The sequence below is a fragment of the Georgenia muralis genome (assembly GCF_003814705.1).
Classification (GTDB): Bacteria; Actinomycetota; Actinomycetes; order Actinomycetales; family Actinomycetaceae; genus Georgenia; species Georgenia muralis.
This window is the reverse complement of the sequence record NZ_RKRA01000001.1, coordinates 2,052,106-2,109,776: the sequence shown is the minus strand read 5'-3', so window position 1 is coordinate 2,109,776 and position 57,671 is coordinate 2,052,106. Positions and strand designations below refer to the sequence as shown.

Here is a 57,671-nt window from a genome sequence, read left to right as displayed (position 1 = left end):
GTGTGGTTCTCGGTGACCGTGCGGATGAACCCCCAGGCCAAGGCGGCCATCGCGGGCATCGGCGAGGACGCCTGGACCCCGATCAGGTACCCGCACGCGGTCTGGGACGAGGCCGAGCAGCGGTGGGTCTCCGACGCCGAGGTCGCCGAGGTCCCCTTCGTCGCGTTCACCTCCCGCCGCAAGGCCGAGCAGGTGACCTGCCGACTGATCGTGCGCCGCGTCCGACGGCTCCAGCCCCTGGCCGGTGACGGCAGCGAGCAGGGCGAGCTCTTCGCGACCTACCGCCACCACGCGTTCATCACCAACTCCGACCTGGACACCATCGAGGCCGACCAGCGTCACCGGGGGCACGCGATCGTCGAGCAGGTCATCGCCGAGCTCAAGGACGGGCCCCTGGCGCACCTGCCGTCCGGGAAGTACGCGGCGAACGCGGCCTGGGTGGCGATGGCGACGATCGCGTTCAACATCGCCCGCGCCGCCGCCGTCGCCGCCGACATGGCCACCGCCCGGTGGGCCACCCTGCGCCGGAAGATCATCAACGTCCCCGCCCGGATCGCCACCACCGGCCGCCGGCTGATCCTGCACCTGCCCGCCCGCTGGGCCTGGGCCGAGCACTGGACCACCCTCCACACCGCCGCGACCGGGCCACCACCAGCCACCACGACCTGACCACCCAGCCCCCACGGGCACGACCCAAGGAACCCAAGAGTGGAAGAGCCGGCACAGACCGGCGGCCCCACCACGCCCACAAACCCCGCCATCCCCAGCACGCCGCCCGAACAACGACCACCCGGCAGAATCGGTGGATTCTCAATGACTTTGTCAAGCCGTTTGGGCCATCGGTTCTCGCGAGGGTGGGGCGAGTTCGAAGGGTCGGTTGTCGCGGAGCAGGGCCCATAGGACGTCGACGCGTCGGCGCGCCAAGGCGATGAGCGCTTGGACGTGCCCGTGGCCTTGTCCGCGCTTCTTGAGGTAGTAGTCGCGGTTGGGGCCCTCGCGCATCATGGCGGCTGAGGCGGAGAGGTAGAACACTCTGCGCAGCTTGCGCGAGTAGCGCATCGGCCGGTGCAGGTTCCCGGTGCGCCGGCCAGAGTCCCGCGGGACCGGGACAAGCCCGGCGGCCGAGGCGAGCCGTCCGGCGTTCGCATAGGCGGCAAGGTCCCCTGCGGCGGCTACCAGCTCGGCACCGAGGATCGGTCCCATGCCGGGCAGGGACTCGATGATCTCGGCCTGGGGGTGCGCGCGGAAGGTGGTGGTGATCCGGGCGTCGAGGTCGGAGATCCGCGCGCCGAGCGCCAGGAGCTGAGCGGCGAGGTCGGCCACGATGCTGGCCGCCACATCCTGCCCGGGCACGACGGTCTGCTGGGCCTTGGCCGCACCGAGCGCAGCTGCAGCGATCTGGTCGGCGCTGCGCACCTTCCGCTTGACCAGCCATGCCCGCAACCGCGACTCACCCGTCCGGCGGATCGCCTGCGGCGTCTGGTAGCCCGTCAGCAGGACCAACGCACCCCGGCTATGGGCGTAGTCGAAGGACCGCTCCAGCGCAGGGAAGTAGCCGCTGAGCACGTCGCGGAGCCGGTTGACCACGCGGACCCGGTCACCGACCAGGTCGGTGCGGTGGGTCACCAGTAGCCGCAGCTCGGTCACCAGCGCGGTGGCGACCTCGACGTCCTGTAGATCGCCGCGGTGTCGCAGGGTCTCGGCGATGACGTAGGCATCGCGGGCGTCGGTCTTGGCCTCACCGCGGTAGGCGCTGGCCATCTGGTTCACCGTGCGGCCGGGGACGTATCTCACCCGCTGACCGTGGGCTGCCAGCAGTGCCAGCAGCAGTCCCGACATGGTCCCGGTGACGTCTACTCCCCAGACGACCTCGTCGGCGTGGCCAAGGACGCCGGCGATCGCGTCGAGGATGGCGGCCTCGTCGTTGACCACCTTCGTCGACCAGACTGTGGTGCCGGCCTCGTCGATCAGGCAGATCCAGTGATGACCCTTACCGACGTCGACACCAGCCCACCCGGGCGCGATCCGTTGCTTCATCAACTCCTCCTTCGAGCACACGAGCGATTGCCATGGCCCGAAGGAACACCCCGCCGACAGATCCGTAAACAGCGACCAGGACGCGCATCTCAATCAGCAGTCAAGGCGCCCCAGGAGGAACCGGGCGGCCAATCCATCGGAGCCATCAACGGGCGATCAAGGCTCAGCCACACCCAGCCCTCCCGGGCCACCCAAGAACTTACGGATCAGGGCTGAGCAGACCGCTCCCCGACCCGGGTGCCGCCGTCTCCACGCGCGGACCGACCGCTCCCCGACCCGTGGTGCGGCCGTCTCCACGCGTGGCCTCCGAGGCCCGGCATGACCACTGGCTCGACGAACAAGCTCAGGCGCTCAGAGTTCGAGCAGCATCCGCGTGTTGCCCAGGGTGTTGGGCTTGACCCGGGCGAGGTCGAGGAACTCCGCCACACCGTCGTCGTGCGAGCGCAGCATCTGCGCGTAGACGTCCATCCCCACGGGCGTGCCCTCGATCGCGTGGAAGCCGTGCCGGGTGAAGAAGTCCACCTCGAACGTCAGGCAGAACACCCGCCGCAGGCCGAGTGACCGGGCCCGCTCGACGAGGGCGTCGAGCAGCAGGTGCCCGATCCCGCGGCCCCGGGCGGCGGCGTCGACGGCGAGGGTGCGGACCTCGGCGATGTCGTCCCACAGCACGTGCAGCGCGCCGCACCCGAGCAGCGCCGGCGAGCCGGGCTCCTCGGCGACCACGAACTCCTGCACGGCCTCGAAGTAGTCGATGAGCTCCTTGGCGATGAGGATGCGCTCGTCGGCGTACGGCTGGACGAGGTCGTAGATCTGACGGACGTCAGCCGGCAGCGCCTGCCGCACCACCGGCTCAGCGGCCATCAGCGTTCTCCACGGCCCGATCCTGGCACGGCCGGGATCGGCTGGCGCGCACGGTCCAGGAGGGTCCGGGCGGTTCCCTCGTCGATGATGAGGTCGGTGGCGACCCGCGCCCGCAGCGCCCCCAGCAGCGGCGGCACCTTGGCGTTTCCGGCGACGACGCACACCCGGCGCGCCACCCGGGCGAGCTCGGCGGGGGTCGGTCCGGTCGCCCGCGCGTTGAGCTCGATGTCGGCGTAGGAGCCGTCCTCGCGCAGCAGCACGGTGCACACGTCGCCCACCACCCCCTCGGCCCGGAGGAGCTGCTGGTCCTCCTCGGACATGTAGCCCCCGGCGTAGACGTGCGACGCGAGCGCCCCTGTGAAGGCGCCCACCCCGAAGACCGCCATGTCCGCCCTTGCCTGGACGGTCAGGACGCTGCGGATGGAACGCTCGCGCCACATGGCCTGCTTCGTCCCGGCGTAGTCGAAGAACGCCGGCACCGGGAAGTGGTGGACGGAGGCGTCGAACGCCTCCGCGGCGGCGGTGATGATCGACCCGGCGTGCGGGATCCCCGACGTGACCGGGTTGGCGGCCCCGTTGAGCTGGACGACCGCGCTGCCCGGCGCGTGCTTGGGCACGAGGTGCTCGACGACGGCGGACAGGGTCGTCCCCCACGCCAGGCCGAGCACGGTGCCGGGCTGCACCCACTCGGTGATGAGCCGGCCCGCCACGCGGGCCACCTGGTCCAGGCGCTGGACGTCCGTGGCGCCCGCCCGCACCGGCACGACCCGCGCCCGGACGCCGAAGCGCTGGTGGAGGTGGCGCGAGAGGGCGCTCGCGCCGTCGCCGCGCGGCTCGATGCTCACCCGCACCAGGCCGGAGGAGCGCGCCTCCTTGATCATCCGCGACACGGTGGAGCGCGAGACGCGCATCCGCCGGGCGATCACCTCCATCGTGACGTCCTGCAGGTAGTACATGGACGCCGCCTCGTAGACCGCGTCCTCACGCTCGCTCACGCGTCGCTCACCGGTGTGCACATACGTGCATCCTAATTGCGCGATGGTGCGAATCGCCCAAGGATGAGGAATCGCAGCGGCGCTCACCTGGGACGTCGCCGTTCGGGACCGAGTTGCGGGGAGCAGATGTGACGTCTTCAGCGCTGACGCAGGAGAGCCGGGCCGAGGCCCTCGAGCGGATGACCGGGGGCGAGGAGCTCGACGTGCTCGTCGTCGGCGGGGGCGTGACCGGGGCCGGCATCGCGCTGGACGCGGTCACCCGCGGGCTGCGCACCGGCATCGTGGAGATGCAGGACTGGGCCGGGGGCACCTCCCAGTGGTCCTCCAAGCTCATCCACGGCGGCCTGCGCTACCTCTACAACCTCGACTTCAAGCTGGTCGCCGAGGGGCTGCGCGAACGTGGCCTCCTCCTCACCACCACGGCCCCGCACCTGGTCAAGGCCCAGCCCTTCCTGTGGCCCCTCAAGCAGCGCTTCATCGAGCGCGCCTACTCCGCCGTCGGCGTGGGCATGTACGACGCGATGGCGGTCGCCGGCCACCGGGGCATGGCGGTCCCGGTCCAGAAGCACTACACCCGCAGGCGTGCGCTGGAGGTCTTCCCCGACATCCGCGAGGACGCGCTCATCGGCGCGATCAGGTTCTACGACGCCCGCGTCGACGACGCCCGCCTCGTCATGACTCTCGTGCGCACCGCCCAGTCCTACGGGGCGATGGCCGCCTCCCGCACGCAGGTCGTGGACATGCTCAAGGGCCCCGGCGGGAGGGTCACCGGCGCGAAGGTGGTCGACCTGGAGACGGGCGCCGAGCACGAGATCCGGGCGAAGCACGTCATCAACGCCACCGGCGTGTGGACCGAGAAGACCGAGGCCCTCGGCGGGACCGGCGGGGGCCTGCAGGTGCTGGCCTCCAAGGGCATCCACATCGTGGTGCCGAAGGAGCGCATCAAGGGCAGCACCGGCATCTTCCTGCGCACCGAGAAGTCCGTCCTGTTCATCATCCCGTGGCAGCGGTACTGGATCATCGGCACCACGGACACCCCGTGGGAGGTCGAGGGACGCCAGCACCCGGTGGCCACCGCCGAGGACGTAGACTACCTCCTCGAGCACGCGAACTCGGTGCTCCGCTCGGACCTGACCCGCGCCGACCTCATCGGCGTCTACGCCGGTCTGCGTCCGCTGCTCCAGCCCGGCACCAAGGACGGCGCGGCGTCGACCAAGGTCTCGCGCGACCACACGGTCGTCGAGGCGGCGCCGGGCCTGACGGTCATCTCCGGCGGCAAGCTCACCTCCTACCGGCTCATGGCCGAGCACGCCGTCGACCACGCCCTCGGCAAGCACGAGGCGAAGGCGAAGCCCTCGGTGACGCCGAGCACCCCGCTGGTCGGGGCCGCCGGGCTGGCCGCCTACGAGAGCCAGGCGCCCCGGATCGCCCAGCAGTACGGCTGGACCGCCGACCGGCTCGAGCACCTCCTCGGCCGCTACGGCACCGACCTGCCGACGCTGCTGGCCATGATCGACGACGACCCCGACCTCGGCCGCCCGCTCGCCGCCGCGCCGGAGTACCTCCGGGCCGAGGTGGCCATGGCCGTCACCCACGAGGGCGCGCTCCACCTCGAGGACATCCTCGCGCGCCGGATCCGCCTGTTCTACGAGAGCGCCGACCGGGGCCTCGCGGCCCTGGACGAGATGGCCGAGATCGTCCGGCCCCTGCTCGGCTGGGACGAGGCCCGGGCGCTCGAGGAGAAGGCGTCCTACACGGCCCTGGCGGAGGCCGAGGCCGCCGCCCTGCGCACCCACACCGACGTCGAGGCCGAGCGGGCACGCCTGGCGGCCCCCGACCTCGTCCCCCTCCGCCCCCTTGCCACCGAGTGAACCCGGCGGGGGGAAAGGCCCGCCAGCCACGACACGCCTGACCAGGACCGGTGCCGTTCCTGGTCAGAAGCACGCACCGGGTGTTTGATCATCCTGCCCGGTTGTGTGTGTTCCGTCCTCCGCGTCGCAAGACGCATCGATGGCGACGCCGTTGTCGCCGGAAAGAGAGTGCACAGTGGAAGAACTGTCAGCGCTGGACATCTTCTGGTCAGAGGTCATGGGCACCGGCATGCTCACCCTGCTCGGCTGTGGTGTCGTCGCGAACGCCATCCTGCCCAAGAACAAGGGCTTCAACGGCGGCTGGATCGTCATCACCTGGGGATGGGGTCTCGCCGTCTTCGCCGGCGTGTACGTGGCCTTCAAGTCCGGGGCCCACCTCAACCCCGCCGTCACCCTGGGCCTGTGGGCCAGCGGCGGCGACCTCTTCGGTGGCAACGAGGACCTCGGCATCGCCGCCGTGCCGGCCACCATCAGCAACGTCCTTGTCTACATCAGCGGCGAGATGGTGGGCGCCTTCCTCGGTGCCGTCATCATGTACCTCGCCTACAAGCAGCACTTCGACGAGGACGCCGACCCCGGCACCAAGCTCGCGGTCTTCTCCACCGGGCCGGCCATCCGCAGCTACGGCTGGAACTTCGTCACCGAGGTCGTCGGCACGTTCGTCCTGGTCTTCGTCATCCTCCTGTTCGGTCCGTCGCCGTCGGGTCTCGGTCCGCTCGCCGTCGCCCTGCTGGTCGTCGGCATCGGTCTGAGCCTCGGTGGCCCCACCGGCTACGCGATCAACCCGGCCCGCGACCTCGGTCCGCGCATCGCCCACGCCGTCCTGCCGATCCGCGGCAAGGGCTCCTCCGACTGGGGCTACTCCTGGGTCCCGATCGCCGGCCCGGTCGTCGGCGGTGTCCTTGGCGGCCTGCTCGGAGCAGCCGTCGTCTGACGCAGACCGGTGCCGTCCTCCCACGGCACCACCGGCCGGGCGGCGATCCCCTCGCCGCCCGGCCCACGACCCACACGCACATCACAACGAGGTGAAAGGAACACCATGGCTGACGAGAAGAAGTACGTCCTCGCCATCGACCAGGGCACCACGTCCTCCCGCGCGATCGTCTTCGACCACAGCGGTCAGATCGTCGAGACGGGCCAGCTCGAGCACGAGCAGATCTTCCCCAAGGCGGGCTGGGTCGAGCACGACCCGCTGGAGATCTGGAAGAACGTCCGCGAGGTCGTCGGCCTCGCCCTGACCCGCGCCAACCTGACCTACCACGACATCGCAGCCGTGGGCATCACGAACCAGCGCGAGACCACGGTGGTGTGGGACAAGACCACCGGCGAGCCGGTCTACAACGCCATCGTGTGGCAGGACACCCGCACCGACAAGATCGTCAACGAGCTCGGCGGCTCGGAGGGCCAGGACAAGTACAAGGCCAAGGTCGGTCTGCCGCTCGCCACGTACTTCTCCGGCCCGAAGGTCAAGTGGATCCTCGACAACGTCGAGGGCGCCCGCGAGCGCGCCGAGGCCGGGGACCTCCTCTTCGGCAACACCGACAGCTGGGTCGTGTGGAACATGACCGGCGGCAAGGACGGCGGTGTCCACGTCACCGACGTCACCAACGCCTCACGCACCATGCTGATGGACCTCGCCACCCTCAGCTGGGACGAGGGGATCGCCAAGGACATGGGGATCCCCCTGTCGATGCTCCCCGAGATCCGCTCCTCCTCCGAGGTCTACGGCGAGGGCCGCCAGGGCGGCATGGTGCCCGGGATCCCGATCGCGGGCATCCTCGGCGACCAGCAGGCCGCCACCTTCGGCCAGGCCTGCTTCGAGGTCGGCATGGCCAAGAACACCTACGGCACGGGCAACTTCATGCTGCTCAACACGGGCACCGAGCCCGTTCCGTCGAAGAACGGCCTGCTCACCACGGTCGCGTACAAGATCGGTGACGCGCCGGCCGTGTACGCCCTCGAGGGGTCCATCGCCGTCACGGGCTCGCTCGTGCAGTGGCTGCGCGACAACATCGGCATCATCTCCAACGCCGCCGAGATCGAGGACCTCGCCAAGACGGTCGACGACAACGGCGGGGCCTACTTCGTCCCGGCGTTCTCCGGTCTCTTCGCGCCGTACTGGAAGTCCGACGCCCGCGGTGCGCTCGTGGGACTGACCCGGTACGTCAACAAGGGCCACATCGCCCGGGCCGTCCTCGAGGCCACCGCGTTCCAGACCCGCGAGGTCAACGACGCGATGACCGCCGACTCCGGCGTCGCCCTGACCGAGCTCAAGGTCGACGGCGGCATGATCGCCAACGAGACGCTCATGCAGTTCCAGGCCGACATCCTCGGCGTGGACGTCGTGCGCCCCAAGGTCGCCGAGACCACCGCCCTGGGCGCGGCCTACGCCGCCGGCATCGCCGTGGGCTTCTGGCAGGGCGAGCAGGACGTCATCGACAACTGGGCCGAGGACAAGCGCTGGACCCCCTCGATGGACGAGGGCGACCGCGAGCGCACCTACCGCCTGTGGAAGAAGGCCGTCACGCGGACCTTCGACTGGGTCGACGACGACGTGAAGTAGTCGCCGCACCACGAGCCCCGGCACGCCTGGCGTGCCGGGGCTCGTGCGTGACTGTGGCTCGTCCGTGGCGCACCCGCCGGTCGGGGTCTCGCGAGCCGCGGCTCCCGCGCGCGGCCCGCCCGGAGCCGACAGACTGGGGCCATGAGCACTCCTGAGCAGATCACCGACGCCGTCGCCTACCACGGGGAGGGGCCCTGCTGGTCCGAGACGTGGGGAGGGCTGCGCTGGGTCGACATGCTCGCCGGGGACCTGCTCACCCTGCGCGCCGACGGCGGCGTGGACCGCCTCCACGTCGGGGACGTCGCCGCGTTCGTCCGCCCGCGCAGCCGCGGCGGGTACGTCGTCGGGCTCGAGCGCGGGCTCGGCCTCGCCGACGCGCCCGACGAGCCCGCGACCCCGCTGCCGGAGATGTGGTCCGATGCCGGGGTCCGCATGAACGAGGGCGGCTGCGACCCCGCCGGGAACCTCTACGCCGGCTCCATGCCCTACGACCGCACCCCCGGCGGCGCCCGGCTGTACCGCATCACCCCCGCGGGCGACGTCTCGGTCGTCCTGCCCGCCGTCACCACCTCCAACGGCATCGACTTCTCCCCCGACGGCACGCGCGCGTACTACAACGACACGGCCACCGGCGGGACCGACGTCTTCGACGTCACCGACGGCGAGCTGGTGAACCGGCGGCTGTTCCACTCCGCCGACGACGGGCGCGCCGACGGTCTGTGCGTGGACTCGGCCGGCAACGTCTGGGTAGCCCTCAACCGCGTGGGACGGGTGCGCCTGTACTCCCCCGAGGCGAAGATCCTCCAGGAGGTCGAGCTCCCGGTCCGGCTGGTCACGGCCTGCACCCTCGGCGGGGCGGACGGCAAGGACCTGCTCATCACCACCTCGCGCGAGAAGCTCGAGGACCCCGAGCCGGAGGCCGGCGCGCTGTTCCGCCTGCGCGTGGACGTCCCCGGCCGGCCCGTGCTGCCCTACGCCGGGTGATCACCCGGGCGCCACGGCTCCAGCCAGCGGTGACCGTCCGGTTCAGGCCGTAGGCTGGCCCGGCGGCGTGAGCCGCGTCACCGCTCGACGACGAGGAGGCCCCCATGCGCATCGCCCTGTTCGCGACGTGCATCGCCGAGACGATGTTCCCCCAGGCACCGGTGGCCACGGTGCGCCTCCTCGAACGGCTCGGGCACGAGGTCCTCTTCCCACCCGGTCAGGCCTGCTGCGGCCAGATGCACACCAACACCGGCTACCTCGACCAGGCGGTGCCGGTGGTGCGTAACCACGTCGCGGCGTTCGCGCCGGTCCTGGACGGCGAGTGGGACGCGATCGTCGCGCCGTCGGGCTCCTGCGTGGGCTCGGTGCGCCACCAGCAGGCCATGGTCGCCGACCGGGTGGGCGACCGGGGGCTGGCCCGGGACGCCGCCGCCGTCGCGGAGCACACCTACGAGCTCTCCGAGCTCCTCGTGGACGTCCTCGGCCTCACCGACGTCGGCGCGCACTTCCCGCACCGGGTCACCTACCACCCCACCTGCCACTCCCTGCGGATGGTGCACGTGGGCGACCGGCCGCTGCGCCTGCTCCGCGCGGTGGACGGGATCGACCTCGTCGACCTGCCCGAGGCGGAGTCGTGCTGCGGCTTCGGTGGGACGTTCGCCCTGAAGAACGCCGAGACCTCCGCCGCCATGGTCGGCGAGAAGGTGCGCAACGTCATCTCCACGGGGGCCGAGGTGCTCACCGCCGGGGACTACTCCTGCCTCATGAACATGGGCGGGCGCCTGTCCCGCCACGGAACCGGCGTCACCGTGGCGCACCTGGCAGAGATCCTCGCCAGCACGAGGGAGGCACCGTGGGAGCCGGCCTTCCTGCCCCGCTCGGCCCAGGCGGTGAAGCCGTGAGCACCTACCTCGGCATGCCCAACGTCCGGCCGCAGCCTGCGCACGCCCCCGCCCACCCGCTGCGCTGGGGCGAGCCGTTCCCCGAGGCGGCGCACGAGACGCTCGCCAACGGGCAGATGCGGCGCAACCTCGCCCACGCCACCCGCACCATCCGCGACAAGCGCCTGCGCGTGACCGCCGAGCTGCCGGACTGGGAGGCGCTGCGCGACGCCGGCGCGGCGATCAAGCACCAGGTGATGTCGGAGCTGCCGGCGCTGCTCGTCGAGCTCGAGCGCAACGTCACCGCCCGCGGCGGTCACGTGCACTGGGCGCGCGACGCCGAGGAGGCCAACCGGATCGTCACCGACCTCGTGCGGGCCAAGGGGGCCGACGAGGTCGTCAAGGTCAAGTCGATGGCCACCCAGGAGATCGGGCTCAACGAGCACCTCGAGGCCGAGGGCATCACCGCCACCGAGACCGACCTCGCCGAGCTCATCGTCCAGCTCGCCGGCGACATGCCCTCCCACGTCCTCGTTCCCGCCATCCACCGCAACCGCGAGGAGATCCGCGAGATCTTCGCCGGCCGCATGGCCGACGCCCCGGCGGGCCTGACGGGCGAGCCGCGCGAGCTGGCGATGGCCGCCCGCGCGCACCTGCGCGCGAAGTTCCTCACCGCCAAGGTCGCCATCTCCGGCGCCAACCTCGCCGTCGCCGAGACCGGGACGGTGGCGGTCTTCGAGTCCGAGGGCAACGGGCGGATGTGCCTGACCCTGCCCGAGACCCTCGTCACGGTCATGGGCATCGAGAAGCTGGTGCCCACGTTCCGCGACGTCGAGGTCTTCGCCCAGCTCCTGCCACGCTCGTCCACCGGTGAGCGGATGAACCCCTACACGACCCTGTGGACCGGGGTCACACCGGGCGACGGACCGCAGGAGTTCCACCTCGTCCTGCTCGACAACGGCCGCACCAAGGCCCTCGCCGACGAGGTGGGCCGCCAGGCCCTGCACTGCATCCGCTGCTCGGCGTGCATGAACGTCTGCCCGGTGTACGAGCACACCGGGGGCCACGCGTACGGGTCGGTCTACCCCGGCCCCATCGGGGCGATCCTCACCCCCCAGCTCTTGGGCACGGGCACGAAGGGCTCGCTGCCCCACCACGACGCCACCGCGTCCCTGCCCTTCGCCTCCTCCCTGTGCGGCGCCTGCTACGAGGCGTGCCCGGTCAAGATCGACATCCCGACCGCGCTGGTGCACCTGCGCGGCCGGATGGTCGAGGCGGAGCAGCGCCGACCGCTGCCCACCGGCTGGGCCACGGCCATGCGCAGCGCGGCCGCCGTGATGACGTCCGGCTCGCGGTTCGCCGTGGCTGCCCGCGCGGCGGGCCTGGGCCGCGTCGCCGCCCGGGGTGAGCGCATCGGCCGCCTGCCCGGGCCGCTGGCGGGCTGGACGTCGGTGCGCGACGTCCCTGCGCCCCCGCGCCAGAGCTTCCGGCAGTGGTGGTCCCAGCACGAGAGCGAGGAGCGGTGATGGAGGCACGCGAGGCGATCCTCGCCCGGGTCCACGACGCGCTGGCCCGGTCCCAGCAGGGTCCGGCGCCCGAGGTGGTCCGTGCGTACCGGGCCTCGTCCGACGTCGCCCCGGGATCGCCCGAGGCGCTGGAGCTGCTCACCGACCGCCTCGTCGACTACCGCGCCAGGGTGCACACCGCCGACGAGGCCGGCCTCCCGCAGGTGCTGGCCGGGCTTCTCGCGGCGGCGGGATCCGTCGTCGTCCCCCCGGGCCTGCCGTGGACCGGGCTGCTGGAGTCGCTGGACGTGGAGGTCCTCGGCGACACCCCGCCGCTGGGCAACACCGAGCTGGACCGGGCCGGCGCCGTCGTCACGGCGGCCCGTGTCGCGATCGCCGAGACGGGCACCATCGTCCTGGACGGCCAGCCCGACCAGGGACGGCGCGCGCTCAGCCTCGTGCCCGACCACCACGTGTGCGTCCTGCGTCGCGACCAGGTGGTTGCCACCGTGCCCGAGGCGGTCGCCGTTCTCGGCCGGCACCCGGAACGTCCCCAGACCTGGATCGCGGGACCGTCCGCGACGTCGGACATCGAGCTCGTCCGGGTGGAGGGAGTTCACGGCCCGCGCACCCTCGACGTCGTCATCCTCGGCTGAGCACCGCCTATCCTTGACGGCGGAACCCTCGACCCCAGGAGCCACCATGCCCGACGGCGCGCCTTCCACCACCGACGACGCCGTCACCTCCCGGCCCGCCGGCGGGCCGCAGGAGGGCCTGTTCGACCTGCCACCGGGGAGCCGTCGGCCCACCGCCCGGGTCGTGCTCCTCACCGGCCCGTCCGGCGCGGGCAAGACGTCGCTGACCCGTCGCATGGGCCTGCCCGTGGTCTCCCTCGACGACTTCTACCTCGACGGCGACCACCCCGCCCTGCCCCGGCGCTACGGCGTGGTCGACTGGGACTCCCCGGCCACCTGGGACCGGGCCGGCGCGATGGACGCGCTGCTGCGCCTGTCCAGCACCGGGCAGGCGGAGCTGCCCGTCTACGACATCCCCACCAACCGGCGCACCGGGACCACCCAGCTCTCCCTGGACGGCTTCCCGGTGTTCATCGCCGAGGGCATCTTCGCCGCCGAGATCGTCGAGGCGTGCCGCGAGGAGGACATCCTCGCCGACGCCCTGTGCATCTGGCGGCCCCGCGCACAGACCTTCTGGTTCCGTCTCATGCGCGACCTCGGCGAGTCCCGCAAGCCCCCGATGACGCTGGTGCGGCGCGGGCTGAGCCTGTACCGCAACGAGCCCGTGATGATCGCCGACCTCACCGCCAAGGGTGCCCGGAAGGTGCGGGTGGACGAGGCCGAGGCGCGCATCGAGGACCTGCTGAGGGCGGCCGCCACCGAGGAGCGTCCCCTCCCCGCCGCACCCGGCGGCTACCGGGTCGAGACCGGCCGGCCCTCGCCCGAGACCTACCGGGCGCTGCGGGCGGCGTGCGGGCTGACCCCGCGCACCGACGAGGCCGCCGTGGCGGGTCTCGCGGGGACCTGGCACGGCGTCGTCGTGCGGCACGGCTCCGAGGTGGTCGGGATGGGGCGCGTCGTGGGCGACGGCGGCAGCTTCTTCCAGCTCGTCGACGTCTGCGTGCTCCCGGCCCACCAGGGGCGGGGCCTGGGCGGGCAGGTCGTGGCCGAGCTCCTGGCGCACCTGCGCGACCACGCCCCGGCAGGCGCGTACGTCTCGCTCGTCGCCGAGCCCGACGCCGCCAGGCTCTACCGGCGGCACGGGTTCGTCGAGACCGACCCGGCCGTCGGGATGGCCCTGACCCTGTGATGGTCGTGGCCCTGTGACGTTCCTGGCCCTGTGCTGTTCCTGCCCCTGTGATGCTCCTGTCCCGGTGACGGCACGGAACCGGTGACCACACGAGGCGCCCGGGTGACGCCGCAGGTCACGAGGTGGCCTCGATCCCGTCACGAACCCGCAACGCGGCCACGGCGGACCCGGCGCGGCCCTAGCGTCTGAGCATGAGGCTCCTGCGCCGGCTCCCGGCCCTGCTCGTGCTGCTGCTCCTCCTCACCTCCTGCAGCATGGGCGGTGGCGACACCGCGAGCGAGGAGTCCGCCGGCGGCGGCGGCGTCGGTGCGCCCGGAGGCGGCGAGGGCGGCGACGGCGCGGTCACGGACAGCGACGGCGACGGCGAGGTCATCGACGGCGACCGGCAGGTTATCAGCACCGGCTCGATGACCCTGGTCGTCGAGGACCCGGCGGCGGCCGCCGACGAGGTGACCGCCCTCGTCCGCGCGGCCGGCGGGCGCGTGGACGAGCGGTCCGAACGGGCCGGCGGCGACGGGCTCGAGCCGTCCGCCTGGCTCGTGGTGCGGGTCCCGTCCGACGAGCTCGACGACACCCTCGACGCGCTCGCGGAGCTGGGTGAGCAGCGCGACCTCGACATCGGCTCGGTGGACGTCACGGGCACCGCCCGCGACCTGGACGCGCGGATCGGCGCCCTCGAGGCCTCCGTCGACCGGCTGCTCGGCCTGCTCGCCGACGCCCAGAGCTCCGAGGCGCTCATCGCCGCGGAGTCCGCGCTCAACGAGCGGCAGTCCGAGCTCGAGGCGCTCAAGGCGGAGCGGCGCCACATCGGCGAGCAGGTCGCGATGGCCACCGTCTCGGTCCAGCTCGTGGCGCGCAGCTCGCCGACGCTCGAGCCCTCGGGCTTCCTCGGCGGCCTGCGCACCGGCTGGGACGCACTGGTCTCCTTCGTCGGCGCGGTGCTCGTGACCCTCGGCGTCCTCGTGCCCTGGATCGCGCTCGCCGCCGTCGTCACCGCGATCGCCCTGCCGCTGTGGCGCCGCCGTCGCCGGGCGGCCCCGCCGCGCCCCGGTGGGCGCGCTCCGGCGCCCGCCCAGCAGCCGCCGGCCCAGGCCACGGCCCCGCAGCACGCCCCGCCGCCCCGGCAGCCCCCGACCGGACCGACCGGACCGCCGAGCGGACCGGGTGCGCCGCCCGTCAGCGGCGCTTGACCAGCGGGAAGGTGATCGTCTCGCGGATGCCGTGGCCGGTCAGCGCCATGAGCAGACGGTCGATGCCCATGCCCATCCCGCCGGCCGGCGGCATGCCCTGCTCCATCGCCTCGAGGAAGTCCTCGTCGAGGACCATCGCCTCGGGGTCGCCGGCGGCGGCCACGAGGGCCTGCGCCGCGAACCGCTCGCGCTGGACGACCGGGTCGACCAGCTCGGAGTAGGCCGTGGCCAGCTCGAAGCCGCGCACGTAGAGGTCCCACTTCTCCACCACGCCGGGCACCGACCGGTGGGCGCGGGTCAGCGGGGAGGTGTCCACCGGGAAGTCGCGCACGAACGTGGGCTCCATGAGGTGGTCGCCCACCCGCTCCTCCCACAACACCTCGACGATCTTCCCCGAGGTGTAGTGCGGGGCGACGTCGAGGTCGAGCCGGTCGGCGAGCCGCTCGAGGTGGTCGCGCGGGGTTGCGGGGGTGATCTCCTCCCCCAGCGCGCCCGAGAGGGAGTCGTACAGGCTCAGCGTGGTCCACTCGCCACCGAGGTCGTACTGCTCCCCGGTGTCCAGGGACACGGTCGTGGACCCGAAGGCGTCGGTCGCGGCGCGCTGGACGAGGGAGCGGGTCAGCTCCGCCATCGTGTCGTAGGAGCCGTACGCCTCGTAGGCCTCGAGCATGGAGAACTCGGGCGAGTGGGTGGAGTCCGCACCCTCGTTGCGGAAGTTGCGGTTGATCTCGAAGACCTTCTCGATGCCGCCGACCACCGCCCGCTTGAGGAACAGCTCGGGGGCGATACGCATGTACAGGTCGACGTCGTAGGCGTTCATGTGGGTCACGAACGGCCGGGCCGCCGCGCCACCGGGCTGGATCTGCAGCATGGGGGTCTCGATCTCGACGAACGCGCGCTCGTCGAGGGTGCGACGCAGGGACCGCACGACGGCGGACCGGGTGCGGACCATGTCCCGGGCGCCCTGGCGCATGATGAGGTCGAGGTGGCGACGACGCACCCGCCCCTCCTCGGACAGGGCCACCTGGTGCCCGTCCTCGGTCTCGTACGTCTTGGGCAGGGGCCGCAGGGCCTTCGCGGCCAGCGCCCATGAGTCGGCCAGGACGCTCAGCTCGCCGCGCCGGGAGGCGATGACCCGCCCGCGCACGAACAGGTGGTCGCCCAGGTCGACGTCGGTCTTGAACGCGGCGAGGGACTCCTCGCCCACCTCGGCCCGCGAGAGCATCGCCTGCAGGCGGTTGCCCTCACCGTCCTGGAGGGTGACGAAGGCGAGCTTGCCCGTGTTGCGCAGGTACATCACGCGCCCGGCGAGGCCGACGACGACGTCGGTCTCCTCCCCGGCGGCGAGCCCCGCGTGCTCCCGGCGCACCGCGGCGACCGTCGTCGTGACCGGGACGGTGACCGGGTAGGGGTCGACACCGGCGTCGATGAGGCGCTGGCGCTTCTCGGCCCGGACACGGACCTGCTCGGGGGCGTCGTCGTGCGCCAGGTCGCCGGTGTCCACGGTGGTGGTCTGCTCGGTCACCGCACAAGGGTAGCCGCCGGCCGCGGCGCGCTCCCGCGAGGGATCCCCCGACGCAGGATGACCCCGGTCACGGCCTCGCCCCGCACCGCGCACGCGGTGCGCTCAGATGTCGAACTCGGACCTGCGCGCACCCGGCAGGGAGTCGCGGTAGGCGTGGATCGAGACCCCGCTGGGCTCGACGTGCCGCGCCTCCCCCGCGTCGACGTCGGGGACCTCGCCCGGCTCGTCGCCGACGTCGAGGATGTGGTTCTGCTCGTCGACGAAGACCACGTGAGGGGTGTAGGTGCGGGCGTCGGCGTCGGACATCTGCCCGTAGGCGATGAGGATGACGAGGTCCCCGGCGTGGACGAGGTGGGCGGCCGCGCCGTTGATGCACAGGATGCCGCTGCCGCGCTCGCCGGGGATGACGTAGGTCGTCAGGCGGGCGCCGTTGGTGACGTCGACGACGTCGACCTGCTGGCCGGGGAGCACGTCGGCGGCGTCGAGGAGGTCCGCGTCGACGGTGATCGACCCGACGTAGTGCAGGTCGGCAGCCGTGATCGTCGCCCGGTGGATCTTGGCGATCATCATCGGGCGGAGCAGGGATCGGGGTGTGGTGAACTCGGTCATCAGGATCATTGTCCCCCGAGATCGACGCGGGTGTTGTCGATGAGCCGGGTGGTGCCCACCCGGGCGGCCACCGCGAGCAGCCCGGGACCGGTCGCGCCCTCGGGCAGCGGCAGGAACGTGTCGGGGTCGACCAGCGCGAGGTAGTCCGTCTGGACCGCCTCGGCCGCCTCGAGGACGTCCGTGGCGGCGGCCAGCGCGGCAGCGACGCCGCGCCCCGCCGCGTCCCGCCCGGCGGCCAGCGCCCGGGAGAGGGCCAGGGCCCTGGTCCGTTCGGCGGTGGAGAGGTAGGCGTTGCGGCTGGACATCGCCAGGCCGTCGGGCTCACGGCGGATCGGGACGCCGACGATCTCGACGCCGAGGTCGAGGTCGCGCACGAGGGTGCGCACGAGCGCGAGCTGCTGGGCGTCCTTCTCGCCGAAGACCGCGATGTCGGGGCGCACGAGGGCGAGCACCTTCGCCACGATCTGCAGCACACCCGCGAAGTGGCCCGGTCTGGTGCGGCCCTCGAGGACGCCGGCCACCGGACCGGGGTCGATGCGCACGAGCGGCTCGGCGGGGTAGGCCTCCGCGTCGTCGGGCGCGAAGACCACCTCGACCCCCGCGCCGGTGAGCAGCGCGAGGTCGCCCTCGAGGTCGCGCGGGTAGGCGTCGAGGTCCTCGCCCGGGCCGAACTGGAGCGGGTTGACGTAGACGGAGACGACGACGTGGTCGGCCCGCTCCCGCGCGGCACGCACGAGGGAGAGGTGCCCGTCGTGCAGCGCCCCCATGGTCATCACCAGCGCGGTCCGGCCGGGCAGCGCGGCCAGGGCGGCGGCGAGCTCGCGGCGGGTGCGGGCCAGCACCGGCTCGACCACGGCAGCCGTCGCGCCGGCGCCAGGCGCGGCCGCCCCGGCGGACGCGGCGGAGTCGGCGGGTGCGGCCGTCCCGGCGGGCCCGGTCGTCCCGGCGGGCGCCGCACCCCCGGCGGTCGCACCGCCGCCCGGCGCAGCGCCGGCCGGTTCGACGAGCACGTCGAGGAGCCGCGCGGCCGCAGCCTCCCCGATACGGCCGGCGGCGAGCGCCCGGCGGGTGGTGGCGCGGGCGAGGTGCCGGTAGCCGGCGAGGACGTCCTCGAGGTCCGGTCCCAGGGAGGCGAGGGCGGCGAGGTGGGCAGCGACGGTACCGACGTCGCCGCGCACGACCGGGCCGGTGAGGTCCTGCTCGCCGCCGCGCAGGGCGCCGTCGAGGGCCGCGGTGAGCAGCGGCTCGAGGTAGCGGCCCGGCTCCTCCACCCCGGTGGCGGTCAGGGCACGTCCGGCCTGCGCGACGAGGGTGACGAGGTGGTTCGCCCCGTGCGCGAGGGCCGCGTGGTACGCCGGGCGCTGGTCCTCGCCCAGGACCACCGGCTCCCCGCCGATCTCGACGACGAGCGCCTGCGCGATCGGCAGCACCGGTGCAGCGGCGGTCACCGCGAACGGGCAGCCGCTGAGCCGGTTGAGGTCGAGCGAGGTGCCGGTGAAGGTCATCGCGGGATGGATCGCCAGCGGGATCGCCCCCGCCGCCCGGGCGGGCGCGAGGACCTCCGTGCCGTGCCGGCCCGAGGTGTGGACGACGAGCTGGCCGGGCTGCCACCGGCCCAGGTCGGCCAGGCCCCGGACGAGGTCGGGCAGGACGTCGTCGGGGACGGTGAGCAGGACCAGCTCGGCGCGCTCGACGACCTCCTCGACCGTGAGCACCGGCACCCCGGGCAGGAGGGCGTCCACCCGGTCGCGGCTGGCCTCGGTGACGGCCGTGGCGCCGACGACGGCGTGCCCGGCCGCGCGCAGCGCGTTGGCCAGCACGGCGCCCACCCGCCCGGCCCCGACGACGCCGACGCCGAGCCGGCCCGGACGAGGAGTGGTGGAGCTGCTCACCGGGCCATCATCCCAGGCCCGTGCGGGTGGGCCGGTCGCCGGCCGGGCCGGGGACGTCGTCGGGCCGCGGGACCGCCACGCGGCGCATCCACTCCTCGGGGCCCTCCGCCGCACGGGCGGTGCGGGCGCGGCGGGCCTGCTCCAGGAGCAGGTCGCGGGCGAGCTCGGCGTCGAGGTGCGGCACCACCGGGGTGACGGGGCCGGGCACCGAGTGGGCGTGCAGGTCCGCCAGGCCGAGCCGGCGCTCCAGCGGCCCCTGGGACAGGGCGAGGGACTGGGTCCGCTCGTGCGGGACGACGACGACGCGCCGCACGAGGCGGCCGCGGCGCACCACCATCGCCGTGCCGGTGATGCGCAGGCCGGTGCGACGCCACGTCAGCGGGTCGACCCACCGGGCCCGGCGTGGGCTCGTGAGGAAGCCGGCACCGCCCCCGGCGCCGCCGAGGGCGGCGTCGAGCAGCTCCCGGTGGTCCTCCACCCCGAGGTCGGGCAGCACCAGCCACAGGGAGGTCAGCGCCTCGCCCCGGTCCCCGACGGGCAGCAGGACCGTCTCGACCACGTTCTTCCCCGCCGTCTCGGCGCCGTACCCGGCCACGTTGACCTGGACGCGCCACCATCCTCGCCGCCGCCACAGCAGGGCCTGGCTGAGCTCCACGGCCTGGACCCGCCCGGGCGGGAGGGTCTGCGTGCGGGTCTCCAGCAGCCCGTGCCGCAGCCTGATGCCGTCGGGCGAGAGCGCAGAGCGGAACCCGAACTCCCCCGCGAAGCGGCTCCACAGGTAGCCGCCGGAACCCAGCAGCGCGGGCAGCACACCGAAGACCGGGGCGACGGAGCCCACGACGACGGCGGCGACGACGAGCCCCACCACCGTCAGGACGAACCCGATCATGCCGCCGGAGAGCAGCAGCCCGCCGATGATGCGCGTCGCCGGGACCTCCAGGACCGCCCGCTCGGGTGCCGCCGCCACGGGTGCGGCGCCCACCTCCCCCGGCGCCGGGACCACCACGCCGGCGGCGCGGGCCATGATCTCGTTGCGCAGCGACTGGGCCTCGGCCTCGGGGACGTACCCGATGACGACGTTGGACCCGCCGCCGCCCGCGGTCTCCACCCGCACCTGGGCCAGCCCGAAGAGCCGGCCGAGCAGCGGCTGGACGACGTCCACCGCCTGCACCCGGTTGAGGCGGGCGTGACGCTGCTGGCGGAACAGGATCCCGGTGTGGAGGTCGACCGACTCCGTGCCCACCGCGAAGAGGGTCCGGCGCCAGGCGAGCACGGAGTAGAGGGTGGCCACCGCCGCGACCACCACGACGAGTCCCAGCACCACGAGCAGGGCGACGCCCCGGTACCGGCCCATCGTCTGCCACAGGTCGGTGGGTAGCGTGTCGAGCTGGTCCGTCACCTGCCACACGAGGAAGAACAGCAGCGCGACGACCGCCTTCCAGGCGTTGAGCACCGGGGTGATGCGGTGCACCCGCCGCCACTGCGGACCCGGGGCCGTCCCGCCGTCGGGATCGCTCGCGCCGCGGAGCGTGGCGTCCGCCCCGGTCGGGGAGAGGGCCGTCCCGGGCTCGTCGGCCGCGTCCCCGGGCCGGAGCGTCACAGCCCCGCCAGCCGGGCCTCGCCGCGCGCGGTCAGCCGGTCCCGCAGCCGCGCCGCCTCCTGGGGCGGGAGACCGGGGATCTTGGCGTCGGTCTGGGCCGACGCAGTGTGCAGCTGCACCCCGGCGACCCCGAAGCGGCGGTCCAGCGGGCCGGCGCCGACGTCGACGAACTGCATCCGGCCGTAGGGGACCACCGTGAGGGAGCGGAAGAGGATCCCCTTGCGCACGAGCAGGTCGTCCTCGGCCTCGGCGTAGCCGATGGCACCGACCTGGCGCGGCACGAGCCACACGAGCCAGGTCGCGATCGCGACCACGACCGCGGGAGCCATCCACGCCCATCCGCCCGCCATCACCGCCGCCGCCACGGCGACGACACCGACCGGGACCAGCACGGCCGCCGCGACGACGAGGCGGGCGGTGACGAGGCCGCGTGAGACGGGGGTGAAGGTGATGCCCTCGGGCTGGAAGGGGTCGTGCACCGGCACGGCCGGGGTGGCGTCCATGGTGTCCTTCGTCTCAGGCGGGGTTCGCGGCCCGGGGGCCGCGCGGGTGGTCGGGGTCGTCGTCCTCCGGGGGCACCCGGCACCACCACTCCACGACGAGCGCCACGCCCACCAGGACGAGGCTCACCACGAGGGCGAGGCCGGCCGCCCACGCCTGGGCGCGGGGCAGGGGGGCGCCCAGGTTGTCCAGGGTGAGGAGCAGCTGGGCGCCGAAGTAGCCCACCAGGGCCGAGCCGACGAGCGCGCAGGCCTTGGCCAGCGCGACGACCCGGGCGGCGCCGAGCGGGGTCATGAACGTGTGCTCGCGCCGGATGAGGCGCCGCACCCCGCGCCCCAGCCACAGCAGGAGCAGGGAGAGCAGGGCCGGCCCCAGGGCGCTGGCGAGCGGCACGGGGACGGGGAGGTAGCCGCGCCCGTCCAGGCCGGACAGGACCAGCAGCGCAAGGACGAGGACGCCACCCGCGATGAGCACGAGGGAGCGCGCCGACGTGCGGGTCATCGGGCCCCCTGCTCGCCAGGACCCTCGAGCCAGTCGAGCGCCAGCCAGCGCACGGTGGAACGGTCGGCGGCCCGGTCAGCGAGCTCGGCCACGCCGCCGTGCTCGGGCAGCACCGCGTCCGGCTCCACCTGCGACCAGGGCAGCAGGACGAACGCCCGCTCGTGCGCGCGCGGGTGCGGCAGGGTCAGCTCCGGGTCGTCGGAGCGCAGGTCGGCGTAGGTGATGACGTCGACGTCGAGGGTCCGCGCGCCCCAGCGCTCCTCCCGGGCCCGGCCGTGCGCGTCCTCGAGACGGCGCGCGAGGTCGAAGAGCTCCAGCGGCGCGAGGGTGGTGGTCCCGACGACGACGGCGTTGAGGTAGTCGGGCTGGTCAGGCTGCCCGGGCGCCAGGACCGCGGCCGTCCTCGCGAGCGGCGAGACGGCGCTGACCTCGACGTCCTCGGCCGCCGTCAGGGCCGCGACGGTCGCTCGCAGGGTGGCGACGGCGTCGCCGAGGTTGGCCCCGAGCGCGAGGACGAAGGGCACCTCGGCGGCGGGGCGGGTGGTCAGCGGGCCCGCGGGGCGCCGGTCGCTCCCGGGGACCTCGGCGCCGACCCGGTCGTCGGCCCGGCCCGCGTCGCCGGTCGCGTCGTCGGTCGGGCCCGCTTCGCCGATCGGGCCGCCGTCGTCGGTCGGGTCCCCGTCGCCGGTCGGGCGCGCGTCACCGGTCGCGTCGTCGGCCGGGATCCCGGCCGCCCGGGCGCCGCGGTCCTCGTCGCGGTCGGCATGGCGGCGGATGACGAGCTCGACGTCGTCGAAGGGCACCGACAGCGGGGCGCCGGGCTTGTGCACGGTGACGTCGACGGCGCGGACGCCGTGGGCGAGGACGACCGCGGCGATGCGCTCGGCCAGGGTCTCCAGCAGGTCCACCGGCTCCCCGCCGAGGACGGCGACGACGTCCTCGGCAACCGTGGCGTAGCTGACCGTGTCGGCGAGGTCGTCGGTGGCGGCGGCCGCGCGCGTGTCCAGGTGGAGCACGACGTCGGCGACGAAGGTCTGGCCCTGCGCGCGCTCGTGCGCGAGCACGCCGTGGTGGCCGAAGGCACGCAGCCCGAGCAGTCGGATGCGGTCGAGGTCGCGCCCGTCGGGGCCCGGGATGCTCACCTGCGGATCAGCGCCCCGACCGCCAGGCCGCGGCGACCCGGACGGCGTCGGCCGTCCCGGCGACCTCGTGGACGCGGACCGCCCAGACGCCGGCGGCGGCTGCCAGGGCGCTCACGGCCGCGGTGGCGGCGTCGCGGGCCAGCGGCTCGGCCGCCACCTGCGCGGGGACCACCCCGGCGAGGAACCGCTTGCGGGAGGCACCGACGAGGAGGGGGTAGCCCAGGGCGGCGAGGTCGTCGAGGTGCGCCAGCAGGCGCCAGTTGTGCTCCGCCTCCTTGGCGAAGCCCAGGCCCGGGTCCAGGACGATCTGCTCGTCGCGCACCCCGGCGGCGTGGGCGGCGGAGACGCGGTCGGCGAGCTCGGCGCAGACCTCGCCGACGACGTCGTCGTAGACGGCCAGGGAGGCCATCGTCTCGGGGGTGCCGCGCCAGTGCTGGATGACGTACGTGATGCCGGTGTCGGCCACGGTGGCCGCCATCGACCGGTCCGCCAGACCGCCGGAGACGTCGTTGACGACGACGGCGCCGGCCTCGACGCACGCCCGCGCGGTCATGGCGTTGATGGTGTCGACGCTGACGGCGACCCCCTCCCGCGCGAGGGTCTCGACCACGGGCAGGACCCGGGCGAGCTCCTCCGCCGGGGTGACCGGCTCGGCGCCGGGACGGGTGGACTCGCCGCCGACGTCGACGAGGTCCGCGCCCTGGGTCACCAGGTGCCGGGCGTGGGCGATGGCCACCTCGGTGTCGTACCACTGGCCGCCGTCGGAGAAGGAGTCGGGCGTGACGTTGACGACGCCCATCACGAGCGTGCGCGAGCGGTCCCGCAGCGCCCGCGGCAGCCCCTGGGGAGCCCGGCGTCGTGGTCCATCGCTCGAGTACACCGTCCCAGGCTATCGGCCTCGTCAGCGGGTGCCGGCGAGGATGAGGCTCATGGCCTCCGACCGCGTGGCGGCGTTGCGCATCCGACCTCGCACCGCCGACGTCATCGTGCGGGCGCCGGGCTTGCGCACGCCCCGCATGGACATGCACAGGTGCTCGGCCTCGACGACGACGATCGCCCCGCGCGGCTCGAGCCGGGCCACGAGCGCATCGGCCACCTGCGAGGTGAGCCGCTCCTGCACCTGCGGCCGGCGGGCGTAGCCCTCGACCAGGCGGGCGAGCTTGCTCAGGCCCGTCACCCGGCCGTCGACGGCGGGGATGTACCCGACGTGGGCGACGCCGTGGAAGGGCAGGAGGTGGTGCTCGCACATCGAGTACAGGGGGATGTCGCGCACGAGGACCATCTCCTCGTGCCCGATGTCGAAGACGGCGTCGAGGTGATCGGCGGGGTCCTCCGCCAGCCCGGCGAACATCTCCGCGTAGGCGCGGGCCATCCGGTCGGGCGTCCCGGCGAGGCCCTCGCGGTCGGGGTCCTCCCCGACCGCGACGAGGAGGTCGCGCACCGCGCGCCGCACGCCCTCGGGGTCGTAGGGCCGCACGGCGGTGCCGCCGTCGAGCAGCGGGGCGGCGTCGCTGGCGCGGTCCGCGACCCCGCCCGGCTCGTCCGGCGACTGCGGGATGGCCCTGGTCACTACAGCCCCTCGGCGGGCCCGCCGACGCGGCCGCCGCCCGGCACCTGGCCGACGCCGTCGAGCGGGGTCTCCCCCGCCGCGGCCGCCTGGTCCTCGGGCGCCATGCGCTCCCCGCGGTCCCGCTCGGCGGCGGTGAGGACCGGCGGGAGGTCGCTGACGGGCCGGCCGTCGGAGGAGAGCCACACCGGGCGCGGCGCCCGCTTGACGACGGGGGCGAAGACCCGCGCGAGCTCGGCCTCGTTGAGCGTCTCCTTCTCCAGGAGGTGCAGCACGAGGTCGTCCAGGACGTGGCGGTACTCGGTGAGGATCTCCCACGCCTCGTCGTGGGCCTCCTCGATGAGCCGGCGGGTCTCCTCGTCCACGATGCGCGCGACGTCCTCGGAGTAGTCGCGCTGGTGGCCGTAGTCGCGGCCGAGGAAGGGCTCGGCGTCGGACTTGCCCAGCTTGATCGCGCCCACCCGGTCGCTCATGCCGTACTCGACGACCATCTTCCGCGCGATGGCGGTGGCCTTCTCGATGTCGTTGGAGGCACCGGTGGTGGGGTCGTGGAAGACGATCTCCTCCGCCACGCGACCGCCCATGGCGTACGCCAGCTGGTCGAGGAGCTCGTTGCGGGAGGTGGAATACTTGTCCTCGCTGGGCATGACCATGGTGTAGCCCAGGGCCCGCCCGCGCGGCAGGATCGTCACCTTGGTCACGGGGTCGGTGTAGCGCAGGGCCGCCGCGGCCAGGGCGTGCCCGCCCTCGTGGTAGGCGGTGACCTTCTGCTCCTTCTCGTTCATCACCCGGGTGCGCTTCTGCGGCCCCGCGACGACGCGGTCGATCGCCTCGTCGAGGGCGCGGTCGTCGATGAGCTGGGCGCCCGAGCGGGCGGTGAGCAGGGCGGCCTCGTTGAGGACGTTGGCGAGGTCGGCGCCGGTGAAGCCTGGGGTGCGCTTGGCGACCATGCGCAGGTCCACGCCGGGGGCCATGGGCTTGCCCTTGGCGTGGACGTTGAGGATGGCGTGACGCCCGTGCAGGTCGGGGGCCTCGACGGCGACCTGGCGGTCGAACCGGCCCGGCCGCAGCAGGGCGGGGTCGAGCACGTCGGGTCGGTTCGTGGCGGCGATGAGGATGACGTTGGTCTTGACGTCGAAGCCGTCCATCTCCACGAGGAGCTGGTTGAGGGTCTGCTCGCGCTCGTCGTGGCCGCCGCCCATGCCGGCGCCGCGGTGGCGCCCGACGGCGTCGATCTCGTCGACGAAGATGATGGCGGGCGCGTTGGCCTTGGCCTGCTCGAAGAGGTCACGCACGCGCGACGCCCCGACGCCGACGAACATCTCGACGAACTCCGAGCCGGAGATCGAGAAGAACGGCACCCCGGCCTCGCCGGCGACGGCGCGGGCGATGAGGGTCTTGCCGGTCCCGGGCGGGCCGTAGAGGAGCACGCCCTTGGGGATCTTCGCGCCCACCGCCTGGAACTTCTCCGGCTCGGCGAGGAACTCCTTGATCTCCTCGAGCTCCTCGACGGCCTCCTCCTCGCCGGCGACGTCGGCGAAGGTGACGTCGGGGTTCTCCTTGTTGACCATCCGCGCCTTGGACTTGCCGAACTTCATCATGCCGCCGGCCCCGCCCTGGGCGCGGGAGAGGATCCACCAGAAGACGACGAAGATGAGGACCATCGGCAGGACGAACAGCAGCAGCGAGGACAGCCACGACTGCTGCGGGACCACGGAGTTGTAGCCCTGCTCCGGGTCGGCCGCCTCGACGGCGCCGACGACCGTCTCCCCCTGCGGGGCGACGTAGTAGAACTCGACCGAGGTGCCCTTGTCGACCTCCCCGCCCTCGCCGTCGTCGGCCACGAACGGCTCGGACAGGGTCATCCGCACCCGCTGGGAGCCCTCGGTGATCTCCACCTGCTCGACGGTGTCGCCGGCGAGGAGCTCCAGGCCCTGGGAGGTGTCGATCCGCTGGGTCGCCCCCTGCCCGAGGAGGGACCACGCCATGGAGACGAGGAGGAGGACGAGGAGGATCCACACCAGTGGTCCTCGCAGCAGGTTCTTGGCATTCATGAACGATGGGCCCTGGGCCCGGTCCCTCCTGGTCGCACGTTTTCCCCGACGGTAGCCGACCGGGGCGGGCGGGCACCGGCCGGTCGGCCCGTTGTTCGCGCAGGGCTTGCCCGAGCACGGGTCTTCCCCCAGGACAACGGGCGGGCGCGTGCCGGTGTTCCGCGCCCGCGCGGAAGCGGTGTCCCGCGCCCGCGCAGGCGCCGGTCGGGGCGCTCAGCCGCCGTAGACGTGCGGGGCGAGGGTCCCGACGAAGGGCAGGTGGCGGTAGCGCTCGGCGTAGTCCAGGCCGTAGCCGACGACGAACTCGGGCGGGATGTCGAACCCGACGTAGCGCACGTCGACGTCGACCTTCGCCGCCTCGGGCTTGCGCAGCAGGGTCGCGATCTCCACCGAGGCCGGCCCGCGCGAACGCAGGTTGGCCACGAGCCACGACAGGGTGAGCCCGGAGTCGATGATGTCCTCGACGATGAGGACGTCCCGGCCGGTGAGATCGTTGTCGAGATCCTTGAGGATGCGCACGACGCCGGACGACTTCGTCCCCGAGCCGTAGGACGAGACCGCCATCCAGTCCATCTGGATCGGCAGGTGCATCCGCCGGGAGAGGTCGGCCATGACCATCACCGCGCCGCGCAGGACGCCGACGAGCAGCAGCTCGCGCCCGGCGTAGTCGGCGTCGATGAGGGCGGCCATCTCCTCGAGCCGGGTGCCGATCTGCTCCTCGGTGAGGAGGATCTTCTCCAGGTCCTCACCCATGTCACGCGCGTCCATGCAGGCGCCCCTCCCGCTCACTCGGTACCGCCGCCGGGCGGTGTCCCGGCCGGGTGCAGGGCAAGCCTGCCACACCGCCGCCGGGCCTCCACACCGCCGGGGAGCTGGACGGCGCCCTGGCCGTGGAAGCCGGTGACCAGGGCCTCGAGCGCGTCGAGGTGGACCGCGGCGAGGGCACCGGGTGGGGCGCCCGCGCGCAGGGCCGCGGTGCGCAGGGCCCGGCTGCGCAGCGCGGGGTGGGCGGCGGCGAGGGTGGCGGCGTCGAGGGTGAGAGGAGCGGCCGCGACGACGGCGCCGTCGAGGAGGGCGCCGGCCTGGGCGTCGAGGAGGTCGCCGTCGCGGCGCAGCTGCTCGGCCGTGCGGGCGAGCGCGGGCACGACCCCCGGGCCGAGGGCGGCGACGAGGGCGGGCAGGGCCCGTTCGCGCACCGCCGCCCGGCGCAGCGCCGAGCCGTCGGCGGCGCGCCAGGGACCGTCCGCGGCGTTGCCCGGGTCGCGGGCGGGCTCGAGCCCCGCCGCCCGGCACACCGCCTCGGTCTGCTCGCGCCGCAGCCCCAGGAACGGCCGCCGCAGCAGGCCCCGCACGGGTGCCATCGCGGCGAGGGACCGGATGCCCGAGCCGCGGGCTAGGCGGAGCAGGACCGTCTCGGCCTGGTCGTCCAGGGTGTGCCCGAGCAGGACGGCCGCCGCGCCGACCGCCGTCGCCGCCTCGGCGAGCGCGTCGTACCGCGCGGAGCGGGCGGCGGCCTCGGGGCCGCCGGCACCGGTGCCCCCGGGACCGCCGCGGACGTCGACGGCGCGCACGAGGACCGGGTCGAGACCGAGGTCGCGGCACTGCGCGGCCGCGCGGGCGGCGACCTCCCCCGAGCCGGGAGCCAGCTTGTGGTCGACGACGACGGCCCCGGCCTGCCACCCCTCGCGCGCCGCGACGAACGCCGTCGCCGCCGCCAGCGCGAGCGAGTCGGCCCCGCCGGAGCAGGCCACGAGGACCCTCGCGCCGGGCGGCAGGTCGCCGAGCACGGTCCGGACGGCGGAGCGGGCGGCGGCGACGTCGGGCGGCGGTCCGGCCATCTCAGCCGTGGACGCGGCGCACCCAGGCGTCCGGATCGGCGATCTCGGCGGCGCTGGGCAGGTGCTCGGCACCGGTCCACACGGCGTTGAGCCCGTCGTGCCCGACGCGGGCGACGACGTCACGGACGAAGCGGGCGCCGTTGCGGTACTGGGCGACCTTGGCGTCCATCCCGAGCAGGCGCCGCAGGAGCACGTCGGGGGCGGAGGTGCCGTCGCGACGCTTCTCGAAGGAGGCCCGGATGCGGCGCACCGAGGGCAGCCGGGCGGGGCCGACCTCGTCCATGACGACGTCGGCGTGCCCCTCGAGCAGGCTCATGACCGCCACGACCTCGCCCATCGCGGCCCGCTCCTCCTCGTCGAGGAAGGCCTCGACGAGCGCGCCGCCCATCTCGTGGGGCCGCGGCTCGCCGCGCAGCGAGCCGAGGGTCTCCACGACGGCGCGGGCCGCCCGGGCGATGCGGGCGAGGGCGTCGTCGCTGTCGGCGACCTCGTCGACGACCGAGCGCATCTTCGTCCGCAGGTGGTCGGCGAGCCACGGGGCGGCGGCGAACTGCACGGCGTGCGTCTGCTCGTGCAGGCACACCCACATGCGGAAGTCCATGGCGTCGAGGTCCAGCTCGCGCTCGATGTGCAGCACGTTGGGCGCGACGAGAAGGAGACGCCCCGGCGCCCCGGCGGTGAACGGGTCGAACTGGCCGAGCACCTTGGTCGAGAGGAGGGAGAGGACCACGCCCATCTCCTCGCCGGCGATCCGGGCGGCCCCGGGCCGGGTGGCCGCGGGCAGCAGCCCGCCGGTGAGGTGGGCGAACATCTCGACGTTGGCCTCGGCCCAGCGCGGCCGGTCCACGACGTACACGGGCACGCGGGCGGCGGCCTCGGCGGCGGCGTGCAGCCCCGTGATCGCGCCGACGTGGCGGGGAGCCTCCCGGGCGGCGGTGCGCAGCACCGTGATGAGCGCCCGCAGCTCAGCGCGGGAGCCCCTCGGGCCCGGGCGGGCGAGGCCGCCCGCGCGTCGCACGGCGACCTGCCAGTCCACGGCTTCGCTCATGGCCTCCAACCTACTGTCGGCGGGCGCGCGGCGCGGCCTAGCACCCGCACGCGCCGAGCGTGCGCACGAGGTCGTCGATCGCCAGCCGGGCCTGGAAGGTCGTGCCGACCGGGAGGTCGTCGGTGAGGACGGAGAAGACCAGCAGGCGGCCGTCGGCGGTCAGCACCGTCCCGCTGAGGGACGAGGCCACGGTGAGGGTGCCGGTCTTGGCGCGCACACGCCCGGCGAGGTCGCCGGTGAAGCGCTCGGCGAGCGTGCCGTCGAGGTTGCCCACGGGCAGGCCGGGCACGAGCGCGGCGAGCTCGGGTCGGGAGGGGTCGAGGGAGGCGACGAGGACGTCGGTGAGGAGGCGCGCCGGCACGCTGGTGTCCATGCTCAGGCCGGAGGTGTCGGCGAGGGTGACTCCCTCGACGTCGAGGCCGAGGTCGGCCAGCTGGTCGCGCACCGCCGCGGTCGCGCCCGCGAAGTCCGCCGCTCCGCCCCGCTCGATCGCGACCAGCCGGCCGAGGACCTCGGTGACGGAGTTGTCGGAGGCGCGCAGGGCCTCGCGCACCACCGCCGCGAGCGGGGCGGACTCGACGGTCGCGATCGGCTCGAGGTCGTCGTCGGGCAGGGGGGTGCGGCGGACCGACCCCGAGACGGCGACACCGGCGTCGGCCAGGGCGGCCGCGAAGGTGCGGGCCGCCTCCAGGGCCGGGTCGTCGAGATAGCCGCCGGCACCGTCGCGGCCGGAGTCGACGGCGAGGGGCTGGACCGGCATGACGAAGTCCAGGTCCAGCCCGCTCCAGCCGGACGCGTGGACAGGGCCGGTGAACAGGCCGTCGGCCAGCGAGACGCTCACCTCGCCCACCCCCTGCGCGGTGAGCTCGGCCGCCGTGGCGGCCGCGAGGTCGGCGAGCCCGGCGTGGCCCCGGACCGCCGCGGGGTCGCCCTGCCCCGCGGCGAGCATGACGTCGCCGCCCGCGACGAGCACGACCCGGTCGTCGCCGGTCTGGACCACCGAGGTCGTGAGGACCCGGTCCGGGCCGAGCGCGGCGAGCGCCGCGGCGGCGGTGAGGACCTTGAGCGAGGAGGCGGGCCGGCGCGGCGTGGCGCCCTCGGAGTCGAGGAGCACCTCCCCCGTCACTCCGTCGGCGACGACGACGGAGGCCTCGCCGATCATGCGGTGGTCCGCCCGGAGGCTGTCGGCCATCCCTTCCAGCGCCGCTGCCGCCGGCACCGGTGCCTCCGTGTCCGGGCCCGCGACGGCGGGGGCGCGCAGGCCGTCGCCCGGGATGTCGGGGAAGGGCCGGGGGTCGGCGGGGACCGGATCGGTGGTGAGCACCCCGGGCACGACGTCCGCGGCGTCGGCGGCGGTGTACCCACCCAGGACGAGGACGCCCGCGAGGACACCCGCGATCCTCCTCCGTGCCACGGCACCTCCCCGGGTCCGGCGGGCGCCGCGCGTGCACGAAAGCCCCTGACGTGCGACACACTAGTGCCGAGAGTCCGGCCAGGACCGCGCCGGGCGGACACGACGCGCCCCCTCGTCCCGCGGTGGGGCGGCCGGGCCGGAGGAAGGGTAGCCGTGGAGTTCGACGTCACGATCGAGATCCCCAAGGGGAACCGCAACAAGTACGAGGTCGATCACGAGACCGGGCGGATCCGTCTGGACAGGATGCTCTTCACGTCCACCCGCTACCCCGACGACTACGGGTTCATCGAGGACACGCTCGGCGAGGACGGCGACCCGCTCGACGCGCTGGTGCTGCTCGAGGAGCCGACCTTCCCCGGCTGTCTCATCCGGTGCCGCGCCCTGGGGATGTTCCGGATGAAGGACGAGGCCGGCGGGGACGACAAGGTCCTGTGCGTCCCGGCGGCCGACCAGCGCGCGTCGTGGCGCACGGACATCGAGGACGTCAGCGAGTTCCACCGCCTGGAGATCCAGCACTTCTTCGAGGTGTACAAGGACCTCGAGCCGGGCAAGTCGGTCGAGGGCGCCCACTGGGTGGGCCGTGAGGCGGCCGAGCACGAGATCCGCCGGTCGTACGAGCGGGCCAAGGAGCAGGGCTACCACAACAACGGCGTCCACTGACGTCACCGACGGGTTGGCCGCACCACCGGCTGCCGTCCCCGCACGACGACCGAGGGCCCCGCCGACCGGCGGGGCCCTTAGCCTCGATCCACCGAGGGCTGACTGTTACGGGTAGGCGCGGGAACGCGAGAATGCCCCTCTGAGCTGGGAAGATACGACTTGTCGAAGGTCCGTATCGCCAGTTCAAGAAGGGCATCTCGTAGATGCAACTTTCTCACACCCGTCCGGTCGTGTCCGCGACGTTCGATGAGCCCAACCTCGTGTCGGCCGCCGGCCTGGTCCCGGTGATGGCCCTGGCCCGTCGGGCGGGACTGCGGGAGTTGGCCGACGAGCGGCTGAGCGTGCCCACGGACAAGGGCGCCAACGCCGGCCTGAAGCTGTCCTCGCTGGTCGCGGGCATGGCCGCCGGCGCGGACAGCATCGACGACATGGCCCTGCTGCGCCACGGCGGCATGGGCAAGGTCTTCTCCGGTGCCTACGCCCCCTCGACGCTGGGCTCGTTCCTGCGCTCGTTCACCTTCGGCCACGTCCGCCAGGTCGACGCGGTCGCCTCACGGTTCTTCCTCGCCCTGGCCGAGCACACCACCCTGCTCGGCGGCGCGGCGGACGCGGGGATGGTGATGGTCGACATCGACGACACCATCGTTGAGGTCCACGGCTACGCCAAGCAGGGGGCGGCGTTCGGGTACTCCGGCGTGCGAGGGCTCAACGCCCTGCTTGCCACCGTCTCCACCGATCAGGTCGCACCGGTGATCGCCGCCCAGCGGCTCCGCAAAGGGTCGGTGGGTTCCCCGCGCGGGGCGGCCCGGCTGGCGACCGACACCTTGGCGCTGATCCGCCGCAGCCGGCTGGCCGGCCGTGGTGTGCTGGTGCGGGCCGACTCGGCGTTCTACTCCCACACTCTGGTCACCGCGGCGCTCAAGGCCGGCGCGCAGGTCTCGATCACCGCGCGGATGGACCCGGCCGTCAAACGCGCCATCGCCACGATCGACGCCGATGCGTGGACCGCGATCCGGTACACCGATGCCATCTACGACGAGACCACCGGGGTATGGAACTCACGCGCCGAGGTCGCTGAGGTCCCGTTCACCGCGTTCTCCTCGAAGAAGAAGGCCGAGCAGGTCCCCGGCCGGCTCGTGGTCCGGCGCATCCCCGACCTGAACCCCAAGCAGGGTCAGGGCCAGGAGACGCTGTTCGAGACCTGGCGCTTCCACGCCTTCTTCACCACCACGGCACCCGAGGCGCTCGGCGCGGTCGCCGCTGACCAGACCCACCGGGCCCACGCGATCATCGAGAACGTCCACGCCGACCTCAAGGCCTCCGCCCTGGCACACCTGCCCTCCGGTGTCTTCGCCGCCAACGCCGCCTGGCTCGTCTGTGCCGTCATGGCCTTCAACCTCACCCGCGCCGCCGCCACGGTGACCAGGGCACCGTCGCTGGTCCGGGCAACGACCGAGACGATCCGCCGCAAGCTGATCAACGTCCCCGCCCGGATCGCGACCTCCGCCCGGCGGCTACGGCTGCACCTGCCCACCGCCTGGCCCTGGCAGAGCGCCTGGACAACGCTCTACGACGCCGTCCTCCCGCGCAGCGCCCGGGTCACCTGAACCCCGACCCATCGCCCCACGACCGAGGACCATCAGTGGAAAAGCCGGGCAGACCGGCAACCACCCCACGCCCGAGAACCACCACCGCCGTCCCGACCGCATCAACGAGCGAGCCGCGGACCATCGGTGGATCGAGGCTTAGTCGTGCGGTGCCCGCTCGGGCTCCGCCATGCGGGCCGGCTCAGAGGCGACCGTGCGGCGCCGGCTCAGAGGCGGCCCACCACCGGCATGATGTTGACGTGCCACATGGGCACCTCCTCGACGGTCTTTCCGGGGCTCGGCGCGTGGATGCGCATGTTGCCACCGGTGTAGATCGCGACGTGGTAGATCCCTGAGCGCTGGCCGTTGCTGCTCCAGAACACCAGGTCGCCCTTCTTGACCTGGCTCAGCGGCACCTTGGTCGCGACGTCCCACTGGGCGCGGGTGGTGCGGGGCAACGAGATCCCGGCGGCCCCGAAGGCCCGCATGGTCAGGCCCGAGCAGTCGTAGCCGGGGTTGCCGGTCCCACCCCACACGTACGGGACACCGAGCTGGGACCGGGCGAAGGCGATCGCGCGGTCGACGGCCGAGGTGTTGACCGCGGGCGCCGGTGCCGGAGCGGGAGCAGGCGCCGGGGCGGGAGCAGGCGCCGGAGCGGGAGCGGGCGCCGGAGCCGGAGCCGGGACTGGGGCAGGCGCGGGCGCCGGTGCCGGGGCGGGCGCCGGAGCAGGCGCCGGAGCGGGCGCCGGGGCTGGAGCGGGGGCGGGGGCGGGGGCGGGCGCCGGGGCCGGGGCCGGGGCCGGATTAGGGGCCGGGGCCGGAGCAGGGGCGGGCTCCGGGTCCTGAGCCGAACTGGGTGTGGCCGGCGTCTGAACGGCCGGCGCCTGCGCGGCCGGCGTCTGTGCGCCCGGGCTCTGGGCGGCCGGCGCCTGGGCCGCCGGGGTCTGGGCGACGGGCGCAGGGCCCGTCGCTGCGGCGGCCGGGAGGGCGGCGAGGGCCTGGGAGCGGGCGGCGGCGTCCTGACGGGAGAGCCGATCGGCGTCGAGCGCGTCCTGACGGGCACGCTCGAGCTCGACCGTGGTGGATCGCTGCGCGGCGAGCTCGACGATGAGCTCCTCGCGCCGCTGCGCGGCAGCGATGGCCTGATCCTGCGCCTGGGCGTAGCCGACCTCGGCCGCCTCGGACGCGGCACCGAGCTCGTCCGTGGCCTCCTCCTGGGCGGCGACCGCCTCGTCGGCGCGGCCCTGCAGCGTGCGGTGGATCTGCTCGAGGGCCTGGAACCGCTGGATGTGCTTGTCCGCGCGGCTGCCGAGGCGCTCGAGCGTGGACGTGCGACCCATCGCCTCCGCGAAGCTGTCGGAGGAGAGGTAGGGGGTGATGTGCGCGAGTCCGACCGAGCTGTCCTGGTAGAGCGCGGCGGCCACCTGGCCGAGCTGTGCGCGTGCCGCCTCCACCTCCTCGGCCGCGGCGTCGGCCTCGGCCTGACGCTCCTGCGCCGTGGTGACGGCGGCGGCAAGAGCCGCCTGCGCCGCAAGGAAGTCCTCGTTGGTCAGGGAGGCGCGGACCGCGGCCTCCTCGACCTCGGCCGCCACCGTGGCGAGCTCGACCTCGAGGGATGCGATCGAGCGGACCGTGGTCGTCTCCGCGGCCCGGGACGCCGCGATCTCATCCTCGCCCGGGGCCGCGGTCGCGCCGGCGGCGAAGCCTGCCGTCGACAGGGCCAGGACGGCGAGGGCGGCCGTCATCCGCCGCGTACCGGGTCGTACGTCCACCGTTCCTCCAGGTCCTCGCGCACCGTGCGGGACACGCGCGTTTCGCACGGTAGCGGACTTCAACCTCTTTGGGAACATGCGTATCTCTAGTAACACTGGTAACAGGTAGGCGCGGCAGCGCCGATCCGGGCGGAAGAGCGACCGTCACGCCCGGCGCCACCGACCAACGTCCCACCGCCCGCACGACGTCTGGCAGCGAGTGATCACTCCGTTGCCGAACGAGAGCGGTGTGGAGGGATCGCTCGGTCACGAGGTGATCGTTCGCCGACGGAGGGATCGCTCGGCGACGAAGTGATCGTTCGCGCACGGAGGGATCGCTGGGCCAGCGACACCCTGCGCCCACCGCGCACCTTGATCGCGGACACCGACAACTGGGGCGGACCAGCGCGTGTATCCGCCCGTCCCGATCCGAGGTGGCCCGGCACGGGCGCGCTCCGCGAGCGCCCCGCACGAACAGCAGGTGGCGCAGGTCTCACCACATGAGACACGTCTGGTCAGGCGTTCGCGCCGCTCCTAGAGTCGGCCACATGTTCCGTCGAATGTGCCGCTGACGCGCACGTTCGGCATGCCCTGACGTCGGCTCTCCGCCACGTCACCCCGGGACCTCACGACGGCCCGCCGGGACCGGGCGCCCCCTCGGACGTGCACGTCACTGCCGGCCCCCTGCGGGCTGACGGGACAGCGGCGACGCCGAGCCTCGTCTGCCCGCTCCACTCCCCCGAACCAGGAGCCACCATGAGCAGCGAGACCCCCCAGAGCTGGGCCTTCGAGACCCTCCAGATCCACGCCGGACAGACCCCCGACAGCGCCACCGGCGCGCGGGCCCTGCCGATCTACCAGACCACCTCCTTCGTCTTCGAGGACGCCGCCCAGGCGGCCGGCCGGTTCGCCCTGGCCGAGGCGGGCCCGATCTACACCCGCATCACCAACCCCACGCAGGAGGCGGTCGAGTCCCGCATCGCCGCGCTCGAGGGCGGGATCGGCGGACTGCTGCTGGCCTCGGGCCAGGCCGCGGAGACCCTGGCGATCCTCAACATCGCCGAGGCCGGCGACCACGTCGTCTCCAGCCCCAACCTCTACGGCGGCACCTACAACCTCCTCCAGAACACGCTGACGAAGTTCGGGATCACCACGACGTTCGTCGAGGACGCCGACGACCCGGAGTCCTGGCGTGCGGCGGTGCGGCCGAACACCAAGCTGTTCTTCGGTGAGACCATCGCCAACCCCAAGAGCGCCGTCCTCGACATCGAGGCCGTGGCCGCGGTGGCCCACGAGGTCGGCGTCCCCCTCGTCGTCGACAACACCATCGCCACGCCGTTCCTCATCAAGCCGCTCGAGCACGGCGCGGACATCGTGCTGCACTCCGCCACGAAGTACCTCGGCGGGCACGGCACCTCGATCGCCGGCGTCATCGTCGACGGCGGCACGTTCGACTGGTCGGCCGACCCCGAGCGCTTCCCCAACTACAACACGCCGGACCCGAGCTACAACGGCCTGGTCTACAAGGACCTCGGCGCCCCCGCCTTCATCCTCAAGGCCCGGGTCCAGCTCCTGCGCGACCTCGGACCGGCCGTCTCGCCGTTCAACGCCTTCCTCATCGGGCAGGGGCTGGAGACGCTGTCGCTGCGCATCGAGCGGCACGTCGCCAACGCCCGGCGCGTCGCGGAGTTCCTCGAGGGCCAGGAGCAGGTCACGCGCGTCGCGTACGCCTCGCTGCCGTCCTCCCCCTGGTACGAACTCGCGCAGCGGTACGCCCCGCGCGGCGCCGGCGCGGTGCTGGCGTTCGAGCTGGCCGGCGGCTACGCGGCGGGCCTGGCGTTCGTCGACGCCCTCAAGCTGCACTCCAACGTCGCCAACATCGGCGACGTGCGCTCCCTCGTCATCCACCCCGCCTCGACCACCCACTCCCAGCTCTCGCCCGAGGACCTCGCGGCCTCCGGCGTGAACCCGGGCCTGGTGCGTCTGGCGGTGGGCATCGAGAACGTCGACGACATCCTCGCCGACCTCGAGCTGGGACTGGCCGCAGCAGCGTCCTTCACGTCCGAGCCGGCCGGCGCGGAGGCCTGAGCATGCCGGGCACGCAGGGCACGCCGGGGTTCGGGGCACCCGACGGGGCGCCCGGGCACCGGCCGGGGGGCGCCCCCGCGCCCCGGACCCTGCGTGCCCGGCCCGTCCGCCGCGAGCTCGACCCCGCCACCCTCCCCGCCACGGGGGCGTGGCGCCCGGGCGACGACCCCGGTCCGCGCCTGTTCGCCGACATCGGCGCGCTCCCCCTCGAGGGCGGCGGCCGCCTGCCCCACGTCAGGATCGCCTACGAGACCTGGGGCGAGCTCAACGAGGCCGGCGACAACGCCGTCCTCGTCCTCCACGCCCTCACCGGCGACTCCCACGTGACCGGGCACGCCGGCGACCCCGAGGGTGACGGCTGGTGGTCCCAGGTGGTGGGACCGGGCCGGGCGATCGACACCGACCGCTACTTCGTCGTCGCCCCCAACGTCCTCGGCGGCTGCCAGGGCACGACCGGTCCGTCCTCCCCGGCCCCCGGCGGTGCGCCGTGGGGGTCGTGGTTCCCGCTCCTGACCGTGCGTGACCAGGTCGCCGCCGAGGTCGAGCTGACCGACCTGCTCGGCATCGAGCGGTGGGCGCTCGTCGTCGGCGCCTCGATGGGCGGGCACCGGGTCCTGGAGTGGGCCGTCACGGAGCCCGAGCGGGTCGGGGCCGTCGCCGTCGTCGCCTCGACCGCGCAGAGCTCGGCGGAGCAGATCGCCTGGGCGCACACCCAGCTCCAGGCGATCGAGCTCGACCCGGGCTGGCGCGGCGGGGACTACTACGACGCCGCCCCGGGGCACGGTCCCCACACGGGCCTGGGCCTCGCCCGGCAGATCGCCCACACGACGTACCGGACCCCCACCGAGCTCGACGGCCGGTTCGGCCGGCTGCCCCAGCACGCCGAGGAGCCGCTGGAGGGCGGCCGGTACGCGGTCCAGTCCTACCTCGACCACCACGCGGGCAAGCTCGCCGCCCGCTTCGACGCGAACACCTACCTCACCCTCACCCGGTCCATGGTCACCCACGACATCGGCCGTGACCGCGGCGGCGTCGAGGCGGCCCTGGCCCAGGTCACCGCCGAGGCGCTCGTCGTCGCCGTCGACAGCGACCGGTTGTTCTTCCCGGCCGAGTCCGAGCGCATCGCCGCCGGGATCGCCGGCGCCGGGCCCGTCGCGTACGTCCGCTCGCCCTACGGCCACGACGGCTTCCTCATCGAGCACGACCAGGTGGCCGCACTGCTGGGCCGGTTCCTCCGGGCCGTGGCGCCGGTGGGACGACCGGCGCGCTGACCCGGCCGCTCCCGCCCGGCTCCCGGCCCCCGACGAGCACCCACGGAACACCGACGGAGCACCGACGAGCAGCGACGAGCCCGCGCGCCGGGCTCCCGGCGAGGCATCATGGGGGCATGGTCAAGGACCCACCGGACGACGACGTCGTCCCCCCGCGCTCCGAACGGGTCCGGCAGGCGGTGGCGGCGCGGCTGCGCACCGGCGGGACGGGGACCACGTCGACGCCGGAAGGCACCGGCGCCACGGAGGGTGCTGCGAGCCAGGCCGAGCCCGTACCGGAGCAGGCCGTCGTCTTCCCCCCGCCGCCGCCCGCGGACCGGTGGGTCGAGGACGTGCTCGGGGCGGGCTTCGAGGCCCGGACGCTGCCCCTCCACGACGACGACGAGGGTGAGGTCGTGGCCACCCTCGTGCGCCACGTCCCGGTGTCCGACCCCGAGGCCCTCACGGGTACGCCGTCGACGCCGACCTTCACCGTGCTGTACGTCCACGGCTGGAACGACTACTTCTACCACCGGGAGCAGGCGCGGGAGTGGTCCGCCCTCGGCGGCGCCTTCTACGCCCTGGACCTGCGCAAGTACGGCCGCTCGCTCCGGTCGCACCAGACCCGTGGCTACATCGAGAACCTCTCCACCTACGACGAGGACATCCACGCCGCCCTGGAGGTCCTGCGGGCCGAGCACGGCGTCGGCACCGACCTGGTGCTCGTCGGCCACTCCACCGGCGGTCTCACCACGGCCCTGTGGGCGCACCGGCACCCCGGGGCGCTGCGGGCGCTGGTGCTCAACTCCCCGTGGCTGGAGCTGCAGGGCACGTCGCTGCTGCGCACGCTCTCGACCCCCCTCGTGGGAAGCCTCGCCCGGCTCCAGCCCCGCTCCGTCCTCCCCACCGCCGACCCCGGCTTCTACCAGCGCGCCCTCATGGGGTGGACCGAGGCGGACGGCCCCGTCCCCGAGGGCTCCGAGGACGACCCGTTCGTCACCGGCTGGAACCCCGAGCCGTCCTGGCGGACCTCGCCCGCGGCGCCGATCAGGGCAGGCTGGCTCGCCGCGATCCTCGCCGGTCACGCCCAGGTGGCCGCCGAGCTCGAGATCAGCTGCCCGGTGCTGGTGATGACGTCGGGACGCTCGTTCGTCAGCCCGCGGTGGTCCCAGCAGATGCGCGAGACCGACACCGTGCTCGACGTCGAGCAGATCCGCCGCCGTGCGCTCCAGCTCGGCCCGCTGGTCACGGTCGCCCGGTTCGACGGCGCCATCCACGACGTCACGCTCTCGGCCTCGGCGGTGCGCCGGCGCGTCTACGCCGAGCTGCGGCGCTGGGCCCGCGCCTACGTCCTGCGCTGAGCTCCGGCAGGCCGCGCGGCCGTCGTGCGACGCAGGACTGCGTCCCGGGTGGGGGCGCCGGACCGGGTTGCGCCGGAACCTCCGGAGGGAAGGATGGAGCAGGTCAGGTAGCAAACGGAGGAGGGCCGTCTCATGTCCGAAATGTCGCACCAGGACGATCGCCCGTCGGGCTCCGCCGCCGACGGCAGAGACGGCGGCGGCGGAGACGGCGGCCGCCCGCACGAGGGTCAGGAGCAGTCCCACGAGGGCCACGGGCAGTCCCAGCAGGGCCACGGGCAGTCCCAGCAGGGCCACGGGCAGTCCCACGAGGGACACGGTCAGTCCCACGGCAAGGGGATGTACCTGCGGTTCGCGGCGATGATCCTCACCGGGATGGTCGTCATGTACTTCGTGATGTTCGTCGGCTCGTGGGAGTGGAGCCACATCCGTTTCAGCCAGAGCCGGGTGTTCATGGCAATCACGATGGGCGGGGCGATGGGGCTGGTGATGCTCGCCTGGATGCTCAACATGTACAAGAGCGCCAAGGCCAACGTCGCCGTCGTCGCCGTGAGCCTCCTGCTCCTCGGCGGCGGGGCCGCGCTCGACCGCAGCCAGGCCACGGTGGACGACACGGCCTTCATGCGCGGGATGATCCCGCACCACTCCCTGGCGATCACCCGCTCCGAGCGGGCCGGCATCGAGGACGTCCGGGTGTGCGAGCTGGCGGTGGAGATCAGCGAGGCGCAGCGCCGGGAGATCTTCGAGATGGACTGGCTGATCGAGGACATCGCGCGCAACGGGGTGGCCGCGACCGCCGAGGAGGCGCAGGCCCGGCCGGTGCCCGACTACGACGAGCCGGCCGAGCGCGACTGCGCCGGCTGACGCCCGGAGCACACCCAGGCCGGGTGCGGCGGCCCGCACTCAGCCGCGTCGGCGACCACCGTTCACGCGTCCCACCGCGGCAGCCAACTCGGATCGGGCGTCGGCCAGGGTGGGGCCCGCCTCCCCGAACCGCCACACCCGCCAGCCGTCGACGTCGTCACGACCCGACGCGGCGGTCGCCGCGGCGTCGGGATCGAGGAAGGTCGCGCCGTCGGGGAGACGGATCATCCCGTCGGCGGTGAGGATCGCCTCGTGCCGCACCCCCCGGCGCAGCTGGTGCCACACCAGGCCGGTGTCCGAGCCGAGGGACGCGGCGACGACGACGAGGCCCTCCCGGTCCTCGTCCCCGGGCCCGTCGCTGCCGGCGGCCGTCGCACCGTCGTCGCTGTGCGCGCCGTGCACCGGTAGCCCCATGGGGGGCGTGCTCTCCTCCGAGCCGCGGTTGCGCGGGAGGGCGCCGCTGGTCTCGTCCGGCTGCCCCCCAGCGGGCCCGTCCGTGACCCGGGCGCGCTCGTCCCGTGCACCGTCGGGCTCGTCCGCGGTGCTGCCGGGTTCGTCCGACACGCTGCCGGGCTCGTCCGGCGAGTACTCGCGCGGCCGGGCGGTGGCGGTGATCTCCACGGAACGCTCGCGAGAGGTGAGCAGCGCACCGCCCGCCTCGAGCAGGTCGGGGCGGAGCTCGTTGATCTCGAGGAACTGCCGGCCGTTGCTCATCCGCCGCACGGCGATCTCGTGGACGACGACCCCGGAGTCACCGAGCACCTCCAGCGCCGGGCGCACCTCCTCCTCGACGGTGCCCGCGACGACGACGAGTCGCGGACCCGGCGTGGTGCGCGGCGGCATCGACTCGCGGAAGAGGTTCCACTCGCGGCGGAAGGCGTCGGCGCCGCGGGGGTAGAGCCCGCTGAGCTCGGCCCAGCCGAGGTCCGCGTTGCGGCCCGAGCGCGACAGCGCCGCGACCAGCGCGGCCGAGTCCAGCCGGTCGACGACCTCGACGGTCACGACCTGCCCGGAGGCGTCCATCGCCGTCAGCCGCGGTGAGGCGGCCGTGGCGCCGTAGGTGCCGGCGCGCCGGACGTCGCCGTACCAGCTCACGGGGAACAGGGGCCGCTGGACGACCTCGAGGACCTGGTCGCGCACCGCCTGGAGCACCTCGGGGTCGATGTCCTCGGTCACGGCGTGCCCGAACTGGGCAGGGACGAGGCGGCCCTCGTCGAACTCGAAGAACGGCATACGACGTCGACCTGACTGTCTCGCGGGTGGCTGGGATCGGCCTTCATCTTCTCACGACGCCGACCGCCGCGGACGGTGGCGCGGACCCCGCCCCCGACCCTGCACCACCCGGTGCCGGACGCGCCGCGCGGACCTTCAGCGGTCCCCGGTGAGGAGCTGGGCGAGATGGACCCCGTGGCGTCCGGCGAGCTGCTCGGCCTGGGTGCGGCAGGAGAAGCCGTCGGCGAGGTAGACCGTCTCCGGGCCTGCCTCGCGCAGGGCCGGCAGCAGGGCGTTCTCGGCGACGGCGACCGACGTCTCGTAGTGCCCGGCCTCCATCCCGAAGTTGCCGGCGAGACCGCAGCACCCGGCCAGGGTGGTGACGCGTGCCCCGGTGCGGGCCAGCAGCGCGGCGTCGGACTCCCACCCCATGACCGAGTGGTGGTGGCAGTGCGGCTGCGCCACGACCTCGACGCCCTCGAGCGACGGCGGGACCCAGTGCGGGCCGGGCCCCACCGGGGCCGGCGCGGTGAGCAGCTCGGCGAGGGTGTAGGTGTGCGCGGCGAGCATCGGTGCCCGCGGGTCGTCGGGGAGGAGGTCGACCATGTCCGAGCGGAGCACCGCGGTGCAGCTGGGCTCGACCCCGACGACGGGGATGCCGTTCGCCGCGTAGGGGGCCAGCACCCCGAGGAGGTCCGTCAGCCGCTTCTTGGCCCCGTCGAGCTGGCCGGTGGAGATCCAGGTGAGGCCGCAGCACGCCTGCTCCCGGGGGACGATCACGGTGTAGCCGGCGCCCTCCAGGAGCGCGACCGTGGCGCGCGCACCGGCGCCGTCGAGGGTCTCGGAGAAGGAGTCGGCCCACAGCACGACGAAACGCGCGTCGGTGTCGGTGGAGGTGCCGGTCTCGGTGCGGTTCCCGGTCTCGGTGCCGGTGCCGGTGAGAGACGGGAGCACGGCGCCGCGGGAGGTCGCACTCCCCGCCTCACGCCGGCGCCACCAGCGCGAGAACCGCTCGTCGGCGAAGCTCACCATGGACCGCCTCGGGTCCATCCCGCCGGCGGCCAGCACCGCCCGCGCGACCGGGCGCACCCCGAGCACGGCGTTGGCCACCCGCGCCAGGGCAGGGACGGCCGTGACCATCGCCGACCACCGCGGCAGCTGGCCCAGGAGGTAGTGGTTGCGGGGGCGGACCTTTCCCTTGAACGCGCGGTGCAGCACCTCGGACTTGTAGCGCGCCATGTCGGTGCCCGTGGGGCAGTCCGAGGAGCAGGCCTTGCAGGACAGGCACAGGTCGAGCGAGGCCAGCACCGCCGGTGAGTTCCAGTCCCTCACCAGCGAGCCGTTGGTCAGCTCCTGCAGCACCCGGGCACGGCCGCGGGTGACGTCCTTCTCGTCCCTGGTGGCCTGGTAGCTGGGGCACATGAACCCGCCCGCGGCGGAGGTGTCGGCACGGCACTTGCCCACGCCGGTGCAGCGGTGCACCGCCGTCGCGAAGTCCCCGCCGTCCTCGGCGAAGGCGAACCCGCCGGCGGCGGGCGTGGGTTTGGCGTAGGGGCGGCGCAGGTCGGCGTCCAGCGGCCGCGGGTCGACGACGACGCCGGGGTTGAGCAGCCCCGTCGGGTCGAACAGCGTCTTGACCCGGGCGAAGAGGTCGACGACGTCGGGGCTGTACATCCGGCCGAGGAGCTCCGAACGTGCCCGCCCGTCGCCGTGCTCGCCCGAGAGCGAGCCGCCGTAGGCGGCGACGAGGTCGGCGCTGGCCTCGAGGAACGCCCGGGACGGCCCGATGCCGGCCGGCGTCTCCAGGGGCAGGTCGAGGCGCACGTGCACGCACCCGTCACCGAAGTGGCCGTACAGGAGCCCGTCCACGCCACGGTCGGCCATGAGGGCGGTGAAGTCTCGGAGGTAGTCCCCCAGCCGCTCCGGCGGGACCGCCGCGTCCTCCCACCCCGGCCACGCCGGCGCGCCGTCGGGCGTCCGGCCGCCGAGGCCCGCGCCGTCGGCCCGGATCCGCCACAGGGCGGCGGCCTCGGCGCCGGCCGGGACCACCCGGACCGCGGCGGTGCCGCCGTCGGCCGCGAGCGCGCGCGCCCTGGCCAGGGCGTCGGCGGGGTCGCTCCCGCCCACCTCGACGATGAGCCAGCCCGCCCCCTCCGGGAGCTCGGGTACGGCGGCGGGGCCGTGGTGGCGGCGCACGACGTCGACGAGGCGCGAGTCCAGGCCCTCGACGGCGAGCGGCGCGTGGGCGAGGAGGGCTGGGACGGCGTCGGCGGCCGTCGCCATGTCGGGGTAGCCCATCGCGACGACGACGGGCGCGGTGGGCAGCGGGACCAGGTCGACCGTGGCGCCGAGGACGGTGACGAGGGTGCCCTCGGTGCCGACGAGCATCTTGGCGAGGTCCTGGCCGTTCTCGGGCAGCAGGTGCTCGAGGGAGTAGCCGGAGACCTGACGCTTGAACCGGCCCAGCTCCGTGCGGATGGTCGCGAGCTCCGCGGCGACGAGCCTGTCCAGCCCGGGCACGGCCGCGAGCGCATCCGGACCGGAGCCGGCGACGAAGCGCCGGCCGGTGCCGTCGACGACGTCGAGCGCGCTGACGTTGTCGGCGGTGCGGCCATACGCCACGGCGTGCGGGCCGCAGGCGTTGTTGCCGATCATCCCGCCCAGGGTCGCCCGGTTCTGCGTGGAGGGGTCGGGGCCGAACCACAACCCGTGCGGCCGGGCGGCCGCCTGGAGGGAGGACATCACCACCCCGGGCTGGATCACCGCGGTGCGAGCGTCGGCGTCGACGCGCTCGATCCGGTGCATGTGCCGGGAGAAGTCCAGCACCATGCCCGGCCCGACGGCGTTGCCGGCGACGGAGGTGCCCGCCCCGCGGGCGGTGACCGGCACCGCCAGCCGGCGGGCGACGTCGAGGGCGGCGAGGGTGTCGTCCTCGTCGCGCGGGCTCACCACCACCTGCGGCACGACGCGGTAGTTCGAGGCGTCCGTGGAGTACTCGGCGCGGCGACGCTCGGAGGTGTCCACCTCCCCGTCCACGGCGGCGTCGAGCTCGGCGGCCAGGTCGGCGCTGGTGACGGTGCTCACGGCGGCCAGTGTGGCACGCGGCGTCCGGGACCCGGTGGGCGTCGCCACCCTGTGGCCCGGCTGCCTGAGGTGGCGTGTTCGGCCGCAGCTACGGCGCAACCGCGGGGGCTGGCGGGCGGTGCGGGCGCCGGCGGCGGCGCGGGCGGTGCGGGGAGGGATCACTCGCGCCTTCGTCGCGGTCAACGATCACCGTGTGACCGAGCGATCCCTGCACACCACTCTCACTCGGCAACACGGGGATCGCTCGGCAACACGGGGATCGCTCGGCACCGGCACCGGCGCCGGAGACCCCTCGGATCAGAACCGGCAGCACGGGGATCACTCGCGCCTTCGTCGCGGTCAACGATCACTGTGTGACCGAGCGATCCCTGCACACCACTCTCACTCGGCAACACGGGGATCGCTCGGCAACACGGGGATCGCTCGGCAACATGGGGATCGCTCGGCACCGGAACACCATCGCCGTGCCGCTCGGCTCGCCCGCACCCACACAGCCTGTGCTCTCCAGGCCCGGTGCTCAGCGCGCGGGGACCTGCCGCACCGCCACCCGGTGGGCGGTCGCGGCGTCGACCGCCAGCCGGCAGCCGGCCGCGGCGACGACGATGCCGCCGAAGGCCGCGTGCTGGGTGACGCGCAGGAGCGCGCCCGGCCGGAGGCCGAGCTCGGCGATCCTCGAGCGCACGTCGTCGTCGACGTGCACACCCAGGACCCGCACACTCGCCGGTACCGGGCAGTCCGATAGCCACATGGTGAGAGCGTGTCGGGTGGCCCCGACGCGTGCCCAGGACGTTGGTCCCGGCGCCGGTCGGCGGCCCGGGCGGCGGCCCTCGGCGACGCCCGGCGCAACAGGCACGACGAGGAGGCCTGCTCCCGGCGCACAGGCACGACGAGGAGGACGGCACGCCGCACGTAGCACCAGAGGGCTGCCGGCGGAACCCGGCAGCCCTCAGCGCGACGGCCGCGTCAGGCGGTCGCGTCCTCCCCGGCCAGGGCGGCGGCGCGACCGGCCTCGAGCCGGGCGATGGGCACCCGGAACGGCGAGCAGGAGACGTAGTCCAGCCCGGCGTCGTGGAAGAAGTGGATCGACTCGGGGTCACCGCCGTGCTCGCCGCACACCCCCATGTGCAGGTGCGGCTTGGTCGAGCGCCCCCCGGTGACGCCGGACACCACCAGCGCCCCCACGCCGTCGGCGTCGAGGGTCTCGAACGGGGAGATCGTCAGGACGCCGTTCTCCAGGTAGTCGGCGAAGAACGCCCCCTCGACGTCGTCGCGGGAGAACCCCCAGGTGGTCTGGGTGAGGTCGTTGGTGCCGAACGAGAAGAAGTCGGCCTCCTCGGCGATGCGGTGCGCGGTCAGGGCCGCCCGGGGCAGCTCGATCATGCAGCCGATGGGCAGGTCGAGCGTGACGCCCGCCGCGGCACCGACCTCGGCGAGGATGCGCACGGCCTCCTCCCGGACGATCTGGAGCTCGCGCATGGAGCCCACCAGCGGGACCATGATCTCCGGCAGCGGGTTCTTCCCGGCCTTGCGCAGCTCCACGGTCGCCTCGGCGATCGCCCTGATCTGGAGGGCGAACAGGCCCGGGATCTTCAGCCCGAGGCGCACGCCGCGCAGACCGAGCATGGGGTTCTGCTCGTGCATGCGCTGGACGGCGGCGAGCAGCTTGACGTCGCGCTCCTCGACCTGGCCGCGCTCCTTGGCCAGGGCCACCTTGACGGCGAGCTCGGTGAGGTCGGGGAGGAACTCGTGCAGCGGCGGGTCGATGAGCCGGATGGTCGTGGGCAGGGAGTCCATGGCGTCGAGGAGCTCGACGAAGTCCGTGCGCTGCAGGGGCAGCAGCTCCTCGAGCGCCGCGAGGCGTGCCTCGTCGTCCTCGGCCAGCACGACGTGCTCGATGTAGACGCGCCGGTCACCGAGGAACTGGTGCTCGGTGCGGCACAGCCCGATGCCCTCCGCGCCGCGGTCGCGGGCGCGGCGGGCGTCCTCGGCGGTGTCGGCGTTGGCGCGCACCCGCATGCGGCGCACGTCGTCGGCGTGGCCGAGCACCCGGTCGATGGCGTGGACGAGCTCCTTCGTCGCCTCGTCCTCCGCGGCGGCGAGGCCGGCCTCGAGGCCGGAGGAGATGTAGATCATCACCGGGGAGTCGACGACGGGCACCTCGCCGAGGAACACCTCACCGCTCGAGCCGTCGATGGCGATGGTGTCGCCGGCGTGCAGGACCGTGCCGTTGATGCGCACCTCGCCGCTGACCCGGTCGACGTCGAGCTCCTCGGCACCGACCACGGCGCACTTGCCCATGCCGCGGGCGACGACGGCGGCGTGGGAGGTCTTGCCGCCGCGCGCGGTGAGGATGCCGTCGGCGACGATCATGCCCGCAAGGTCGTCCGGGTTGGTCTCGCGGCGCACGAGGATGACCTTGGCGCCGGCGGAGGTGCGCTCGATCGCCTGGGCGTTGTCCAGGACGATCTCGCCCACCGCCGCGCCGGGCGAGGCCGGCATGGCCTTGGTGAGGAGGTGGCGCTCGGCCTCGCCGTCGAACTGGGGGAAGAGCAGCTGGCTGAGCTGGGCCCCGGTGCAGCGCGAGATGGCCTCGTCCATGGTGATGAGGTGCTCGTCGACGAGCTGGGTGGCGATGCGGAAGGCCGCGGCCGCGGTGCGCTTGCCCACCCGGGTCTGCAGCATCCACAGCTTGCCGCGCTCGATCGTGAACTCGATGTCGCACAGGTCGCGGTAGTGGGTCTCCAGGCGGCGCATCGCCTGGCGCAGGTCGTCGTAGGACTTCTTGTCCAGCGTCTCCAGCTCGGCCAGCGGCAGGGTGTTGCGGATGCCGGCGACGACGTCCTCGCCCTGGGCGTTGGCGAGGTAGTCGCCGTAGATGCCGGAGTGACCGGTGGACGGGTCACGGGTGAAGCACACGCCCGTGCCCGAGGTGTCCCCCAGGTTGCCGAAGACCATCGTGACGACGTTGACGGCGGTGCCGAGGTCGTTGGGGATGCGCTCGCGACGCCGGTACAGACGCGCGCGCTCGGTGTTCCACGAGTCGAAGACCGCCTCGATGGCCATGTCGAGCTGCTCGCGCGGGTGCTGGGGGAACTCGCGCCCGGCGTCCTCCTGGACGATCGCCTTGAACTCCGCGACGAGCTCCTTGAGGTCCTCGGCGGTGAGGTCGATGTCGGTCGCCGCGCCGGCGGTCCGCTTCTTCTCGTCCAGCGTGTGCGCGAAGTGCTCCCCGTCGATGCCGAGGACCGTCTTGCCGAACATCTGGATGAGCCGGCGGTAGGAGTCCCAGGCGAAGCGCTCGTCGCCGGAGAACTCGGCCAGCCCCTTGACGGAGGCGTCGTTGAGCCCGATGTTGAGGACGGTCTCCATCATGCCGGGCATGGAGAACTTGGCCCCGGAACGCACGGAGACGAGCAGCGGCTCGTGGAAGTCGCCCAGCCGCCGCCCGATCGTGTCCTCGATCTCGCGCACCGCCATGGTCACCTCGACCCGGAGCTCGGGCGGCACGTGGCCGTCGCGCATGTAGGCGCGGCAGGCCTCGGTGGTGATCGTGAAGCCCGGGGGCACCGGCAGTCCGAGCTTGGTCATCTCGGCGAGGTTGGCCCCCTTGCCGCCGAGGAGGTCCTTCTGGTCCTTGCTGCCCTCGCTGAAGCGGTACACGTACTGCGGCATCACGCGCCTCCTGGCTCCCGGCGCCCGTCCGTGCGCCTCGATCGTCAGACTATGGGTGACCTGGGTCACGCCCCCAGGTTATGGAGTGAAGCACGTCACAGGGGTGACTTACGGCCTACGTCCCGATTCGCCCGCCGGAGCCTCGTCCGGCCCGTCCGGGAGGTGCCGCTCGGCCGGGCCGTCGTAGGCGCTCAGCGGGCGGATGAGCGCGTTGTCGCCCGCCTGCTCCATGATGTGCGCCGTCCAGCCGGTGACCCGCGCAGCGACGAAGATCGGGGTGAAGGTCGCGGTATCGAACCCCATGAGGTGGTACGCCGGGCCCGAGGGGTAGTCGAGGTTGGGCTCGATGCCCTTGCGCGCGACCATCGCCGCCTCGAGCCGGTCGTACAGCTCGGCGAGGTCGGGGCGGCCGTAGTGGGCGACGAGGGTGTCCAGGGCGGCCTTCATCGTCGGGACCCGGGAGTCGCCGTGCTTGTAGACCCGGTGGCCGAAGCCCATGATCTTGCGTCGCTCGGCCAGGGCCCGGTCGAGCCACGCCTCGGCCCGCGAGGCGTCGCCGATCTCGTCGAGGACGTGCATGACGGCCTCGTTCGCCCCGCCGTGGAGGGGACCCTTGAGGGCCCCGACCGCGCCGACGACGGCGGAGTACATGTCCGACATCGTCGAGGTGATGACCCGGGCCGTGAACGTCGAGGCGTTGAAGGAGTGCTCGGCGTACAGCACCAGGGAGACCCGGAACGCGTCGACGACGACGGGGTCGGGGACCTCCCCGAAGGTCATGTGGAGGAAGTTCTCGGCGTAGCCGAGGTCGTCCCGGGCGGGGACGGGCTCCTGGCCGCGCCGGCGGCGCTGGTCGTACGCGACGACGGCGGGGATGCGGCCCAGGAGCCGCACCGACCGGGCGTGGGCGGCCTCGGGCGAGGGGTCGGCGGCGGCCGGGTCCTGGGCGCCGATGAGGCTGACCGCCGTGCGCAGGACGTCCATCGGGTGGGCGGTGACGGGCACGAGGTCGACGACGGCGCGCACGTCCTCCTCGAGCCCCCGGTTCGCCCGCTCCAGCTCCTGCAGCGCGGCGAGCTCGGCCGCCGTCGGGAGCTCGCCGTGCCACAGCAGGTGCGCCACCTCCTCGAGGCTGCACCGGGCGGCGAGCTCCTGCACGGGGTAGCCGCGGTAGAGCAGCGAGTTCGTCTCGGGGTTGACCTTGGAGATGGCCGTGGTGTCGGCGACGACCCCGGCCAGGCCCTTGCGGACCTGGGTGGTCTCGGTCATATCTCGCTCCTTTGCGTGAGGGACCGCGTGATCAGCGGCCGGGGACCGTGAAGGTGAAGACGCCGGCGTCGAAGGTGTTGTAGGCCGGGTAGTCGAGGAGCTCGTAGAGCCGCGCGCGGTGCTGCATGCCCGCGACCTCCGAGCGCAGCGAGCCCTCGGCCACGAGGGTGTCCAGCGCCCGCTCGGCGGCGCCCATGGCGACGCGCAGCAGGGAGACGGGGTAGATGACGATCCGCGCCCCCGCGGAGGCGAGCTGGTCCTCGGTGAAGAGCTCGGACTTGCCGAACTCGGTCATGTTCGCCAGCACCGGGACGTCGACCGCCGTGGCGACCGCCTCGAGCTCGGCCAGGCCCGTCATCGCCTCCGGGAAGATCGCGTCGGCCCCGGCGTCGACGAGCGCGCGCGCCCGCTCGAGGGTGGCGTCGAGACCCTCGACCGCGCGGATGTCCGTCCTGGCCATGATGAGGAGGTTGGGGTCCCGGCGGCCGTCGGCCGCGGCGCGGATGCGCTTGACGGCGGTGTCGGTCCCGACCACCTGCTTGCCGTCGAGGTGCCCGCAGCGCTTGGGGTTGACCTGGTCCTCGATGTGCAGGCCCGCCACCCCGGCGTCCTCGAGCTCCTGGACGGTGCGGGCGACGTTCATCGGCTCGCCGAACCCGGTGTCGGCGTCGACGAGGGCCGGCAGGTCGGTCATCCGGGCGATCTGGTGGCTGCGGCCGGCGACCTCGGTCGCCGTCGTCAGGCCGATGTCGGGCAGGCCGAGGTCGGCGGACAGGACCGCCCCGGAGATGTACACACCCTCGAAGCCCTTGTCCTGGATGAGCCTGGCCGAGAGGGGGTTGAAGGCACCGGGGAAGCGCAGGAGGCCGGGCCCGGCCAGGGCCGTGCGCAGGGCGGCACGCTTCGCGGCCGCGGTGGTGGGGGCATAGAGCATCAGAAGATCCCCTCGGGTGCGGTGACGGAGGACATGAGGGCGGCCGGGGCGACGACGGTGAGCCCGCCGAGCTCGTCGGGCCGCAGCTCGGGAAGGCGCTGGGCGACGTCGAGGAACCGCCGGATCTCGGCGGGCTCGAGGACGCCGTCGGCGAGCGTGCGGAACTTCTCCACGTACTGCTCGCGGGCGAAGGGCCGGGCGCCGAGGGGGTGCGCGTCGGCGACGGCGATCTCCTCCACCACCTGCGTGCCGTCGGTGAGGGTGATCTCGACACGGCCGCCGAAGGCCTTCTCGGCCGGGTCGGCCGAGTGGTAGCGCCGGGTCCAGCCGGGGTCCTCGGCGGTGGTGACCGTGCGCCACAGCGCGACGGTGTCGGGGCGGGCGGCCCGCTCGGGGGCGTAGGAGTCCACGTGGTGCCACCGCCCGTCCTGCAGCGCGACGGTGAAGATGTACGGGATCGAGTGGTCGAGGGTCTCGCGGGACGCGGCGGGGTCGTACTTCTGGGGGTCGTTGGCCCCGGAGCCGATGACGTGGTGCGTGTGGTGGCTGGTGTGGATGACGACCGACGCCACGTTCGCCGGGTCCGTCAGCTCCGGACGCTCGCGGTGGAGCCGGCGGGCGAGGTCGATGAGCGCCTGGGACTGGTACTCCGCGGAGTGCTCCTTGGTGTACGTGTCCAGGATCGCCCGCTTCTCCTCGCCCGGGCCGGGCAGCGGGACCTCGTAGTGGGCGCCCGGGCCGTCGAGCATCCAGGCGATGACGCCGTCCTCCCCCTCGTAGATCGGAGTGGGGGAGGTCTGGCCGCGCATGGCGCGGTCGACCGCCTCGACGGCGACCTTGCCGGCGAAGGCCGGGGCGTAGGCCTTCCAGGTGGAGATCTCGCCCTTGCGGGACTGGCGGGTGGCGGTGGTCGTGTGCAGGGCCTGGCCCACCGCCTGGAAGATCACCTCGGGGGCGAGCCCGAGCAGGGTGCCGATGCCCGCGGCCGCGGAGGGGCCCAGGTGGGCGACGTGGTCGATCTTGTGGGCGTGGAGGCTGATCGAGCGGACGAGGTCGACCTGGATCTCGTACCCGGTGGCGAGGGCGCGCACGAGCTCGGCTCCCCCGAGGTCGCGCCGCGCCGCCAGGTGCTGGGCGACGGCGAGGATCGGGGGGATGTTGTCGCCGGGGTGGGAGTACTCCGCCGCGAGGAACGTGTCGTGGTAGTCCAGCTCGCGCACCGCGACGCCGTTGGCCCACGCGGCCCACTCCGGGCTCACCCGCTCGGCGGTGGGCAGGCCGACGACGGTCGCGCCGGGCGTGCGGGGGTGGGCCGTCGCCTGCGCGCGAGCGGCCACGACGGGCGCGCGCAGGAGGGACGCGGTGGCCACGGCGGCGTTGTCGATGACCCGGTTGACCACCATCTCGGTCACCTCCGGGGCCACCGCCACGGGGTCGGCGGCGACCTCGGCGATCTTCCACGCGAGCTGGTCGGTGCGGGGCAGGTTCGCGCTCGAGGGGTGGACACGGACGTGGTGGGTGATCACGGGCTGCCTCCTGGGGCGGGTGCGGGTGGGGCGGGAGGGCCGGGGGTGGCTGCGGGTGGGGCGGCAGGGGTGCCGGCGGGTGCGGGCGTGGCGGGGGCGGCCGGGTCGAGCGCGGCGAGGATGGTCTCCAGGCTCGAGCGCAGGTGCACCGCCGTGGCCTGGGCCGCGAGCGTCTCGTTGCCCTCCGCGACGGCCCCGGCGATGAGGGCGTGCTCCTCGGCGGCGCGGGCGAGCCGGGCGGGGTTGTCCTGCGAGAGCCGGCGGGCCCGGGCGACGTGGCTGCGCAGGCCGACGAGCGACCGGCGCAGGTACGGGCTGCCCATGGCCTCGTCGAGGGCCGCGTCGAGCTCGGCGACCAGGGCGAAGTAGGCGTCGGAGTCCGGCCGGTCGGCCACCTGCGCGGAGAGCTTCTCGCGCAGCGCGGTGAAGACGGCGCGGTCCCCGCGGCGCGCCGCGAGCCTGGCCGCCTGGGTCTCCAGGGCCTCCCGCAGCTCGAACAGGTGGGTCACGTCCACCGCCGACAGGCTGGAGACGACGAGGGTGCGGCCCCGACCGGTCACGGCCAGGCCCTCGGCGGCGAGCCGCCCGAGCGCCTCGCGCAGGGGTGTCCGGGAGACCCCCAGGCGCGCGGACTGCTCCACCTCCCCCAGGACCGTCCCCGGGGCGAGGCGCCCGGTGACGATCTCCTCCCGGAGGGAGTCGTAGACCCGTTCGCTGGCGCGCACGGGTCCGACGGTACCGGCCGACACGCCGTTTGTATACAAAAACCCCCCACGCACCCCCGTTCTGGTTCCGGAACCGTACGTCTGCATACACGCGGCGGGCGGGCGAGCGCTCGTGCGCCGCGCGGTCCCACCGGTACGGTGGGCCTTCCGGGGCGACGGGGAGGTCGGGGAATGACGACGGCGCAGAGGGGCACATCGGTGCTGGCCCGGGTGGAGGGCCGCGTCGGCCACCTCACCCTCAACCGGCCGAGCGCGATCAACGCGCTCGACGCTCCCATGCTCACCGCCGTCGGCGCGGCGCTCGCCGCCTGGGAGCACGACCCCGCCGTGTCCGCCGTGCTGCTGGACGGCGCCGGCGACCGAGGACTGTGCGCCGGCGCCGACGTCCGGGCCCTGCGCAGCGCCGTGCTCGACGGCGAGGCCGCCCGCGCCCTGGACTTCCTCCGCCAGGAGTACCAGCTGAACGCCCGGATCGCGGAGTACCCCAAGCCGGTGCTCGCGATCATGGACGGGATCACCATGGGCGGCGGGGTGGGCCTGAGCGCCCACGCCTCGCTGCGGGTGGTGACCGAGCGGTCGCGCGTCGCGATGCCCGAGACGCGCATCGGCTTCGTCCCCGACGTCGGCGGCAGCCACCTCCTCGCCCGCGCGCCGGGCCTGACCGGGGTCCACCTCGGCGTCACGGCCGCCGTCGCGGGACCCGGGGACGCGATCTACACCGGGCTGGCCGACCACTTCGTGCCCGCCGAGTCCCTGCCGGCCCTGACGGCCGCGGTCCTGGAGGACGGCGACCCCGCCGGTGCGGTCCGTGCCCTCGCCGTCGCGCCCCCCGCCGGCGAGCTGGTCGGCCACCGCGCCTGGATCGAGGAGTGCTACGACGCCCCGACGGTGCTGGCGGTCGTCCGGCGCCTGGCGGCCCACCCCCACCCCGCCGCGCGTCAGACCGCCGAGGTCATCAGGTCCCTCTCCCCCACCGCGGTGGAGGTGGCCCTGGCGACGCTCACCCGCGCTCGGGGCGGGACCCTGCGCGAGGCGCTGCAGCAGGAGCTCCGCTCGGGGACCGGTCTCGCGGCGCGCGCGGACTTCACCGAGGGGATCCGCGCCCAGCTGGTCGACAAGGACCGGCGCCCGCGGTGGGACCCGCCCACCCTGGAGCAGGTCGACCCGGCGGTCGTGGCGGCCGTGCTCGACACCGACGTGCCGCCGCTGTTCCCGGCGCCGGAGCAGCCCCGGACGGCCTGACCCGACCCCGACCCGGCGGGGTCGAAGGTCCTCCGGCGGGGCGCGGCCGCCGCCCTACGGTGGAGGTGGTCGAGACGGGCAGCCGCCCGCCACCACTGTCGACGACGGGGTTGCCATGTACGCAGACCTCCGGGCGGCCGAGGGCGCACCGCTCCAGGCCGTGTTCGGACCGTTCGAGATGACGGCCCTCTGGGTCATCCTCGCCATCTCCCTGCTGGCACTGGCCTTCGCGTACAAACTCGTGCGGGAGGTGCTCGGGGCGCCGCAGGGCACGGTGAAGATGATCGAGATCGCCGGCGCCATCCAGGAGGGCGCCCGCGCCTACATGGCCCGCCAGATGCGCACGGTGTCGTGGTTCATCCTCGTCCTGGGTGTGGTGCTGTTCTTCGCCCTGCCCGTCGCCGCCGACGCCGCGCACTCGGAGCTGGTCCTGCGGGCGGGCCGGTCCCTGGCGTTCGTCCTCGGGGCGGCGTTCTCCGCGCTGACGGGCTACGCCGGGATGTGGCTGGCCGTGCGCGCGAACGTGCGCACCGCCGCCGCGGCCCGCGAGAGCGGCGCTCGGCGCGCCATGCGGGTGGCCTTCCGCGCCGGCGGTGTGGCCGGGATGTTCACCGTGGGCCTGGGGCTGCTCGGCGCCACCGTCATCCTCCTCATCTACCAGCAGGACGCCACCGCCGTCCTCGTGGGCTTCGGCTTCGGCGGCGCGCTGCTGGCGATGTTCATGCGCGTCGGCGGCGGCATCTTCACCAAGGCCGCCGACGTCGGCGCCGACCTCGTCGGCAAGGTCGAGCAGGGCATCCCCGAGGACGACCCCCGCAACGCCGCCACCATCGCCGACAACGTCGGCGACAACGTCGGCGACTGCGCCGGCATGGCCGCCGACCTCTTCGAGTCCTACGAGGTCACCCTCGTCGCGGCCCTCATCCTCGGCGCGGCCGCGTGGTCCGGCTCCGCGGCCGGCGCCATCGCCGGGGTGATGTTCCCGCTGCTCGTGCGCGCGGTCGGCGTCCTCACCTCGATGGTGGGCATCGTCGCGGTGAACCCGCGCGGCGACGACGAGCACGGCATGCGGGCCATCAACCGCGGCTTCTTCCTCTCCGCCGGCCTCTCGGCCGCCGCGGTGCTGGCCCTGTCGGGCTGGTACATGCAGGACCTGCGACCCGCCGTCGCCGTGATCCTCGGCCTCGTCCTGGCCAGCGTCATCCAGGTCCTCACCCAGTACTTCACCGATGCGCGGTACCGCCCGGTCAAGGAGGTCGCCGAGTCCACGCGCACCGGACCCGCGACGACGATCCTGTCCGGCTTCTCACTCGGCCTGGAGTCGACCGTCTGGGCCATCCTCACCATCGCGCTGGTGATCCTCTCCGCGTTCGCGATGGGCGACGGCGCCGCCGAGGCCCTGTACTTCATCTCCCTCACCGGCATGGGCATGCTCACCACGGTCGGTGTCATCGTCTCGATGGACACCTTCGGCCCCGTGGCCGACAACGCCCAGGGCATCGCCGAGATGTCCGGGGAGTTCGAGGGCGAGGCCGCCCGGTCCCTCGGCCGGCTCGACGCCACCGGCAACTCGACCAAGGCGATCACCAAGGGCATCGCCATCGCGACCGCCGTCATCGCCGCCACCTCCCTGTTCGGCTCGTTCGAGGAGGCGCTCCGCGCGGCCGGGATGCAGTTCGACGGCATCCGGGTCGACCAGCCCGACGTGCTGGTCGGCCTGCTCATCGGCGGCGCGGTCGGCTTCCTCTTCTCCTCGCTGCTCATCCGCGCGGTCTCCCGGGCGGCCGGCGAGGTCGTCGTCGAGGTGCGCCGGCAGTTCCACGACGAGCCGGGGATCATGACCTACGAGGTCCGTCCCGACTACGCCCGCGTGGTGGACCTGTGCACGAAGCGGTCGCTGCACGAGCTGCTCACACCCGGCCTGCTGGCCGTGCTCACACCGGTGGCGGTCGGGTTCGCGCTCGGAGCCGAGGCGCTCGGGGCGTTCCTGGCCGGCTCGATCCTCACCGGGCAGCTGCTCGCGGTCATGCTGTCCAACGCCGGCGGCGCCTGGGACAACTCCAAGAAGTACATCGAGGACGGCCACCTCGGCGGCAAGGGCTCCAGCCAGCACGTGGCCGCCGTCATCGGCGACACCGTCGGCGACCCCTTCAAGGACACCGCCGGCCCGTCCCTCAACCCGCTCATCAAGGTGATGAACCTCGTCGCCGTCCTCCTGGCGCCGCTCATCGTCTCGGTCCAGGGCGACGGCGTCGTCCGGGCGGTCGTCACCGTCGCTGTCCTCCTCGCGCTCGGGGCGGCCATCAGCCGGTCCACCCGGCAGCCGCCGGTGGACCTCCTCCGCCCGGCCGGTCCGTCGCGGCGCCCTGTCGTCCCGGACTCCCCCTCGGGCGCACCGGGCGCGCCGGCGGCGGCCGGGGCGGGCCCGGAGGACGGTCCGGCGGACGCCGGGGCGGACGCCGGGGCGGATGTCCGGGCGGGCGGTGCCGCCAGGGCCGGGGCCACCGCGACCGGCGACCTGCACCACGGCGAGAGCGCCCGGCGCCGGTAGGCGACCCGGGACACGGACGGGCCCCGCGGGATCACTCCCGCGAGGCCTCGCCACCCTTGCGATGAGGGCGGTGTGTCGAGCGTTCTCGCTACTTGAAGGCGTCCTTGACGTTCTCGCCGGCCTGCTTGATGTTCGCGCTGGCCTGGTCGCCCTTGCCCTCGGCCTCGAGCCGCTCGTTGTCGGTCGCCTTCCCGGCGCCCTCCTTGACCTTGCCGCCCGTCTCCTCGGCAGCGTTGCGGATCTTGTCGTCCAAGCCCATCTCGTGCTCCTCGTCCTCGGTCGGCCCCCTGCGGGGATGCTTCTCACGCTACGTCCGCCCCGGTGACCCCGCATCCGGAGGACACCCGTTCCCGGGACACGGGGGCGAACGCCGGGCTCGGTGGTGTTCACTCTCCCCGTGCCCACCAAGCCCTTTGCGCTGCTCGCCTCGCGGAGCGAGGACGCCGCCGCCGACGGCGAGTACGCCTCGTTCCTCCGGCTCACCGGCCTGCGCGCCGACGAGCTGGTCAGGATCCGGATGGAGTCGGGGCGGTTCACCCCGCTCGACCTCGACCGGTTCGCGGGGACCTTCCTCGGCGGCAGCCCCTTCACGACGTCGGTGCCGGCGGAGCACAAGAGCGACGACCAGCTGCGGATCGAGGCCGAGCTCGACGTCGTCCTGAGCGAGATCCACGAGCGGGACCTGCCCTTCCTCGGCACGTGCTTCGGCATCGGGGCGCTGGGCCGGGTCGCCGGCGGCGTCGTGGACGGCACGTACGCCGAGAGCACCGCCGCCGTCGAGATCAACCTCACCGACGAGGGCCGTGACGACCCCCTGCTCGCCGGGATGCCGCCGACGTTCGCCGCCTACGTCGGCCACAAGGAGGCCTGCACGGTCCTGCCGCCGGGCGCGGTGCTCCTGGCGCGGTCCGAGGCCTGCCCGGTGCAGATGTACCGCTTGGGCCGCAACCAGTACGTCACCCAGTTCCACCCGGAGACCGACCGCGACGCTGTCATCACCCGCATGAGCGTCTACCGCCACGCCGGGCACTTCCCCGCCGAGGAGTTCGAGTCGGTGGTCGTGCGCGTCAGCGGCGTCGACGTCACCGACTCCCACGAGGTCGTGCGCGCCTTCGTCCGGCGCTACGCCCGACCCGCCTGACGGGCGTCCCGGGTACGCCGGGGAGCCGCGAGGGCCAGCAACGCCCGAGGGCCAGCAACGCCCGAGGGCCAGGACGCCGAAAGGGCCCGGCAGCCGTGGCTGCCGGGCCCTGCCGGACCGTGCTCAGTGCTCGGGCTGGAGCTGCCCGCCCCCGCCCGCGCCGCCGCCGTCGGGCGCCGTCGGCATGTCGCGCTGCTCGATCGTCGAGCCGTGACCGACCGCGACGGGCTCGGGCTTGCGGATCTCGCCCACCTTGACGCCCTCGAAGGTGAACTGGCCCAGCAGGCCCTCACCCTCGGCGTCGACGATGATCTTCTGCCCGGCCTTGATCTCGCCGAACAGGATCTTCTCCGACA

Annotated in this window: 46 protein-coding genes and 2 pseudogenes (2 of these 48 only partly in view); 19 read left to right on the top strand and 29 right to left on the bottom strand. The window is 73.8% G+C overall.

The features are described 5' to 3' along the window. Positions 1-669 carry the final stretch of an IS1380 family transposase gene (locus EDD32_RS09370; RefSeq protein ID WP_425459478.1) on the top strand. Its footprint begins 708 nt before the window's first position, so the window shows 669 of its 1,377 coding nt (coding positions 709-1,377); its start codon lies beyond the left edge, outside the window; it ends in the stop codon at positions 667-669. A 153-nt stretch (positions 670-822) separates the two neighbouring features. Here the strand turns inward: EDD32_RS09370 and EDD32_RS09365 are convergent, their stop codons facing one another. The 3 genes from EDD32_RS09365 to EDD32_RS09355 form a co-directional block, all read right to left on the bottom strand. Then, positions 823-2,037, bottom strand: coding sequence for an IS110 family RNA-guided transposase (locus EDD32_RS09365; protein ID WP_123914369.1), 1,215 nt, complete (start codon positions 2,035-2,037; stop codon positions 823-825). 351 nt (positions 2,038-2,388) lie between these two features. Continuing rightward, on the bottom strand, positions 2,389-2,898 hold the full coding sequence (locus EDD32_RS09360; RefSeq protein WP_123916922.1) for an amino-acid N-acetyltransferase: 510 nt from the start codon (positions 2,896-2,898) through the stop codon (positions 2,389-2,391). Then, positions 2,898-3,893 carry a sugar-binding transcriptional regulator gene (locus tag EDD32_RS09355; RefSeq protein ID WP_246006063.1) on the bottom strand — a complete coding sequence of 332 codons (996 nt, stop codon included), beginning with the start codon at positions 3,891-3,893 and terminating at the stop codon, positions 2,898-2,900. The genes EDD32_RS09360 and EDD32_RS09355 overlap by 1 nt, the downstream gene beginning before the upstream one ends. 179 nt (positions 3,894-4,072) lie before the next feature. Here EDD32_RS09355 and EDD32_RS09350 point away from each other — a divergent pair, with 179 nt between their 5' ends. The 9 genes from EDD32_RS09350 to EDD32_RS09310 all read left to right on the top strand — a co-directional run bounded on the left by EDD32_RS09350 (position 4,073) and on the right by EDD32_RS09310 (position 14,711). Beyond that, a complete protein-coding gene (locus EDD32_RS09350; RefSeq protein ID WP_211338950.1) occupies positions 4,073-5,764 on the top strand; it encodes a glycerol-3-phosphate dehydrogenase/oxidase in 1,692 nt (563 codons plus the stop codon). A gap of 217 nt (positions 5,765-5,981) precedes the next feature. Beyond that, entirely contained in the window at positions 5,982-6,698 is a 717-nt protein-coding gene (locus EDD32_RS09345; protein ID WP_246006270.1) for an MIP/aquaporin family protein, read from the top strand. A gap of 105 nt (positions 6,699-6,803) precedes the next feature. Continuing rightward, a complete protein-coding gene (gene glpK / locus EDD32_RS09340) occupies positions 6,804-8,327 on the top strand; it encodes a glycerol kinase GlpK (RefSeq protein ID WP_123916916.1) in 1,524 nt (507 codons plus the stop codon). A gap of 141 nt (positions 8,328-8,468) precedes the next feature. Further along, positions 8,469-9,311 carry an SMP-30/gluconolactonase/LRE family protein gene (locus EDD32_RS09335; RefSeq protein WP_123916914.1) on the top strand — a complete coding sequence of 281 codons (843 nt, stop codon included), beginning with the start codon at positions 8,469-8,471 and terminating at the stop codon, positions 9,309-9,311. Between the two features lie 104 nt (positions 9,312-9,415). Next, on the top strand, positions 9,416-10,213 hold the full coding sequence (locus EDD32_RS09330; RefSeq protein ID WP_123916912.1) for a (Fe-S)-binding protein: 798 nt from the start codon (positions 9,416-9,418) through the stop codon (positions 10,211-10,213). Further along, positions 10,210-11,718: a LutB/LldF family L-lactate oxidation iron-sulfur protein gene (locus EDD32_RS09325; protein ID WP_447924703.1), complete on the top strand. Its 1,509-nt coding sequence runs from the start codon at positions 10,210-10,212 to the stop codon at positions 11,716-11,718. The genes EDD32_RS09330 and EDD32_RS09325 overlap by 4 nt, the downstream gene beginning before the upstream one ends. Further along, a complete protein-coding gene (locus tag EDD32_RS09320; protein ID WP_123916910.1) occupies positions 11,718-12,353 on the top strand; it encodes a LutC/YkgG family protein in 636 nt (211 codons plus the stop codon). Before EDD32_RS09325 ends, EDD32_RS09320 begins: the two co-directional genes overlap by 1 nt. Positions 12,354-12,399: 46 nt before the next feature. Further along, complete coding sequence (locus EDD32_RS19475; protein ID WP_123916908.1) at positions 12,400-13,521, top strand: GNAT family N-acetyltransferase; 1,122 nt, start codon at positions 12,400-12,402, stop codon at positions 13,519-13,521. A 191-nt stretch (positions 13,522-13,712) separates the two neighbouring features. Next, entirely contained in the window at positions 13,713-14,711 is a 999-nt protein-coding gene (locus tag EDD32_RS09310; RefSeq protein WP_123916906.1) for a DUF4349 domain-containing protein, read from the top strand. Here EDD32_RS09310 and lysS read toward each other — a convergent pair. From lysS to dacB, 15 genes and pseudogenes are all read right to left on the bottom strand, one after another. After that, entirely contained in the window at positions 14,698-16,236 is a 1,539-nt protein-coding gene (gene lysS / locus EDD32_RS09305) for a lysine--tRNA ligase (RefSeq protein WP_246006062.1), read from the bottom strand. The two genes, EDD32_RS09310 and lysS, sit on opposite strands and share 14 nt — an antisense overlap. A 102-nt stretch (positions 16,237-16,338) precedes the next feature. Next, the gene (gene panD / locus EDD32_RS09300) at positions 16,339-16,845 is read right to left on the bottom strand and encodes an aspartate 1-decarboxylase (protein ID WP_123916904.1); all 507 of its coding nucleotides are present in this window, start codon (positions 16,843-16,845) and stop codon (positions 16,339-16,341) included. Between the two features lie 5 nt (positions 16,846-16,850). After that, positions 16,851-17,609, bottom strand: a pseudogene (gene panC, locus EDD32_RS20120) (pantoate--beta-alanine ligase); the annotation flags it as partial. Positions 17,610-17,837: 228 nt separating this feature from the next. Then, a pseudogene (locus EDD32_RS20115) lies at positions 17,838-18,737 on the bottom strand (Rossmann-like and DUF2520 domain-containing protein); the annotation flags it as partial. A gap of 7 nt (positions 18,738-18,744) precedes the next feature. Then, the gene (locus EDD32_RS09285; protein ID WP_123916902.1) at positions 18,745-20,337 is read right to left on the bottom strand and encodes a PH domain-containing protein; all 1,593 of its coding nucleotides are present in this window, start codon (positions 20,335-20,337) and stop codon (positions 18,745-18,747) included. Continuing rightward, positions 20,334-20,840: a PH domain-containing protein gene (locus EDD32_RS09280; RefSeq protein ID WP_123916899.1), complete on the bottom strand. Its 507-nt coding sequence runs from the start codon at positions 20,838-20,840 to the stop codon at positions 20,334-20,336. Before EDD32_RS09280 ends, EDD32_RS09285 begins: the two co-directional genes overlap by 4 nt. 13 nt (positions 20,841-20,853) lie before the next feature. After that, on the bottom strand, positions 20,854-21,339 hold the full coding sequence (locus tag EDD32_RS09275; RefSeq protein ID WP_123916897.1) for a DUF3180 domain-containing protein: 486 nt from the start codon (positions 21,337-21,339) through the stop codon (positions 20,854-20,856). Further along, complete coding sequence (folK, locus tag EDD32_RS19470; protein ID WP_246006061.1) at positions 21,336-22,481, bottom strand: 2-amino-4-hydroxy-6-hydroxymethyldihydropteridine diphosphokinase; 1,146 nt, start codon at positions 22,479-22,481, stop codon at positions 21,336-21,338. The genes EDD32_RS09275 and folK overlap by 4 nt, the downstream gene beginning before the upstream one ends. A 7-nt stretch (positions 22,482-22,488) precedes the next feature. Next, positions 22,489-23,361: a dihydropteroate synthase gene (gene folP, locus EDD32_RS09260; RefSeq protein WP_425459479.1), complete on the bottom strand. Its 873-nt coding sequence runs from the start codon at positions 23,359-23,361 to the stop codon at positions 22,489-22,491. A 21-nt stretch (positions 23,362-23,382) separates the two neighbouring features. Next, positions 23,383-23,979: a GTP cyclohydrolase I FolE gene (folE, locus tag EDD32_RS09255; RefSeq protein WP_211338947.1), complete on the bottom strand. Its 597-nt coding sequence runs from the start codon at positions 23,977-23,979 to the stop codon at positions 23,383-23,385. A 71-nt stretch (positions 23,980-24,050) separates the two neighbouring features. After that, positions 24,051-26,102, bottom strand: a complete 2,052-nt coding sequence (gene ftsH, locus EDD32_RS09250; protein ID WP_123916895.1) for an ATP-dependent zinc metalloprotease FtsH — start codon at positions 26,100-26,102, stop codon at positions 24,051-24,053. Positions 26,103-26,315: 213 nt separating this feature from the next. Continuing rightward, positions 26,316-26,870 carry a hypoxanthine phosphoribosyltransferase gene (gene hpt / locus EDD32_RS09245; protein WP_123916893.1) on the bottom strand — a complete coding sequence of 185 codons (555 nt, stop codon included), beginning with the start codon at positions 26,868-26,870 and terminating at the stop codon, positions 26,316-26,318. A 17-nt stretch (positions 26,871-26,887) separates the two neighbouring features. Beyond that, the gene (gene tilS, locus EDD32_RS09240; protein WP_123916891.1) at positions 26,888-27,940 is read right to left on the bottom strand and encodes a tRNA lysidine(34) synthetase TilS; all 1,053 of its coding nucleotides are present in this window, start codon (positions 27,938-27,940) and stop codon (positions 26,888-26,890) included. 1 nt (position 27,941) lies between these two features. Beyond that, positions 27,942-28,988 carry a zinc-dependent metalloprotease gene (locus tag EDD32_RS09235; RefSeq protein WP_123916889.1) on the bottom strand — a complete coding sequence of 349 codons (1,047 nt, stop codon included), beginning with the start codon at positions 28,986-28,988 and terminating at the stop codon, positions 27,942-27,944. 37 nt (positions 28,989-29,025) lie between these two features. Further along, positions 29,026-30,402 (bottom strand): D-alanyl-D-alanine carboxypeptidase/D-alanyl-D-alanine endopeptidase, encoded by a 1,377-nt coding sequence (dacB, locus tag EDD32_RS09230; RefSeq protein WP_123916887.1) that lies wholly within the window; start codon positions 30,400-30,402, stop codon positions 29,026-29,028. Between the two features lie 153 nt (positions 30,403-30,555). Here dacB and EDD32_RS09225 point away from each other — a divergent pair, with 153 nt between their 5' ends. Both EDD32_RS09225 and EDD32_RS09220 read left to right on the top strand, forming a co-directional pair. After that, positions 30,556-31,062 carry an inorganic diphosphatase gene (locus EDD32_RS09225; RefSeq protein WP_123916885.1) on the top strand — a complete coding sequence of 169 codons (507 nt, stop codon included), beginning with the start codon at positions 30,556-30,558 and terminating at the stop codon, positions 31,060-31,062. 203 nt (positions 31,063-31,265) lie between these two features. Continuing rightward, complete coding sequence (locus tag EDD32_RS09220) at positions 31,266-32,669, top strand: IS1380 family transposase (protein WP_123916759.1); 1,404 nt, start codon at positions 31,266-31,268, stop codon at positions 32,667-32,669. Positions 32,670-32,875: 206 nt separating this feature from the next. On the opposite strand, the gene EDD32_RS19790 is transcribed toward EDD32_RS09220, so the two are convergent. Beyond that, positions 32,876-34,420 carry a C40 family peptidase gene (locus tag EDD32_RS19790; protein ID WP_123916883.1) on the bottom strand — a complete coding sequence of 515 codons (1,545 nt, stop codon included), beginning with the start codon at positions 34,418-34,420 and terminating at the stop codon, positions 32,876-32,878. Between the two features lie 735 nt (positions 34,421-35,155). On the opposite strand from EDD32_RS19790, the gene EDD32_RS09210 reads away from it, so the two are divergent. The 4 genes from EDD32_RS09210 (at position 35,156) to EDD32_RS09195 (ending at position 39,959) form a co-directional block, all read left to right on the top strand. Beyond that, positions 35,156-36,487: a bifunctional o-acetylhomoserine/o-acetylserine sulfhydrylase gene (locus EDD32_RS09210; protein WP_123916881.1), complete on the top strand. Its 1,332-nt coding sequence runs from the start codon at positions 35,156-35,158 to the stop codon at positions 36,485-36,487. Between the two features lie 2 nt (positions 36,488-36,489). After that, complete coding sequence (gene metX / locus EDD32_RS09205) at positions 36,490-37,758, top strand: homoserine O-acetyltransferase MetX (protein ID WP_123916879.1); 1,269 nt, start codon at positions 36,490-36,492, stop codon at positions 37,756-37,758. 116 nt (positions 37,759-37,874) lie between these two features. After that, complete coding sequence (locus EDD32_RS09200) at positions 37,875-39,098, top strand: alpha/beta hydrolase (protein WP_123916877.1); 1,224 nt, start codon at positions 37,875-37,877, stop codon at positions 39,096-39,098. A gap of 336 nt (positions 39,099-39,434) precedes the next feature. After that, positions 39,435-39,959 carry a DUF305 domain-containing protein gene (locus EDD32_RS09195; protein ID WP_123920394.1) on the top strand — a complete coding sequence of 175 codons (525 nt, stop codon included), beginning with the start codon at positions 39,435-39,437 and terminating at the stop codon, positions 39,957-39,959. Positions 39,960-39,998: 39 nt separating this feature from the next. On the opposite strand, the gene EDD32_RS09190 is transcribed toward EDD32_RS09195, so the two are convergent. From EDD32_RS09190 to EDD32_RS09155, 8 genes are all read right to left on the bottom strand, one after another. Beyond that, positions 39,999-41,192 carry a restriction system modified-DNA reader domain-containing protein gene (locus EDD32_RS09190; protein ID WP_123916875.1) on the bottom strand — a complete coding sequence of 398 codons (1,194 nt, stop codon included), beginning with the start codon at positions 41,190-41,192 and terminating at the stop codon, positions 39,999-40,001. 135 nt (positions 41,193-41,327) lie between these two features. Beyond that, positions 41,328-44,264, bottom strand: coding sequence for an FAD-binding and (Fe-S)-binding domain-containing protein (locus EDD32_RS09185; protein WP_425459499.1), 2,937 nt, complete (start codon positions 44,262-44,264; stop codon positions 41,328-41,330). A 508-nt stretch (positions 44,265-44,772) separates the two neighbouring features. After that, on the bottom strand, positions 44,773-45,003 hold the full coding sequence (locus tag EDD32_RS09180) for a FeoA family protein (RefSeq protein ID WP_123916873.1): 231 nt from the start codon (positions 45,001-45,003) through the stop codon (positions 44,773-44,775). 215 nt (positions 45,004-45,218) lie between these two features. Then, positions 45,219-47,927: a pyruvate, phosphate dikinase gene (gene ppdK, locus EDD32_RS09175; protein ID WP_123916871.1), complete on the bottom strand. Its 2,709-nt coding sequence runs from the start codon at positions 47,925-47,927 to the stop codon at positions 45,219-45,221. 108 nt (positions 47,928-48,035) lie between these two features. Next, positions 48,036-49,196, bottom strand: a complete 1,161-nt coding sequence (locus EDD32_RS09170; protein ID WP_123916869.1) for a bifunctional 2-methylcitrate synthase/citrate synthase — start codon at positions 49,194-49,196, stop codon at positions 48,036-48,038. A 31-nt stretch (positions 49,197-49,227) separates the two neighbouring features. Then, positions 49,228-50,130: a methylisocitrate lyase gene (prpB, locus tag EDD32_RS09165; RefSeq protein WP_123916867.1), complete on the bottom strand. Its 903-nt coding sequence runs from the start codon at positions 50,128-50,130 to the stop codon at positions 49,228-49,230. Beyond that, on the bottom strand, positions 50,130-51,656 hold the full coding sequence (locus EDD32_RS09160) for an MmgE/PrpD family protein (protein ID WP_123916865.1): 1,527 nt from the start codon (positions 51,654-51,656) through the stop codon (positions 50,130-50,132). Before EDD32_RS09160 ends, prpB begins: the two co-directional genes overlap by 1 nt. Beyond that, positions 51,653-52,381 carry a GntR family transcriptional regulator gene (locus EDD32_RS09155; protein WP_123916863.1) on the bottom strand — a complete coding sequence of 243 codons (729 nt, stop codon included), beginning with the start codon at positions 52,379-52,381 and terminating at the stop codon, positions 51,653-51,655. Before EDD32_RS09155 ends, EDD32_RS09160 begins: the two co-directional genes overlap by 4 nt. Before the next feature lie 171 nt (positions 52,382-52,552). Between EDD32_RS09155 and EDD32_RS09150 the strand changes: the two genes are divergently transcribed. Both EDD32_RS09150 and EDD32_RS09145 read left to right on the top strand, forming a co-directional pair. Beyond that, entirely contained in the window at positions 52,553-53,623 is a 1,071-nt protein-coding gene (locus EDD32_RS09150) for an enoyl-CoA hydratase/isomerase family protein (protein ID WP_123916861.1), read from the top strand. A gap of 115 nt (positions 53,624-53,738) precedes the next feature. Next, positions 53,739-56,174 carry a sodium-translocating pyrophosphatase gene (locus EDD32_RS09145; protein ID WP_123916859.1) on the top strand — a complete coding sequence of 812 codons (2,436 nt, stop codon included), beginning with the start codon at positions 53,739-53,741 and terminating at the stop codon, positions 56,172-56,174. A gap of 88 nt (positions 56,175-56,262) precedes the next feature. On the opposite strand, the gene EDD32_RS09140 is transcribed toward EDD32_RS09145, so the two are convergent. Further along, positions 56,263-56,433 carry a CsbD family protein gene (locus EDD32_RS09140; protein ID WP_123916857.1) on the bottom strand — a complete coding sequence of 57 codons (171 nt, stop codon included), beginning with the start codon at positions 56,431-56,433 and terminating at the stop codon, positions 56,263-56,265. Positions 56,434-56,571: 138 nt separating this feature from the next. On the opposite strand from EDD32_RS09140, the gene EDD32_RS09135 reads away from it, so the two are divergent. Next, a complete protein-coding gene (locus EDD32_RS09135; protein WP_246006058.1) occupies positions 56,572-57,315 on the top strand; it encodes a glutamine amidotransferase in 744 nt (247 codons plus the stop codon). A gap of 123 nt (positions 57,316-57,438) precedes the next feature. Here the strand turns inward: EDD32_RS09135 and EDD32_RS09130 are convergent, their stop codons facing one another. Continuing rightward, a protein-coding gene (locus tag EDD32_RS09130; protein WP_123916855.1) for an ATP-dependent Clp protease ATP-binding subunit crosses the window boundary here: on the bottom strand, positions 57,439-57,671 show its 3' portion. The gene runs 2,344 nt beyond the window's last position; 233 of the gene's 2,577 nt are visible here — the last part of the coding sequence; the start codon falls outside the window, past its right edge; it ends in the stop codon at positions 57,439-57,441.

Bases quoted from the DNA above. Each gene is read 5' to 3' on its own strand.
- ftsH (WP_123916895.1), bottom strand. From the start codon at position 26,102: ATGAATGCCAAGAACCTGCTGCGAGGACCACTGGTGTGGATCCTCCTC.
- ppdK (WP_123916871.1), bottom strand. From the start codon at position 47,927: ATGCCGCAGTACGTGTACCGCTTCAGCGAGGGCAGCAAGGACCAGAAG.
- EDD32_RS09275 (WP_123916897.1), bottom strand. From the start codon at position 21,339: ATGACCCGCACGTCGGCGCGCTCCCTCGTGCTCATCGCGGGTGGCGTC.
- EDD32_RS09145 (WP_123916859.1), top strand. From the start codon at position 53,739: ATGTACGCAGACCTCCGGGCGGCCGAGGGCGCACCGCTCCAGGCCGTG.
- metX (WP_123916879.1), top strand. From the start codon at position 36,490: ATGCCGGGCACGCAGGGCACGCCGGGGTTCGGGGCACCCGACGGGGCG.
- panD (WP_123916904.1), bottom strand. From the start codon at position 16,845: ATGACCGAGTTCACCACACCCCGATCCCTGCTCCGCCCGATGATGATC.
- EDD32_RS09235 (WP_123916889.1), bottom strand. From the start codon at position 28,988: ATGAGCGAAGCCGTGGACTGGCAGGTCGCCGTGCGACGCGCGGGCGGC.
- EDD32_RS19475 (WP_123916908.1), top strand. From the start codon at position 12,400: ATGCCCGACGGCGCGCCTTCCACCACCGACGACGCCGTCACCTCCCGG.
- EDD32_RS09180 (WP_123916873.1), bottom strand. From the start codon at position 45,003: ATGTGGCTATCGGACTGCCCGGTACCGGCGAGTGTGCGGGTCCTGGGT.
- EDD32_RS09360 (WP_123916922.1), bottom strand. From the start codon at position 2,898: ATGGCCGCTGAGCCGGTGGTGCGGCAGGCGCTGCCGGCTGACGTCCGT.
- EDD32_RS09170 (WP_123916869.1), bottom strand. From the start codon at position 49,196: ATGACCGAGACCACCCAGGTCCGCAAGGGCCTGGCCGGGGTCGTCGCC.
- EDD32_RS09310 (WP_123916906.1), top strand. From the start codon at position 13,713: ATGAGGCTCCTGCGCCGGCTCCCGGCCCTGCTCGTGCTGCTGCTCCTC.
- EDD32_RS09220 (WP_123916759.1), top strand. From the start codon at position 31,266: ATGCAACTTTCTCACACCCGTCCGGTCGTGTCCGCGACGTTCGATGAG.
- EDD32_RS09280 (WP_123916899.1), bottom strand. From the start codon at position 20,840: ATGGACGCCACCCCGGCCGTGCCGGTGCACGACCCCTTCCAGCCCGAG.
- EDD32_RS09350 (WP_211338950.1), top strand. From the start codon at position 4,073: ATGACCGGGGGCGAGGAGCTCGACGTGCTCGTCGTCGGCGGGGGCGTG.
- EDD32_RS09345 (WP_246006270.1), top strand. From the start codon at position 5,982: ATGGGCACCGGCATGCTCACCCTGCTCGGCTGTGGTGTCGTCGCGAAC.
- EDD32_RS09320 (WP_123916910.1), top strand. From the start codon at position 11,718: ATGGAGGCACGCGAGGCGATCCTCGCCCGGGTCCACGACGCGCTGGCC.
- EDD32_RS09335 (WP_123916914.1), top strand. From the start codon at position 8,469: ATGAGCACTCCTGAGCAGATCACCGACGCCGTCGCCTACCACGGGGAG.
- EDD32_RS09195 (WP_123920394.1), top strand. From the start codon at position 39,435: ATGTACCTGCGGTTCGCGGCGATGATCCTCACCGGGATGGTCGTCATG.
- prpB (WP_123916867.1), bottom strand. From the start codon at position 50,130: ATGCTCTATGCCCCCACCACCGCGGCCGCGAAGCGTGCCGCCCTGCGC.
- EDD32_RS09210 (WP_123916881.1), top strand. From the start codon at position 35,156: ATGAGCAGCGAGACCCCCCAGAGCTGGGCCTTCGAGACCCTCCAGATC.
- EDD32_RS09150 (WP_123916861.1), top strand. From the start codon at position 52,553: ATGACGACGGCGCAGAGGGGCACATCGGTGCTGGCCCGGGTGGAGGGC.
- glpK (WP_123916916.1), top strand. From the start codon at position 6,804: ATGGCTGACGAGAAGAAGTACGTCCTCGCCATCGACCAGGGCACCACG.
- EDD32_RS09330 (WP_123916912.1), top strand. From the start codon at position 9,416: ATGCGCATCGCCCTGTTCGCGACGTGCATCGCCGAGACGATGTTCCCC.
- EDD32_RS09200 (WP_123916877.1), top strand. From the start codon at position 37,875: ATGGTCAAGGACCCACCGGACGACGACGTCGTCCCCCCGCGCTCCGAA.
- tilS (WP_123916891.1), bottom strand. From the start codon at position 27,940: ATGGCCGGACCGCCGCCCGACGTCGCCGCCGCCCGCTCCGCCGTCCGG.
- hpt (WP_123916893.1), bottom strand. From the start codon at position 26,870: ATGGACGCGCGTGACATGGGTGAGGACCTGGAGAAGATCCTCCTCACC.
- EDD32_RS09365 (WP_123914369.1), bottom strand. From the start codon at position 2,037: ATGAAGCAACGGATCGCGCCCGGGTGGGCTGGTGTCGACGTCGGTAAG.
- EDD32_RS09190 (WP_123916875.1), bottom strand. From the start codon at position 41,192: ATGCCGTTCTTCGAGTTCGACGAGGGCCGCCTCGTCCCTGCCCAGTTC.
- EDD32_RS09140 (WP_123916857.1), bottom strand. From the start codon at position 56,433: ATGGGCTTGGACGACAAGATCCGCAACGCTGCCGAGGAGACGGGCGGC.